General features: G+C 60.6%; 54 protein-coding genes and 2 pseudogenes (1 of these 56 only partly in view). 29 read left to right on the forward strand and 27 right to left on the reverse strand.

Translation table 11 applies throughout. The features are described from left to right. Positions 1 to 107, forward strand: a pseudogene (locus C4N04_RS17760) (IS110 family transposase); the annotation flags it as partial. Between the two features lie 213 nt (positions 108 to 320). Here C4N04_RS17760 and C4N04_RS17765 read toward each other — a convergent pair. The 5 genes from C4N04_RS17765 to C4N04_RS17785 form a co-directional block, all read right to left on the reverse strand. Next, positions 321 to 605, reverse strand: a complete 285-nt coding sequence (locus C4N04_RS17765; RefSeq protein WP_106796627.1) for a hypothetical protein — start codon at positions 603 to 605, stop codon at positions 321 to 323. A gap of 98 nt (positions 606 to 703) precedes the next feature. Further along, entirely contained in the window at positions 704 to 2644 is a 1941-nt protein-coding gene (locus C4N04_RS17770; protein WP_106796628.1) for a DUF3732 domain-containing protein, read from the reverse strand. Further along, positions 2644 to 3129: a three component ABC system middle component gene (locus C4N04_RS17775; protein ID WP_106796629.1), complete on the reverse strand. Its 486-nt coding sequence runs from the start codon at positions 3127 to 3129 to the stop codon at positions 2644 to 2646. The genes C4N04_RS17770 and C4N04_RS17775 overlap by 1 nt, the downstream gene beginning before the upstream one ends. A gap of 1 nt (position 3130) precedes the next feature. Then, complete coding sequence (locus C4N04_RS17780) at positions 3131 to 4396, reverse strand: ABC-three component system protein (protein ID WP_158775563.1); 1266 nt, start codon at positions 4394 to 4396, stop codon at positions 3131 to 3133. Positions 4397 to 5221: 825 nt separating this feature from the next. After that, positions 5222 to 5824: a hypothetical protein gene (locus C4N04_RS17785; RefSeq protein WP_106796631.1), complete on the reverse strand. Its 603-nt coding sequence runs from the start codon at positions 5822 to 5824 to the stop codon at positions 5222 to 5224. Positions 5825 to 6364: 540 nt separating this feature from the next. Between C4N04_RS17785 and C4N04_RS17790 the strand changes: the two genes are divergently transcribed. From C4N04_RS17790 to C4N04_RS17805, 4 genes are all read left to right on the forward strand, one after another. Next, complete coding sequence (locus C4N04_RS17790) at positions 6365 to 8557, forward strand: PAS domain S-box protein (RefSeq protein WP_106796632.1); 2193 nt, start codon at positions 6365 to 6367, stop codon at positions 8555 to 8557. Beyond that, positions 8550 to 8924 (forward strand): response regulator, encoded by a 375-nt coding sequence (locus tag C4N04_RS17795; protein ID WP_038689732.1) that lies wholly within the window; start codon positions 8550 to 8552, stop codon positions 8922 to 8924. Before C4N04_RS17790 ends, C4N04_RS17795 begins: the two co-directional genes overlap by 8 nt. Positions 8925 to 9314: 390 nt before the next feature. Further along, complete coding sequence (locus C4N04_RS17800; RefSeq protein WP_106796633.1) at positions 9315 to 9719, forward strand: hypothetical protein; 405 nt, start codon at positions 9315 to 9317, stop codon at positions 9717 to 9719. Continuing rightward, positions 9695 to 10480 carry an alpha/beta hydrolase gene (locus C4N04_RS17805; RefSeq protein ID WP_245425616.1) on the forward strand — a complete coding sequence of 262 codons (786 nt, stop codon included), beginning with the start codon at positions 9695 to 9697 and terminating at the stop codon, positions 10478 to 10480. The genes C4N04_RS17800 and C4N04_RS17805 overlap by 25 nt, the downstream gene beginning before the upstream one ends. A gap of 174 nt (positions 10481 to 10654) precedes the next feature. On the opposite strand, the gene C4N04_RS17810 is transcribed toward C4N04_RS17805, so the two are convergent. The 14 genes from C4N04_RS17810 to C4N04_RS17885 all read right to left on the reverse strand — a co-directional run bounded on the left by C4N04_RS17810 (position 10655) and on the right by C4N04_RS17885 (position 26341). Further along, positions 10655 to 11293, reverse strand: a complete 639-nt coding sequence (locus C4N04_RS17810) for a hypothetical protein (RefSeq protein ID WP_106796635.1) — start codon at positions 11291 to 11293, stop codon at positions 10655 to 10657. A 658-nt stretch (positions 11294 to 11951) separates the two neighbouring features. Beyond that, entirely contained in the window at positions 11952 to 12890 is a 939-nt protein-coding gene (locus tag C4N04_RS17815; RefSeq protein ID WP_106796636.1) for a sialate O-acetylesterase, read from the reverse strand. Between the two features lie 912 nt (positions 12891 to 13802). Beyond that, positions 13803 to 14141 carry a hypothetical protein gene (locus tag C4N04_RS17830; protein WP_010030401.1) on the reverse strand — a complete coding sequence of 113 codons (339 nt, stop codon included), beginning with the start codon at positions 14139 to 14141 and terminating at the stop codon, positions 13803 to 13805. A 7-nt stretch (positions 14142 to 14148) separates the two neighbouring features. Continuing rightward, a complete protein-coding gene (locus C4N04_RS17835) occupies positions 14149 to 14709 on the reverse strand; it encodes a hypothetical protein (RefSeq protein ID WP_038689727.1) in 561 nt (186 codons plus the stop codon). Between the two features lie 3 nt (positions 14710 to 14712). After that, a complete protein-coding gene (locus tag C4N04_RS17840; protein ID WP_106796638.1) occupies positions 14713 to 17073 on the reverse strand; it encodes a SpoIIE family protein phosphatase in 2361 nt (786 codons plus the stop codon). Beyond that, positions 17070 to 18245: a class I SAM-dependent methyltransferase gene (locus tag C4N04_RS17845; RefSeq protein WP_106796639.1), complete on the reverse strand. Its 1176-nt coding sequence runs from the start codon at positions 18243 to 18245 to the stop codon at positions 17070 to 17072. Before C4N04_RS17845 ends, C4N04_RS17840 begins: the two co-directional genes overlap by 4 nt. Further along, entirely contained in the window at positions 18242 to 18748 is a 507-nt protein-coding gene (locus C4N04_RS17850; RefSeq protein WP_106796640.1) for a hypothetical protein, read from the reverse strand. Before C4N04_RS17850 ends, C4N04_RS17845 begins: the two co-directional genes overlap by 4 nt. A gap of 75 nt (positions 18749 to 18823) precedes the next feature. Further along, entirely contained in the window at positions 18824 to 20476 is a 1653-nt protein-coding gene (locus C4N04_RS17855; protein ID WP_106796641.1) for an EAL domain-containing protein, read from the reverse strand. A gap of 240 nt (positions 20477 to 20716) precedes the next feature. Continuing rightward, the gene (locus C4N04_RS17860; protein ID WP_106796642.1) at positions 20717 to 21550 is read right to left on the reverse strand and encodes a xylose isomerase; all 834 of its coding nucleotides are present in this window, start codon (positions 21548 to 21550) and stop codon (positions 20717 to 20719) included. Continuing rightward, positions 21547 to 22752, reverse strand: a complete 1206-nt coding sequence (locus tag C4N04_RS17865; RefSeq protein WP_106796643.1) for an FAD-dependent oxidoreductase — start codon at positions 22750 to 22752, stop codon at positions 21547 to 21549. Before C4N04_RS17865 ends, C4N04_RS17860 begins: the two co-directional genes overlap by 4 nt. A gap of 59 nt (positions 22753 to 22811) precedes the next feature. After that, entirely contained in the window at positions 22812 to 23756 is a 945-nt protein-coding gene (locus tag C4N04_RS17870; RefSeq protein WP_106796644.1) for a substrate-binding domain-containing protein, read from the reverse strand. 71 nt (positions 23757 to 23827) lie between these two features. After that, positions 23828 to 24139 carry a MocE family 2Fe-2S type ferredoxin gene (locus tag C4N04_RS17875; protein WP_106796645.1) on the reverse strand — a complete coding sequence of 104 codons (312 nt, stop codon included), beginning with the start codon at positions 24137 to 24139 and terminating at the stop codon, positions 23828 to 23830. Beyond that, the gene (locus C4N04_RS17880) at positions 24136 to 25170 is read right to left on the reverse strand and encodes a sterol desaturase family protein (RefSeq protein WP_106796646.1); all 1035 of its coding nucleotides are present in this window, start codon (positions 25168 to 25170) and stop codon (positions 24136 to 24138) included. The genes C4N04_RS17875 and C4N04_RS17880 overlap by 4 nt, the downstream gene beginning before the upstream one ends. 169 nt (positions 25171 to 25339) lie before the next feature. Then, positions 25340 to 26341, reverse strand: a complete 1002-nt coding sequence (locus C4N04_RS17885) for a LacI family DNA-binding transcriptional regulator (protein ID WP_106796647.1) — start codon at positions 26339 to 26341, stop codon at positions 25340 to 25342. A gap of 251 nt (positions 26342 to 26592) precedes the next feature. Here C4N04_RS17885 and C4N04_RS17890 point away from each other — a divergent pair, with 251 nt between their 5' ends. Beyond that, positions 26593 to 27285 carry a type 1 glutamine amidotransferase domain-containing protein gene (locus C4N04_RS17890; protein ID WP_106796648.1) on the forward strand — a complete coding sequence of 231 codons (693 nt, stop codon included), beginning with the start codon at positions 26593 to 26595 and terminating at the stop codon, positions 27283 to 27285. Positions 27286 to 27482: 197 nt separating this feature from the next. Next, positions 27483 to 27926 (forward strand): SRPBCC family protein, encoded by a 444-nt coding sequence (locus C4N04_RS17895; RefSeq protein ID WP_106796649.1) that lies wholly within the window; start codon positions 27483 to 27485, stop codon positions 27924 to 27926. A 158-nt stretch (positions 27927 to 28084) separates the two neighbouring features. Here C4N04_RS17895 and C4N04_RS17900 read toward each other — a convergent pair whose 3' ends face one another. After that, entirely contained in the window at positions 28085 to 28408 is a 324-nt protein-coding gene (locus tag C4N04_RS17900) for a hypothetical protein (RefSeq protein WP_106796650.1), read from the reverse strand. A gap of 131 nt (positions 28409 to 28539) precedes the next feature. Here C4N04_RS17900 and C4N04_RS32195 point away from each other — a divergent pair. Continuing rightward, positions 28540 to 28602 (forward strand): annotated as a pseudogene (locus C4N04_RS32195) (cytochrome P460); the annotation flags it as partial. A 33-nt stretch (positions 28603 to 28635) separates the two neighbouring features. Here C4N04_RS32195 and C4N04_RS17910 read toward each other — a convergent pair. Next, positions 28636 to 29619 (reverse strand): hypothetical protein, encoded by a 984-nt coding sequence (locus C4N04_RS17910; RefSeq protein WP_245425610.1) that lies wholly within the window; start codon positions 29617 to 29619, stop codon positions 28636 to 28638. A gap of 246 nt (positions 29620 to 29865) precedes the next feature. Beyond that, positions 29866 to 30039: a hypothetical protein gene (locus C4N04_RS31865; protein ID WP_086156462.1), complete on the reverse strand. Its 174-nt coding sequence runs from the start codon at positions 30037 to 30039 to the stop codon at positions 29866 to 29868. A gap of 158 nt (positions 30040 to 30197) precedes the next feature. On the opposite strand from C4N04_RS31865, the gene C4N04_RS17920 reads away from it, so the two are divergent. Continuing rightward, the gene (locus C4N04_RS17920; protein ID WP_009992991.1) at positions 30198 to 30398 is read left to right on the forward strand and encodes a hypothetical protein; all 201 of its coding nucleotides are present in this window, start codon (positions 30198 to 30200) and stop codon (positions 30396 to 30398) included. A 1-nt stretch (position 30399) separates the two neighbouring features. Further along, a complete protein-coding gene (locus tag C4N04_RS17925; protein ID WP_106796651.1) occupies positions 30400 to 30609 on the forward strand; it encodes a hypothetical protein in 210 nt (69 codons plus the stop codon). Positions 30610 to 30837: 228 nt separating this feature from the next. Here the strand turns inward: C4N04_RS17925 and C4N04_RS17935 are convergent, their stop codons facing one another. Together C4N04_RS17935 and ftsZ are read right to left on the reverse strand one after the other, a co-directional pair. After that, positions 30838 to 31122: a hypothetical protein gene (locus C4N04_RS17935; RefSeq protein WP_245425612.1), complete on the reverse strand. Its 285-nt coding sequence runs from the start codon at positions 31120 to 31122 to the stop codon at positions 30838 to 30840. A gap of 452 nt (positions 31123 to 31574) precedes the next feature. Continuing rightward, positions 31575 to 32597 (reverse strand): cell division protein FtsZ, encoded by a 1023-nt coding sequence (ftsZ, locus tag C4N04_RS17940; protein ID WP_106796652.1) that lies wholly within the window; start codon positions 32595 to 32597, stop codon positions 31575 to 31577. Positions 32598 to 32850: 253 nt separating this feature from the next. Here ftsZ and C4N04_RS17945 point away from each other — a divergent pair, with 253 nt between their 5' ends. After that, on the forward strand, positions 32851 to 33267 hold the full coding sequence (locus tag C4N04_RS17945) for a hypothetical protein (RefSeq protein ID WP_077989404.1): 417 nt from the start codon (positions 32851 to 32853) through the stop codon (positions 33265 to 33267). 177 nt (positions 33268 to 33444) lie between these two features. Here the strand turns inward: C4N04_RS17945 and C4N04_RS17950 are convergent, their stop codons facing one another. After that, positions 33445 to 34440 (reverse strand): AraC family transcriptional regulator, encoded by a 996-nt coding sequence (locus C4N04_RS17950; protein WP_106796653.1) that lies wholly within the window; start codon positions 34438 to 34440, stop codon positions 33445 to 33447. 83 nt (positions 34441 to 34523) lie between these two features. Here C4N04_RS17950 and C4N04_RS17955 point away from each other — a divergent pair, with 83 nt between their 5' ends. Next, the gene (locus tag C4N04_RS17955; RefSeq protein ID WP_009994894.1) at positions 34524 to 34892 is read left to right on the forward strand and encodes a DsrE family protein; all 369 of its coding nucleotides are present in this window, start codon (positions 34524 to 34526) and stop codon (positions 34890 to 34892) included. Between the two features lie 116 nt (positions 34893 to 35008). Continuing rightward, positions 35009 to 36289 (forward strand): bifunctional sulfur transferase/dioxygenase Blh, encoded by a 1281-nt coding sequence (gene blh, locus C4N04_RS17960; RefSeq protein WP_009994892.1) that lies wholly within the window; start codon positions 35009 to 35011, stop codon positions 36287 to 36289. Positions 36290 to 36410: 121 nt separating this feature from the next. Here the strand turns inward: blh and C4N04_RS17965 are convergent, their stop codons facing one another. After that, positions 36411 to 38693, reverse strand: a complete 2283-nt coding sequence (locus C4N04_RS17965; protein WP_106796654.1) for a hypothetical protein — start codon at positions 38691 to 38693, stop codon at positions 36411 to 36413. Between the two features lie 382 nt (positions 38694 to 39075). Here C4N04_RS17965 and C4N04_RS17970 point away from each other — a divergent pair, with 382 nt between their 5' ends. The 16 genes from C4N04_RS17970 (at position 39076) to C4N04_RS18045 (ending at position 56139) form a co-directional block, all read left to right on the forward strand. Beyond that, entirely contained in the window at positions 39076 to 39639 is a 564-nt protein-coding gene (locus tag C4N04_RS17970; protein WP_106796655.1) for a hypothetical protein, read from the forward strand. Between the two features lie 165 nt (positions 39640 to 39804). Continuing rightward, entirely contained in the window at positions 39805 to 40728 is a 924-nt protein-coding gene (locus C4N04_RS17975; protein ID WP_106796656.1) for an MYG1 family protein, read from the forward strand. Between the two features lie 179 nt (positions 40729 to 40907). Beyond that, entirely contained in the window at positions 40908 to 41297 is a 390-nt protein-coding gene (locus C4N04_RS17980) for a cytochrome c family protein (protein ID WP_009997013.1), read from the forward strand. 162 nt (positions 41298 to 41459) lie between these two features. Further along, complete coding sequence (locus tag C4N04_RS17985) at positions 41460 to 42269, forward strand: cytochrome c oxidase subunit II (protein ID WP_009997015.1); 810 nt, start codon at positions 41460 to 41462, stop codon at positions 42267 to 42269. Between the two features lie 66 nt (positions 42270 to 42335). Continuing rightward, positions 42336 to 44105 carry a cytochrome c oxidase subunit I gene (gene ctaD, locus C4N04_RS17990; protein ID WP_077989401.1) on the forward strand — a complete coding sequence of 590 codons (1770 nt, stop codon included), beginning with the start codon at positions 42336 to 42338 and terminating at the stop codon, positions 44103 to 44105. Further along, positions 44102 to 44812, forward strand: a complete 711-nt coding sequence (locus tag C4N04_RS17995; RefSeq protein WP_009991021.1) for a cytochrome c oxidase subunit 3 — start codon at positions 44102 to 44104, stop codon at positions 44810 to 44812. Before ctaD ends, C4N04_RS17995 begins: the two co-directional genes overlap by 4 nt. A gap of 23 nt (positions 44813 to 44835) precedes the next feature. Next, a complete protein-coding gene (locus C4N04_RS18000; protein WP_106796657.1) occupies positions 44836 to 45555 on the forward strand; it encodes a heme-copper oxidase subunit III family protein in 720 nt (239 codons plus the stop codon). A 7-nt stretch (positions 45556 to 45562) separates the two neighbouring features. Beyond that, positions 45563 to 45928 (forward strand): cytochrome C oxidase subunit IV family protein, encoded by a 366-nt coding sequence (locus C4N04_RS18005; protein WP_009989279.1) that lies wholly within the window; start codon positions 45563 to 45565, stop codon positions 45926 to 45928. Between the two features lie 106 nt (positions 45929 to 46034). After that, positions 46035 to 46616, forward strand: coding sequence for a dienelactone hydrolase family protein (locus tag C4N04_RS18010; protein WP_106796658.1), 582 nt, complete (start codon positions 46035 to 46037; stop codon positions 46614 to 46616). A 127-nt stretch (positions 46617 to 46743) separates the two neighbouring features. Further along, entirely contained in the window at positions 46744 to 47757 is a 1014-nt protein-coding gene (locus C4N04_RS18015; RefSeq protein ID WP_106796659.1) for an AraC family transcriptional regulator, read from the forward strand. A 347-nt stretch (positions 47758 to 48104) separates the two neighbouring features. Next, positions 48105 to 49325 (forward strand): efflux RND transporter periplasmic adaptor subunit, encoded by a 1221-nt coding sequence (locus tag C4N04_RS18020; protein WP_106796660.1) that lies wholly within the window; start codon positions 48105 to 48107, stop codon positions 49323 to 49325. Positions 49326 to 49409: 84 nt separating this feature from the next. After that, positions 49410 to 50114: an ABC transporter ATP-binding protein gene (locus C4N04_RS18025; RefSeq protein WP_106796661.1), complete on the forward strand. Its 705-nt coding sequence runs from the start codon at positions 49410 to 49412 to the stop codon at positions 50112 to 50114. Beyond that, the gene (locus C4N04_RS18030) at positions 50111 to 51250 is read left to right on the forward strand and encodes an FtsX-like permease family protein (protein WP_077989397.1); all 1140 of its coding nucleotides are present in this window, start codon (positions 50111 to 50113) and stop codon (positions 51248 to 51250) included. Before C4N04_RS18025 ends, C4N04_RS18030 begins: the two co-directional genes overlap by 4 nt. Positions 51251 to 51254: 4 nt before the next feature. Further along, entirely contained in the window at positions 51255 to 52466 is a 1212-nt protein-coding gene (locus tag C4N04_RS18035; protein WP_106796662.1) for an ABC transporter permease, read from the forward strand. Positions 52467 to 52796: 330 nt separating this feature from the next. Beyond that, complete coding sequence (locus C4N04_RS18040) at positions 52797 to 54290, forward strand: right-handed parallel beta-helix repeat-containing protein (protein WP_077989395.1); 1494 nt, start codon at positions 52797 to 52799, stop codon at positions 54288 to 54290. A gap of 379 nt (positions 54291 to 54669) precedes the next feature. After that, positions 54670 to 56139: a right-handed parallel beta-helix repeat-containing protein gene (locus C4N04_RS18045; protein ID WP_199852479.1), complete on the forward strand. Its 1470-nt coding sequence runs from the start codon at positions 54670 to 54672 to the stop codon at positions 56137 to 56139. A 111-nt stretch (positions 56140 to 56250) separates the two neighbouring features. Here C4N04_RS18045 and C4N04_RS18050 read toward each other — a convergent pair whose 3' ends face one another. Continuing rightward, positions 56251 to 56268: the 3' portion of a nodulation protein gene (locus C4N04_RS18050; RefSeq protein ID WP_106796664.1), read on the reverse strand. Its footprint extends 264 nt past the window's final position; only the last 18 of its 282 coding nucleotides appear in the window; its start codon lies off the right edge, out of view; it ends in the stop codon at positions 56251 to 56253.

Raw genomic sequence — 56268 nt, forward strand, 5'->3', positions numbered from 1 at the left:
CCGGCAAACCCAAAATGGTCATCCGCATCGCACTCGCCCGAAAACTCCTGGTTATTCTCAATGCAAAAGCACGAGACGCGCGAAGAGAATTCGAATATGCAACTTGACAATCCAGATAGTCGCTCATCCGGCTGCCACCACCTTCTCCTCGGCGAGTCGCAGCGGCGTCACACGCCCATTCTCTGCAGTCGTTAGGGATTGGCGGCATCGCGCCATCCCCTTCTCCCCAGCGGGGAGAAGGTGGCGGCAGCCGGATGAGGGGGCTGCACGGCAGGCCGCCGCTTACACCTCTCGTACCCACACTCAGGGCCGACGCAGACTCACGTGCCATTGATAAAGGCACGTTGAATTAGAGCCCATTCGTCAGGATATGGCTCGTGATCCTGCTCGTTCTCCGTCTGGTACTCACCCCATCCCTGAAGCTTCCAGTATTTCGTCATGACATCGAAATGGCTGTGCCCGGTAATCTCGCCAGCCTTCACCGAGCCCTCACTCAGGAGCGACCTAAAGCCGTTTCCCATGGGACCGGCAAGGCAAATGCCGGGGAGCATTTGACCATCAGGCTCGTGGTCAAGCCAGATTTCGTGGAGTAGTTCGTTTTTCATGGAGACGTTTTATTTCAGAAACTGTGCTCTCGGAAGCGGCGGCCGCACGCCGGACAATCTACGCTGTCCCCAACGTACAAGGATGGAGGCTCTCTTGTTCATTGGGACTGCGGGTTTTGGTCCAGCCATTCTTGGGGTACTAGGGAGCCGCCTTCCCACCAGTCATGCTTGAGATGATCTGTGAAACGCGGGTCGTTGTCGAATCTCGCATGGTCGGTAACGATAATCTGTATCTGGCCATCAAGTTTTTCGACGACGTCGAAAAGCCACTCATAGATTTTGCGGACCTCCTTCCAATCGTTATCCTCGGCCTCTCCACTAGCTGAGGGAAAATAGACCTGCGAAGGCTGATCAAGGATCAGGAAGTTAGGCACGGGCCGTTGGTTCGTCGCAAACCATTCGTGGAGAGCCAGATGGCCGAGCAAATGATACCAGACCCAGTTTCGTCCGCTGCCAAAGCGCGAAAACGGTATCGTCTCGTCGGCCGTTTCGCTGATAAGTCTCGGCCCGCGGAGATCGAATGTCAGAAAACCGTTCGCGTATTCGAGATGCTGTTCGCGAGCCCACCGAGTGATCTGCTGCCCGATGCCGCCGAGAAAGGTCGCAGTCTTGGCACGCACGTCGGACAGGTTGGTTTCTGCTTCGAGTTCTTCGATGTCCGTGACCAAGGAGGCCTTTTCAAGTTCTAGCGCAACACGTGTCTCGTCGTCGTCGACCGATATGAGCCTCCGGAACATGTCTATCATCCCGGAATGTCTGGCGACCTCGTGCTTTTGCTCCAATAACGACTTTACGGCATCTTCCTCATCCTTCAGGCGTTGAACTTCGCGCCTAATCGAAGCGATTTCCGACGTAAGATTAGTAACAGCGGCACGGCGTTTGGAGAGTTGTTCCCGGACATCGGTCTTATCTGAATTCACCATCGCCAGTTCGACGACAAGCGTTTGCAGAGAGTGCTTCATATCCGCAACAGCTGGCGTTACAGCCTCCAGCCTGCTTTCGCAGACTGGGCATTGCTTGTAATCGTGGTCATCTGCAAGGAGATGCAACGCCATCAAACGTCGCCGCTGTTCGTTGAGTGCGTTGTCGACGACGTTTTGGTCGTTTTCAAAACTCTCCAGGGCGTCAATCTGCTTTTTTAGATCTGACCGTTCACGAGTCTTGTTCAGCAGCTCAGTATTCATCTGCTTGAGGAGGTCGGTGTCCTGACCGTCCGCTACCTGGCTATCGGCAAAAAGCGTGGTTTGAAGCGCCGAAGAAACGCGCTCGAGGATCTCCGCTGCCGAACTCCTAACCGGAATGTCGGATGACTTGATCAAACCCAGTCGAGTGCTTTCTGCTACGATTGCTACGAGTTCGGTGTCACGATTTGCGGCAATCGATACACTGCGTTCAAGAGCTCGCTCGACCTCGCGTAGTCTCTTCCGCTTATCGCGAAGTTCGGCTTGCTTCTCGATGATGGCCGGGGATATTGCCCCCAGATAATAAGGCAACGTCTCTCTGATCGACTGAGCGAGTTCGCTTTGACGATGAAAATACAGGTCCGGGTTAGCAATCTCATTCTGCTTCTGGAAGCTGTAGATGAGACCCGACCGGAAGGTCAGCTTTTGTCGTTCGGCCGTGCCGTCGGCACGAGGTAGAAGCGTCACTCCCACGCCTAGAAGTGATCCGATCTTCTCTACAAGATCATCTCGGCGGGCATTCGACTTCAATTCGCTGAGAGGCGGTGTTTCGTGATCCGGATTGGGCCGCACAAAGAACTCATTACTTGCCGTCCTGCCTACAGGGACGCTACGGCGGGCCACGAACAACCTCTCCGCTCCAAAATCGAGTTTCAAAGCGAACCATGACACGGAATTCGAGATCACACCTGCCGGGATTTCAAACCGCGATGCTCCAAGGCAGTAATCTACAACACTTAGCAACGCGGATTTTCCCCGACCACTTGGGCCAGTGAGGATGTTCACGCGACCCAAGTCGAATGGGATTTCGTTGATCCTGCCGTCAAGGGAGTAAAGGACCACGCTCTGGATTTGCATTATGGTCTCACTCCTATCTGTTGGTATATTTCTCTTTCGTCTCCTATCTTCGCGAACCACTTTCCGATGAATGAGGCCGCCTTCTGGTCGTCATCAAAGGTTCGGTCCGACTTCAAAATCGGAGGTCCCTTGGCGGTGGCGATCAGGCGGCCGTTCTCAGTCGAGACCCAGTCTGAGCGGAGGGATGTCAAAACGGCCTCCTTGACTTGCGGAACAAGGGACTGCGTTGATCTGAGCAGGGCAGTTCGAAGTTCTGGGTAATCCCTTAGCCACTTCGAAAACCGAGTAGCGGTAGTGCGGGGAAGGGCCTTACGGATATCTGGATGCAAGGCCATGGCAACGCCAGGAAACGCCAGGGCAAGCGACATACCCTCATTCGTAAGATTATAGCCTTTGGCCAAGCTATACACGAGGACACCGAGATAGCCCGGATTAAAATAGTTGGCAAAGTCTGTCTGCCGATCGTTCCAGGGAGCAAACGCCATATTATTCGCCCGGCTTGAATTTCGCGATCCAGTGAGGGTGCCAACCGATCACGGGTTCGTTTGCCATAAGGTGTAAGACGCCGCGCCGTAGATAGTCGAGCTCGACGTCCTTGAGTTTTGCCTGACTTCCGGAAAGTGAGCCGCTTAGAGCGGCGCGGCCGAGTTTTGCTAACTCAAATTCTACATCCTCCTGCCCAACGCACGCGTCTGCATCAGGTTCGATCGCACCAAATTTCGCTGCCCAATGACCGTAAAGCTGATCCTTGAACTCTTGCAATTCCTTAGGTTGCAGGCGCAGGCCTTCGAGCCAGCGCTTTATATGCCCGTCGGCCCTGTAGACATCGAGCAGCGCCCCGGCGACCGTCGTCTTATCCGGAGTATGCCCGATAGCCATCAATTGCCGGACGAACAGCCTCTGCAACAAGCGGGCCTTTTGGTCGGCGTCAGGGTTCGTGATGTCTTCGAACATGGGAAGGCTTGATACGACATACTGGGAAACCAGATCCGTGATTTTCTCTTGAAGCAGCTCTTTACTGATAGCCGCCTTTTCTTTCGATCTAAGGCGCTCGATCAAAACCCAATACCACCAGCCAACCAGGGACTGCGCCAAGCGTTCCAGGTTCCCGGTTGTGGCGCCTGTCAAGCTCAATCGCTTGACGATCTTCTGGCGGAGGTGCTCGATTACCGCTACCCGCGGCACTATGGTCATGTTTCCAATCAGCACGTCGCGGGTAGCTTCTGGCAACGCCAAGAAAGGCTCGACGTTTTTCTTGATGCTATCGGCCGTTCCGGCCTCTATCTCCTCCGCGATCTGCATAAGAAGGCCTTTAGCAGCCTTTACGTTCCTCGGTCCTGCTGCGGGCACCTTGGGTGCTAGATAATCGACCAGCTTCGCAGACGACGACGCCTGAGCAGTGGTGAGCAAAAAAAACGAGGTTTTGCTTGGATCTACAGCGCCGTCTCTAACGAGAGAGGACCAGATTCGGATCGTTTTCCACAAATCAGCGCTTTTATCGGTGAAGGCTTTTACTTTGGTGGGATCGTGGTGTTTCAGCTGCAAGAGCTCAAACGCATCGTCCTTTCCTTCGACGACCACGTCGTCGAAAGTTTCTACCATGAAGCCCTCCGCCGGATCATCCGTATCTAAGGCTCGAAATAGCGCATACTCACACTGGTAGACATATCCCACCAAAGAGTCTGCGGCAGAAAAACTCTCCGTTCCACACAATTGCAGCCCGCCACTCAAAGTCGAATCGACCGTTGCCATTAGATTGGGGATCTCTCGCCGAAATTGCAATTTCGAGGCGAGACTGTTGAAGTGTTTTCCATAGTAAAAGCGGGAGTTCCAATTCGACCTGCATTACCCGGCAAAAGCTGCCGACAACCATCAGAGCCACTTGCGAAATACATTACAAATGCCATCGGCATGCCACTGAATTTCATCTGCGAGTGATTAACGTTGACGGCGTTTCACTTTGTACGATTTCAGGGGGACACTTCCTTGCTGAGAGCCACACGAAAATCCGCTTACGTCGATCCCAGACTTTGCTGCCCGGGAGCTCAGATGTTCATTTTTGTGTTGTGTATCCTTGCGGACGGTTGCTGTCAGTTTCAGTCGGTCACCAGTCAAGCTGAGCAAATGTCCTCAACGGGTGCGAAGTTCGCTGCAAACGGGGAGCGAGAAGTTCAAATGGCTTTACAACGAGCACCTCACCACCACACCAATCCATTCACCATACCCACACACCCACCATAAACCCTAATCCCACGCTCCACCCCCCGCATTTCCACACCCCCACACCCCGCCCATTTCAACCTTCCTTAAGCGCCCCCGCACAGCGTGGCCCCGAAATCGAGGGCCTCTTCATGTACACCGTTCTGACGTGCATCACCGAGCAGTATGATCTTACGCTGGTCGGGCTTGCGGGTTTGATCTGCTTTCTTGCCAGCCATTGCGCGATGGTTCTGCTCGATCGGGCGACGTCGTCGGGCGGGGGGCTGCCCGGTGGGCGTGGATCATGACAGTTGGGCGTGTCTAAGGGCGATATGTGACAGTGCGTCGAGCGTGCTGGCAGCTTGCCCTCATGATCAATCAGTTGCCCCAGCCAATCTCAAACCTATCAAATCGAACCTCGTCGATCGGCTGGCCGGAAGCGCTCAGCCTTACCGAACGAAGAACGAGACGAAGCTCGGGGGAATAGTATTGTTCAAAAATAATCGGAGGCAATTCCGTCAGTTCCAGACGGCTGTTGATGGCCCAAACCTTGTAGGAACAAGATGCAATCGTTTCCTCTCCCAAGCCGTCGAACCGAATAAAAGTAGTGCCCGAAACGGATTTTTTGCCATTGATGAAAAGCGTAGTGTCGGATTGCCAGGTCTTCTTCTGTGGCAGATCGTCCAACGCAATCGCATTCGCGTATTTCAGCTCATGCGTCCCGTTGGGACCAACTCTCCTTTCGACGAGCAAGGGGTGCAAATAGACAGCCGACACCGGCTGCAGTGAGCGGTTACGCTCCACCAGCTTTTGTTCGGTGAGACCCGGACCGTCCGGCTTGTAGAATACGGAAAAGAAAGGCACTTCTCTTGTCAGCAGCACGCCCTGTTTGGTCTCGTTGGCGGTCAGGCAATTGCCGAAGGCTGGCACCGCTGAAGTTATTTCGACCAGTAGCAGTAAACTTCTTAGCAAGGTCGACATTTCAGATTCCCCTCATCCCAAATTCGCTACCATGCTTGAATGAATTGCTCCATCTTGCTCAAGCCGTCCCATCCGCTCCGCCGAAGCAGAGAGGCGTCGTGCCGGCGAGGACATTGCGCTGCGAAAACATATGTATGGCGTTCGGATTGATGTCGAAAAACACGCCGACACGATCGTCTTGAAGCAAGGGTTGGGGACGATGTTTTTTGCCGTCCTCCTTGGACAGCATAACAGAACAAGTTTTCGACATATTTGCGGAGATGCACGCTCTCATGTGATCTGTTTGACGAACAGAAGCTGCAATCGGCGAAGAAAGCACGAGCGGATGCTATCTCCCCTGCGCCTCGCGATGCGGTGAAAAAACGAGGCAAAACATGCGCTTCGGTGAAATCTTCGTCGAAAGGTGAAACCAATTGCAATCTGAGGCGTTGGGGGCAGTTAACTCCATTGTGGAGTGACGCAGGGCGGACACTCATATCCCGCTGCTGATCCTGTCTGCGACAGCTGAGCGCTGGCGAAGGCAATGAGTTAGGACGCCTGATGTCGAATGTTGAGGAATTCCCTGCAGCCGCCTCACGAAAGCTGAGCGAATTCGAGGCCCTTCTCAGTCTGGCGCCGAGCGTCCTTGATGCCATGCCTGGGGCGGTCTGCATCTGCGACCACGAAGGTTGGCTGGTGCGCTATAATTCCGAAGCTGCGGAGCTCTGGGGGCGCGCGCCTGCGCTTGATGGCAAACATGACCGCTTCTGCGGATCTCACCGTCTTTTTCTGCCCGACGGCACACCCTTGCCCCATGGCGATTGCCCCATGGCAACAGCCATTTGGCAAGGAACTCCGGCCAACAATGCCGAAGTCATCGTCGAGCGGCCGGATGGCTTGCGTTTCCCGGCACTGGTGAACATTCGCGCCCTCACAGGCCACGACGGCGAAATCCAGGGCGCCATAAATTGCTTCCAGGATATCTCGGCGCATAAGGCCGCCGAAGATCAGGTTCGCCGCAAGATCGCCGAGCTTGAGGATTTTTTCGAAAACAGTGCGATTGGCCTCCATATCGTCAGCAGTGACGGGATTATTCGCCGCGCCAACAAGGCCGAGCTCGCTTTGCTCGGCTATAGTGCCGACGAATATGTCGGCCGCCATGTTGCCGAATTTCATGTCGATGCGCCTGTTATCGGAGGCATCCTTCAAAGGCTGTCGAGCGGCGAGAAGTTGGACCGCTATCCGGCACGGCTGCGGGCAAAGGATGGTTCCATCAAGCATGTGCTGCTGACATCGAACGGCCGCTTCCAGGACGGCAAATTCGTCAGTACCCGCTGCTTCATGACCGATGTGACCGACCTATACGAGTCCGAAAGCGCACGACGCGAAAGTGAGGAACGCCTGGCGGCGACCTATAATGCAGCCACGATCGGGATCGCGGAAGCCGATGTCAACGGCCGGCTTTTGCGGGTGAACGATGCGCTGTGCGAGATGTTGAAGCGGTCTCGCGAGGAACTGCTCAATATGACCTTCTTCGACTACACGCATGAAGGTGATCGGGCCGAGGATGGGGCGCTTTACCAGCGCCAGGTGCGGGGCGAGCTGGACAGCTATGCCTTTCGCAAACGCTCGACGACGCCGGATGGACAGACGCTCTACCTTGATATTCATAGTTCGTCGGTGCGCGACGAGTCCGGTCTTTTTCGCTATGGCGTGCGCGTGATCCAGGACGTCACCGCCGCAAAGCAGATGGAAGACCAGATCCGTGCAAGCGAACAGCGCATGCGCGACCTTTTGGAAGCTCTGCCGGCGGCCGTCTATACGACCGACGCCGCGGGCCGCATCACCTTTTACAACAAAGCGGCCACAGAGATGTCCGGCCGTGTGCCTCAACCCGGTGACATGTGGTGCGTCACCTGGCGACTGTACAATCCGGACGGAACGCCGCTGCCGCATGACCAGTGCCCGATGGCGGTCGCCCTCAAGGAAGACCGCCCGGTTCGCGGCGCCGAGGCCATCGCTGAAAGGCCCGACGGCAGCCGGGTTCCGTTCATTCCCTACCCGACACCGCTCCACGATGCCGACGGGAAGCTGATCGGGGCGATAAACATGCTTGTCGACATTACCGAGCGCAAGCATGCCGAGGGCCGGCAGAGGCTGCTGATCGACGAGCTCAATCACCGAGTTAAAAACACGCTCGTCACCGTGCAGTCGCTGGCGGGGCAAACTGCGAGGCACGCGAGTGATCTTGGTGATTTTCTGCAACGCTTCGAAGCGCGTGTGCTCGCCCTTTCGCGGGCGCATGATTTGCTGACGAAGCGCTATTGGAAGGACACGCCGCTGGATGGACTTGCCGGCGAGGTGCTGATGCCGCTCATGGAAGGGGCGGCAAGCCGGGTGACGATCGCCGGCCCTGCGGCAGATCTCGATCCTCGCACGGCTCTCAGCCTGACGGTGGTTCTCAACGAACTCGCGACGAACGCGATCAGACACGGCGCCCTGTCATCGAATTCAGGCACGCTTTCGCTGAACTGGCACCTCATTTACGAAACCGGGTCTGCACCGAGGTTGAACCTCGACTGGCAGGAGCACGGCGGCCCAAGGGTGGAAACACCGATACGACGCGGCGTCGGCAGCCGCCTGATGGAGCGCTGCATCGAACGGGATCTCGGCGGTGCAATTGACGTCGCCTTCGAACCTGCGGGAGTGACCTGCCGCATCTCCATCCCCCTGCACGGATCAGCCAATGACTGAATTTTTCGAACTCAAGGTTCTTGTCGTCGAAGATGAAGGCGTCGTGGCGCTGCTGATCGAAGACATGCTCGAGGACCTCGGCTGCAGCGTTGCGGCATCCGTCGCGCGACTGCCCGAAGCATGCGCGGCCGCCGCAGGCAGCGAGATCGATCTGGCTGTGCTCGATGTCAACCTGGCCGGCCAGCCGAGTTTCCCTGTTGCCGAGATCCTGCGCGAACGGGGAATACCCTTCATGTTCAGCACGGGTTACGGAAGAGGCGGCTTGCCGGAGGAATATGCCGGCTGTCCGGTGGTTTCCAAACCTTTTTCCGTCGAAGATCTGCGACAGGAGATGACGGCTGCGATCGGCGCCAGGACGCAGCCGTAGGCGGACGAGAGAACTTAAGATCGCAACGGCGGCCGCCCGCCGGCCACTTCGGCGAAAATCTCGCTGCAAAAGGTCCCATCGCCCTTCCTTCAGGGTATCGATGGACCAGGGGGATGATTTTCGACCTCGCTGCCGAGGTCGGCGCGGCACGCTCCGACGCGCCTCATGCTGAGGTGCGCAGCCCGCCGGGCGGAGCCGCGCCGCATCGTTGCTTCTTGCATTTCTCATATTCGCGCTAAGACGCTTTCCTTGCTGCGCGGATCGTTCCGCACGCTTCTATTGGCGTCTGTTAGCTATCGATCCTCGAAGCGAGCGGCGTCCCAAAAGCACGGCGGACAGACGGAACTTTGTCATCAAAGTCAGGTTAGGGCCGCAAATCTGGAGCACGTGATGACGCCGCTACGCCCGCTGATCTCCCTCATTTCAACCCTTATTCTCATCGCCTCGATCTACCTGCTCTGGACCTGGTATCGCGGTGAGGTGATCCAAAGGCCGGACGCCACCTTCGAAGTGCATCGTGAAGCGTGGATGCTGTGGCTCGGCGGCATTCTGCTGGCCGGGTCGTTCCTGGGACGATGGCCGCTTATGTTCCTCCTGGCGCGACCCGATACGAATCCAATGCTCAAGGATGGAGATGGCGGTGAAGTCATCACGGGTGCTGACGGGGAAAAGCTGCAAATCTATAGCCACGGCCCAGCCGGCGCACCCATCATCCTCATGACGCCGGTTGGTCGCTGGACCACACAGTCTGGCAGTATGCGGTACGGGACCTGTCGAAGGAGTTCAGGGTCGTGACCTGGGACCTGCCGGGCCTTGGCAGGTCGAGTGCTCACAAGGTCAGCCTGTCCAATATGGCGGCCAACCTGCAGGTCATCTTGAGCCACCTCCGGCAGCCTGTCCTGCTTGTCGGTCACAGCATCGGTGGCATGGCTATCCAGACGCTTTTCAGGGATCATCCGGATGCGCAGAGGCAGGCAATTGCTGGCGTCGTTCTGGTCAACACAACTTACACCAATCCTCTGCGCACGATCATTCTTAGCCCGCTGTTTCGACTGTTACGCTGGCCACTGCTCGAGCCGCTCTTGTGGCTTCAGATCATCCTCAAGCCGCTGGCTTGGCTGATGTCGTGGCAAAGCTACATCAGCGGATCGACGCACCTGACGGCGAGGCTCGGTTACGGTGCGTTGGTGACACGAAGCCAGCTAGAACATACGGCCTGGCTAATGACCACCAACTCACCATCCGTGCAGGCCAGAGGTGATCTTGCGATGTTCCGCTGGGACGCTACAGAGGCACTCTCAGGCATCTCTTTGCCGACACTCGTGCTGGCTGGAGAAGCCGACATCGTCACCAAGCCCAATGCCAGCAGACACATTGCTGAGGCTGTTCCAGGGGCATCGCTGAAGACCTTCGAGCATGTAAACCACATGGGCTTCCTTGAGAAATCGCAGGACTACAACTTGGCCGTCCGAGACTTCGCAAACGAGGTCTTCGCGCCCTACAAAGTGGGGCTGTCGGCATCTCGGCGCGAAGCAGCAAACGACGCGTCGTCCTGAAAGTGCGATCAGTCGGCCGACGCATGAAGAGAGACTTGGCCGCTCCGGATGAGCCCGTGCGGGAGCGCCGGCGCAAAAAAAGAGCATTCTCGAACTCAAACAGAATCGAAAATGCTCTTATAGTTCGTGCGAAGCTATTCCGGTAGCTTCGCACCGCTCGCAACTCACTCGTGGCTATTCATCTGACGTCGTCGACGCGGCGTTCTCGAGCGAGCTGCGGATTTGATCAATCTTGCCGTCGGCGTCGCCAACCCCGAGAATGGTCTTGGCTTCGTCCAGAACCGCCGGGCTGACCTCGCCGGTTTTCGTTGCGGAGGCCAACGCATCCTCCAGCGCCGCATCGCCCAGCACAGGGTCGTCGGCCGCGGGCTCTACCCCGTTGTCGAGCTCATACTGTGCGTAGGCCACGGCGTAGGCCGAAATGGCAGCCATGCGTGGATCCGATGTGTTCATCAGCGCCCGGTAATTCCGTTTCAAGGAATTCAGGCCCTTAAGCTGCGCCGACAGATTCTTCTCTTTCGTGCTTTTTGCTGCGGTGTCTGTCTTGCCGGACTTCGACTTGCCCTGTGCCTCTGACGATTTGCCTCTCACGGATTGTGATTTGGAGCTGCCATGATCGGAACCGCTGTTGTGGCCGCCGCCATTGCCGTTGCCGCCGCCAAGACCGCCGCCGTTGCCACCTCCGCCACCATTGCCGCCGCCGTTGCCGCCGTCTTTTGCAAGTGCAGCCATGTCGAGGCCGACAATCGTTGCCGGGCTTGCCGCAATCGCCAGCGAAAGCACGGCCAAGGACGCTAAGGTTGGTATCCGCATGGTTTCCTCCGAATGAGACCGTGCAACTGCACGACGTGGGCTGACTCGAAAGATAGATCGCTCTCGCGCGCTGCACATCGGACTGAGGTCCTGTTCAGGGGAGCGGCTATGGTCTTAGAGCAAGCGTCCGCGACACGATGTGCCGGCGGTCATGGCCGAAGCTCGCGAAGGCGCAAAAACCGGTTCCGGGAAGACTACCGCGAGGTTTCCAGGCGGCGATCGCCGCGCAGTCACCTTGACATTGACGATCGGAATATCCGAATTGCGCGCCGCATAAACAATGTCAGAAAGTTTGGAGCTGAGGTCTTAAGTCGAGTTGGTCTCAACGCAAAACAGCTTCCGCAGCAGGATTAGCAAATTCAGGTAAATTGACGATTTTCCGAACTATGTCATCCTTCAACCTGCCGCTCCCCTTCGTGCGGCATCGCTGATTAAGGCGGTATCAGCTAGTACGAAATGCCCCGTCCTGGCGGGGCATTTCGCTTATCAGGACGCCGGTACTGCCGCAGCTGATTCAAGACTCCCCTGAACTCGCTCGTCGATCGCCCTCGGCTATCATGATCGGCCACCTGCATCGCGTCAACAAAGGGGGAAGATGCATCCTGCTGTCGTGGCAAGAACAGCGGTTACGCAGATATGGGGGAAATTGCTGACAAGACTATCGGGAGCTTTCAAGGCGGCCATCGCCACGCAAAAGGTTCAGCCAGGCCTGCGACACTTTCTCTTCGGCTGAGCCCCCGAAATGACAATCGTCGTAGCGGTCGTCTCCATCGAGTAACGCGTCAGAATTTACGCCTTCGCGGATGCCGTGGCCGCTTTTCGACAGGGCCAGTTGCGCCTGTACTATCACATTGTCTGGAATATGCTCCTTGAAACCGCCGTTGCTCGGTTCGAGGCATTTCGATGCAATCGAAATGTAAACGGGTGCTTCGACGCCGTGCTGACGCAGTGTGCCAACCATCGACATGAAACGTTCCTGATAGGCCTCCGCAGTGGTGCCAAAAACGAGATCTGCCTCTCCTTGCACCCAGAGGACGCTCGTTATCCGATATCCGGAATCCTGAAGCTGTTTCACTGTATCGACCAGCAGAGGATTGAAGTCACCGCCTACCGCCCATCGTGCGACCTCTGATCCGCCATATGCGAGAGGTGCGAGGATGACGTTGTCGTTTTGTCCCGATGCGATCAATTTGTTGGCGAGAAGCGTCCAGTACTCTCCCTTGGTGTTGGTCGATCCAAGAAGTGGCGACGCCGCGATGAAGCACCGTTTGTCAAAGGCGTTTACAACACGCGCGCCATAATCTGACCGGTGCCGTTGTCCACCGTAGTTGGCAGCGTTCGATTGGCCAAGAATGAGTAAGACAGCAGTTCGATCGGTTTGAGTCGGGCAGGTCACAGCGGTTTTTGATTCATCCCCGATGAGCCGTTCCTTGTCGTCGAAAGTATAACGGCTTGGAGCCGCCGGCTTCTCGCCGCCAACCATTTTCGTCAGCGCGGAAAGTTGCGGCCAAGGAAAAATCTCAAGTCTCGCGCTCATGCCGCCGACAAAGTAGATGGCGATCAAGGCGGCCAAGCCTATTGCTATTGTTTTGCGCATGTCGTTCCCTTTGCAACATCCCGATGGGTCTACGGACCCGTCAAAGCTGCTCGAGCCGTGAAGGTTCCTCTAAACCAGCCACATCTGCTTGCTCGGGCATGCTCTTAAAAAAGAGTTCGTCGCGAAGATCGAAGCCCAATCGACGACATCTCGCATTGAGTCGCCGGAAACCTGCTCTAAACTATAGTCCGAACCAGTGATTGCAATCATCCGGTTGGGTGAGAGATCGTGCCTGCTATGCAGCATGCAGTACCATGGAGATACCCCGTTGCTCGTTCATGGAACCGCGGCCGCAGATTAGGGCGGCGAGACAACCGGGAGCGGCGCACCCGTTTCCATCCGAGATGCGGCATGCCTTGTGAGGATGCCGAGTTTGGCGAGACGCCAACCCCAATCTCCGTCATCCCAGGGTTTGAACCTAGGACCCGTGCCGCTGGCGTGGGCCGTGTGTGGATGCTCAGCTCAAGGCTGAGCATGACGGAGGTAGTGGGAAGCGTCACCCACACTCCGGCATTCCCAGGGTCACGACGGGAGGACAAGATGAGCGTGATGGTAGCCGCATGATGTAGCTCAGCGAGGCGGTGCGCTTCGTAAGTCGGCTGAGTTTGGCGAGACGCCATCCCCAATCTCCGTCGTCCTCGGGCTTGACCCGAGGACCCATGCCGCTGGCGCTGGCGGGCGCCGTGTGGATGCTCGGCTCAAGGCCGAGCATGACGGAGGGTGGGGTGGGCATATCGGAGAGTCAGGGGGCGCTGTGCTGGGGCATTGCCGCAGGCCCCTCGCTGCGCCAAAATCTTCATCCTCGTTTCTGTGCCTATCACATGAATCCAGCCACGGCGCGTCTGCGCCGCGAATGAACGACGTTCCTGTGACAGGCGCGGGATTGAGGACGGAGAGGTTCCTCGCCCCAGCTCACGCCAGGCGCAAATCGAGCAGCGGGTGCAGCTTCTTCAGATTCGGGAGCGATTTCGCTTGCCAAGGATGTTGGTTGGTACCCTTCACAATGAGCAGGAGGTCGCCCATTTTTCTGGCTTCGATCGTCAATTTCGCCAGGAGATTGATGCCCGACGAATTGAGGAATTCGAGACCGGTCAGGTCGAAGGTCACCTGTTTGTGCCCTTCGTGCAGGAGGGTTGTTATCAATGAATAAATCGGTGCATAGGCATCGGGTCCCGCCAGGCGGAAGACGCCATCGAAGAAGACTTCATTTTTCTCCGCCCATACGCGGAAGTTCTCGTCGCTGATTTCCATTCTTTGCTCACAAATTGGAGGAGGGTGGCATCGCTACAGCTGCCGTAGTCGTCAGTATGATCTGCTCGTCGTTATTCTCTTCGAATGTCCATGCCATTCTTGCATCGTAATCACTCAGAAGGGTGAGCAAACCCAGGCCGGAACCGCCTGCTGACGATATGGCGTTGGTTTCGATTTGCTCAAGAAGCAGTACGCCGGGCTCCTTGGATTGCAGGCGTTGCAGGAGCTGCTGAAAGCGAGATGATGTCGCGCGGTCGATGGCGTTCCGGACTCTGATCAAAAAGCTTCCCTTGACCATGCCGGCTTCGATCAGGATCTCGCCGGGCTGTCGAAATTTCACGGCATTTTCGATCAGTTCGTTGCTGAGATATCCGATGTCATGATGCGCCTGCAGGTAGTCCTTCTTCGAACGGGAATAGGGCAGGGCCATGATCTCGGCGATGAAGTCCGACGTCATTCCCGAGTGCCTCCATCCAAGCTGAAGTGGCCCGTCGCTCAACGTGAGGCGAGCGCCGGAATCCAGGCTGATGTCCACCAGAGATTCGAGACCGTATATTTTGGCCGTCATGTCTCACCTATGCCGCACTGCGAGAAGCGTGATGTCGTCGTAAATCTTCTGGGATCCGATGAAGAGCATTAATGTCGCGACAATTTCCGAAACGACTTTCTCAGCGCTCTGATCCTTCAAGCGGAGCGCTTCCCTGCACAGGCGCTCCATGCCGAACAGTTCTCCCGCATCGTTTTCGGCTTCCGTCACCCCGTCGGTATGCAGGAGGATCAGGTCGCCTTTCTCGAAGGCTATTTCACGGGTTTTGATGAAGGCGGAAATATCGGCTTCCAACCCGATCGGTATGCCGAGTTCCATCGTGTCGATCCGTTGAATCTCGCCGTTTGCCCGCACGATGACGACTTCCTCGTGCTGGCCCGACAGGATCATCTCTTTGCCGTCATAGTCGAGAAAGGCGAGCGTGAGATGCTTGTCGATCCTGGTCCTGACGATGTTCTTGAACAGGGCGCTGTTCAAATTGGCCAGAAACTCGACGGCGTCGGTATTTCCTGCTTCCTGCAGAGCGCGGGCGACGGATTGGACCATCAGCATCAGCACGCCGCTTTCGAGCCCATGGCCGGTGACGTCGCCAATGCCGATCTTCAACCGCTTGCCGTTCTTCAGGACGTCGTAATAATCGCCGCCGACTTCTTCGGCAGGCCGCATATAGGCTGCGATCTCGATGTCCTGAAATTCTTCGAGCTCCTGTTGCAGCGGAAGAACCATCATCTGGATTCTCTCGGCAACGGCGAGCTCCGTTCCTAGACGGCGGTTTTCCCGCTGGAGCTGGGCGTTCAGCGCCGAGATCTCTTCCTTCGCATCTTCGATCTGGGCCGTTCGTTCCTCGACCAGCTGCTCGAGATTTTCGGTGTGATAGCTGATCCGTTCGGCCATCCGGTTGAAGGCTTCGCCGGCAACACCAACCTCATCCTTGCTCGATATCGCCACCCGGACCGAATAGTCTTGCGCCTCAATTCGTTTGGCGGCACCGGCAAGGGCCCGGATGCCGCTCGTTATGCGTTTTGAAGCCGCAAACACGGCGATCGCCACGATCAGCAGCGACATCAGGATTGCGAGGATCTGGTAGATCACGATCCGGTTGGTGGCCTCGGATATCTTGGCCTGGGCGGCATAGAGGGAAGCGTCGATTTCCCGTTCCGGCACAACCACCCCAAGCAGCATCGCCTCTTGCCGAACCGGGCCGCTGGACCAGAGATTGGTCGCAGGCAGCTTCTTGACGATGACGATATAGGGAACTTCGTTGCCGTCCCGCTGCAACAGCAGGTGCTGGATGCCCTGTTCGCGGTCGAGCGCCAGTTTCGCGATCGCCGGCTGTGAGCTTCCTTTCAGCGAACGCTCCAGCCCGGTCACGCCGGTTCCGCTCGCACCGCTCGCCGAAACCAAGCCGAGCGTCTTTTCGCCTGTACTGTTGATTGCGACCACGTTGCCGTCGGACATTGCCAGGAATCCGAAGCCGGACTGGGCGACTTTCACATTTTCCACCGTCTGGGCGAGCTGGTCGAGCGTAATATCGGCGCCGGCCGTCCCGGCGACATCCTTCCTGTCGGCGGTCCAGAGCGGATGAAAGAAACTGACGATCAGCTTGCCGGTAATGGCATCGGTATAGGGCGCCGTCTGGGTGATGTCGTCGCCGACGGGCCGCGTTTTCGCGTCCCTGGCCCAGCTTTGCCAGGACTCATAGAGGCCGGGGAAAAAGAAGTCCCAGAAATCGGCCTCGTTGTGCCCGGGGTAGAGGCGATCGAAAGTCTGGGCCTGGTCGGTGTAGGGCGCCGTCCTGAAGATCGGTCGTGCCTTCGGTCCGATGTAGTACATCTGCAGCTTTGAAGCGCCGTGCTGCAGGAGGCTCGGGGCAACCAGATCGAGAACTGCGCTTGTCTCTATGTCGCGCGCAACGTCGGGCCTTGGCTGATGGTCCTGTCCCAGTAGATAACCCCACACGCTGACGACCGAAGCGGAGCCGGGCGCGTTCTGAGACCATTTCCCCTTCTCGTCGTAAGACAGGTTGACGCTGCCGGGAGATGTGCGGGCGATCGCTGTGCCGACGTCGGAATTGCGGGTGGGATTGTCGATCTGCGCCTGGAGCACGCCTGCCAGAGTGTCGACGTCGTTGTGAACCTGCCGCAGGAGCAGGCTCACCTGGGCTGCGGTCGAATCGGCATAGGTGCGGATGTATTCCTGGCTCGCGGCTTCCAGGCCCTGGCCGACTTCGAGCGTCGCGTCGCGCGAGAGCCTCTGAACGTTCCAAAGTGCCAGGCCGCCGCTGACCAGCAGGTCGAAAAGGACGGCGCCACCGACGACCAGGATGAACTTTGCTCGAAACGAGCGCAGTCCCATCGGTCTCTTCGATACGTGCCCGTCCATCACAGCGGCTTTCGACCAGAGGCTGCCCAGATCGGCCAGCCTGCATAACCTTTGGGGTGAAGAGCGGCAAAGACGTGATCCTTGAATCCCTGCCGGAACCTGCGAATGAAATCTGGTGAGTCGCCGCGGCGCACCGCCATCTCACCTGCATAGACATTTTCCCAGGCTTCGATGATGTCCGCGAAGTCCTGGGGGTCGCCGTCAAGATTCGTAACCATGAAGCAGTCGACCTTGATGTCATCGAAGCCGGCGTTGAGGAGAAGATGGCGGCTTTTCGGTCCCATTTCGACATCCATGTCGAAGTGGCTGAAAAGCTTGGCGACTTCCTCGTAGGTCCATTTTATCGATTCGGCGTGCGGCTCGCCCAGGCAGTGCGAATTCTTTTCGTTGGTGATGTAGACACGGCCGCCCGGCTTGCAGATGCGATAAAGCTCCCGCAGCAGCATCTCCGGGCGGTCGAAAATCTGCAGCGAGTGCCGGCAGGTGACAAAGTCGAACTGATCGTCTCGAAGCAGCATCTGCGAGGCGTCGCCATACGTGTATTCGATGCTTTGCAGATCGAAGTCGGCAGCGACCCTGCGGGCATAGTCGAGACTGCGCACGGAGTGATCCAGCGCGACAAGGCGGGCCGGTTTGAATTCCCGCTGAACCAAGGTCGCGAAATCACCGATGCCGCAGCAGATATCCGCCATGGCAGCAACACCGCTGCGCAGACCGTGGCGCGGCAAGAGTTCGCGCTCATGCCTCCAGGTCATTTTCGTCTGCGTGCGCAGGATGGGAATAAACGACTCGTCCTCGACAAAGCTCTGTCCGGGATAAAACGCCGAATCATAGACCTCGACCGACAGGTTCGGCAGCGATGCCGCCAGCATCTCGAATAGCGAAGCAGACCATGCCATCACGCTCGAGGTAATGATCTTGATGTTCCGTTCCGGCCTCGTTCGGCAGCCGGCCGCGAGGATATCGCACAGAGCGGTGAAGGCCGTCATGTTGATGTGCGTCAGGCGCTTGACGTTCAGGTAAACGATGCCGCTGTATTTTTCCAAACTCTGCCGCACCAACTCGAGCGCATCGGCAATCTCAGCGGCACTTTGGGGCCGCATCTTGCCGGACAGCACGAGCTCCTGATTTGTCGGATCAAACCGCACGGTGAAGGGCAGGGACAGCAGGTTCATTGAAAATCCTCGGCCGAGGGGAAATCGGCAATGATGCCGATCCCGTCCGCGCCGTCTTTCTCGATGTGGATGGCGGCGCCGAATATTGTCGCCAAATTGCTGAGCAAAGCCCCATCGGACTTCGTGACCAGGCGACCGGACCCGTCGTCGAGGCCAGGCTGGATTTCACCTGACCCTGCCTCCGTGTGTTTGCGGCGAAACTCCTCATCGCAGGGAAACGCAATTCGCAGCCGATTGTAGGTCGCGCTGCGCGCGAGGCTGAAACTTATCTTGCCCCGTCCGTTCGTCGCGCGGAAAGCGAGTTCGATCAGTTCGTTTGCCGCGACTGAAAGAAAGTTGGCGTACCGCGCGGGATCGCTGTGACCCTGGCCGAGAATGTCGGAGAGATATTCGGTAATCTCGTCGCAAAACTGCCATTGAGATTTGAACACCGCAACGTTCATTTCCAGCGATACCATCGGCACAAATGCGTGGTCGTCGAAGCGGGATGCTTCCTCTTCCAATGCACCCTCCTTTCGTCTGTCTGGAGCGTCAGATTTGCATGCGATCTAGGAGCATGGCGAAAAGTCGTTAAAGCACTATTGTCGAGCGTGGATCTTGGATGCGTCCGCGCGGGTAATGAATTCGTCAATTGCCGCCACGGGAAGCGGCCTGCTCACAAGATAGCCCTGCAGCCTGTCGCAGCCGACGCTGTGCAGCCATTCCGCCTGACCCCGCGTCTCGACCCCCTCGGCTGTCACCTGCATGTCGAGGTCATGTGCAAGGTTGACGATGCAGCGGACGATTGCCTGGCTTTTTAGATCCGTTTCGAGATCGGTGATAAAATATTTGTCGATTTTGATCGTATCGAAAGGAAATGTTTTCAGATAGCTCAGCGATGAATATTCCATCCCGAAATCATCAAGCGAAATTCGGATGCCCAGCACATTGAGCGTGTTCAGGGTGTCGATGTTGTTGACGGTCCGCTCGAGCAGCACGCTTTCGGTTATTTCGAGCTCAAGGCGGTCGGGCGGAAGTCCGACCAGGTCCAGCGTCTGGGAAATGCGGTCGGTGAGGCCGCTTGTCAGGAATTCAGCTGCTGACAGATTGACGGCGACGATGTAGTTCTCGGGCCACTTCATCGCCTCACGGCATGCTTGCTCCAAAACCCACGCGCCTATCTCGGGCATCATTCCATCCGCCTCTGCCATCGGAATGAACGACGCCGGCGGAATCTTTCCGAGCAGGGGATGATGCCATCTCAGCAATGCCTCGAAGCCGACGATGCAGCCGCCCTCGGCGATAGGCTGGTATTCGACATAGAATTGCTGTTGGACCAGGGCCATGCGGAGGCTGCGGCGCAGCAGTTCCCGCTGCTCCAGCAGCTCGAGCATTGCCGAGTCAAAGGCTTTTGCCCGACCGCGCCCCTCTTTCTTGGCGGTGTAGAGTGCGAGGTCGGACGCCTTCATAAGCTCCTCCGGAGTTGTCCCGTCCGTTGGAGCCGTGGATATGCCGATGCTGGTGCCGACAAAGACTGCGATGCCGTTTATCGTAAAGGGCTTTTTGAACGCAGCAACCAGATCCTCCGCCAAACGGTGCGCTTTGGCCGGTTGTCCCGAGCCCACCGATATCACCGTGAATTCATCGCCGGCCAGCCGATAGGCTCTGTCATCGCTGGAAAGGCAGGCGAGAATACGCCTTGCAGCCGATTGAAGAAGCTTGTCGCCGGCGGCATGCCCGAGCGTGTCGTTGACGGGTTTGAAATCGTCGAGGTCGAGTTGCATCAGCGACAGAGTCTCGTTCGAGCCCGGGGTTTCCTGCAACAGGGTGGTCAGGTCTTCGCTGAACTGGCGCCGGTTCGGCAGTCCAGTCAGCGGATCATGGGTCGCGAGATGCAAAAGCGTTGCGCGTTCATCGTCAATCCGTTCCTCGGATCGGACGACGGCAAACAGGTCGCCGATCCGATAGATCGTCAGGCCATGTGAGCCGGGGGCGCCGAGATCGCCCGATATTCGCAAAGGCTGGGAATTATCATCCAATGAACGGAAAGCGAGCGTAATTGCTGATTTGTCCAACTCGGGAAAATGCTCCCAGAAGGAGGCAGCCGGTTTGACGGACGAAGGCAGCGCATTGCCGTGCAGATCCTCGATGGGATTGAAATCGCGGTCAAAGAACAAAAGCCGGTCGACCAAGCTCGAAGCTTCTGCCTCCGGCTTTCCGAGGGCTAAACGGGCAGCAGGAATTTTCCGCATGTAGGAGGTTCTCCCTAGTCGAATATCCTACCAGATATTATAGTAACTCTGCTCCCGCACAACTTGTGCTCGTTAAGATTTACATTAGGCATTTCTGATTAACAATCCCCAAATCTCCGCCGGCGTGTTCGCCGCTGTGGACGCCCGCAACTGATGCGACGAGGTTGATGGCGGCCATTGAGAGAGCCGCCGCGGGGGCGCGAGAGAAGGAATTACCGTGCGATATTCGTTCAATCCGGCTCAGCCAAAGGCATCCCACAATTCACGCACCATCTGGCGCAGCGCCAGAGCCTCGGCCCATCTGTCGGTCGAATCGTTGCCGTCTCTGCCGGTGATCGCATAGGGTTTGGGACCTAGCTCGCAGGTAAAAACCAGCTCGGCGTCATCGGCGGCACGGGATCGCCAATGGCGAAAACCATACTCCCACCATTGCAGGAAGAGATCGACCCATGGCCGGTGGTGCGGAAAGGCGATTTCGATCTGTACCTGTTCGCGTGAGGCGACGCGACCATGAAATGCATGGGCATTCTGCAGGACGCGCCTGACATGGGCGTGGTTTTCCTCATCGACCGGAAAGGCGAATTCGCGGCCGACCAGGAAATGCGACAGATCGGCCAACAGCGGCAGTTCGGGACGCCGGTCGAGCAGATCCAATGTGAAGAACAGGTCCGTCGTCATCCGGTCGCGATGGGTTTCGATGAAGACCGGAATGCCGGCATCTTCGGCGAGCCGCATCCAACCGTCGAGGAGCGGCAGGCAAGCCTCGACGCGGCGGAGGCGGATATCGGGCTGCAGGTTGACGTGGCTGACGGGAAAGGCCGCGGCAAGCTCCAGCGGCAGCCGCAGATCCTCGACTGAGCGGGGAAAGCAGACCGCCTCGATCTTCAGCCCGCTGCCTCGGAGCGTCTCGTTCAGCAAAACGACATCCCGGCGGTTGGTGTAATGCGCGCTGATGCCGTCGAAGCCCGCCTGGCGAATCATCGCGATGTTCTCGTCAAGTGTGCGCTCGAATCCGTCCGTGTGCCGGCGCTCCATGGCCCAGAGCGACTGGAAGATGAGCAGCTTCTGCGTCATGCGGCCCGCGCGCTTTTCAGAAGCATCTTGAGGTTGACGCTCGGGTCTGCCAGCGCCGCGGGCGAGGGACTGACACCTGCGGCAATCAGCAGTTCGGCAAGCTTGATATCCTTGGCCAGGCCATTGCCGATACCAAGGCCGGCGGCCGCCACGAGGCGGCCATCGTCGAGATAGAATTCGAGCTCGCCCGCCGGTATCAAGCGCCGGACAGTCTGTTGGGCGGGCTGCGGCTGCCCCGCCACCTGCAGGCCCAGATCGTACTGGTCGGACCAGAACCAGGGAATGGCGGCAAACGCCTCGGCGGTGCCGGCCATGTTGCGCGCCGCGGTCTCGGCCTGCGTTCTGGCGTTGCGCCAGCTTTCATAGCGGATATGTCCTCCGGCCGGTTGGGCGACCGCCGCGCAATCGCCTGCCGCATAGATGTTCGGCGCGCCGGTGCGAAGATAGGCATCCGTCAGAACGCCATTGCCGGTGGCCAGTCCAGCCGCTTCCGCCAGGGCGATGTCGGGCAGGACCCCGATCGCGCTGACGACGAGATCGGCGGGCACCACGCTGCCGTCGGTCAAGGTGACGCCATCGTCGCCGATTGCCGCCACAGCCCGATCGAAATGAAAACGCACGCCTTCGGCGGCATGTCTGATGTGCAGCTTGTCGGCAAAGCGGGCAGGGACTGCGCGGCCCAAGGGCTTGGGCGCGGCTTCGATCACGCTGACCGCAACGTTTCTGCTGCGAAGCACCGATGCGAGCTCCATCCCGATCAGACCCGCGCCGATGATCGCGACGCTCCGGCCGGGGGTGATGTTGGAGAAGATCGCTTCGGCGTCGGCGTGGGTGCGGAAGTCGAGTGCACGCTCGGCGCCGGGGCAGGCAAGCCGTCTCGGCCGTGCGCCGGTGGTCAGAAGCAGCTTTTCGTAACGCAATATCCGACCGTCGCTTACCGTCACGGTCGCGGCGTCGGCATCCAGCCTGGTGGCCGACATACCCTTGAGATAGGTGATGCCTGCTGCATCAAGCGCATTTGGCGCGCAGATCAGCTTCATCTGCACCGCACCGTCGACAGTTTTCGACAGGGGCGGCCGTTCATAGGGCAGATGGGGTTCGGCGCCGACCAGCGTGACGGATCCGCGATAGCCTGCTTCGCGCAGTGCAAAGGCCGCCCGGGTCCCGGACTCGCCCGCACCGATAATGACGATACCGTCCATGCTGTTCTCCTGAAAAGAGCGGCCGGCGCTCGTGAGGAGGAGACACCGGCCGGGGAGGATCAGTTCTTCTTGGCGTATTCGGCCATGTTCGTCGGCGTGACCAGTTCGAACGGCACCCAGACTTCCTTGTCGACGCTGTTGCCGTGGGCAAGCGCGACGGCCGCGTCGACGGCGCTTGCCGCCTGTTGTTTGGCGTTTTGGAAGACGGTCACGTCAAGATCGCCCGCCGCCATCGCCGCCAGTGCGTCCTGCGTCGCATCGATGCCGACGACGATGACATCGTCCATCGACACGCCGGATGCCTTGAGCGCCTGAATAGCGCCTAGCGCCATCTCGTCATTATTGGCGAAGATCACGTCAATCGGACGGCCTGCCGTCAGCCAGTTCGTGGTCAGATCCATGGCGTTCGTGCGGGTCCAGGCGGCGGTCTGCTCATCGGCGATGGTCACGCCCTTGCAATCGCCTGCCGCGAGCGTCGCCTTGACCGACGAGGTGCGGTCGCGCGAGGCCTGATGCGCGAGATCGCCCATCAAAATGTAAGCCTGGGCGTCGTTCGCCTTGCCCTTCTTCTTCAGCAATTCACAGGCGGCTTCGGCGCCGAGCCTTCCGGAATCGGTTTCCTTCGAGCCGACATAGGCCTGCTTTTCCGGCAGCTTGTCGATATTTTCCGGCTCGAGATTGAGGTAGACGAGCGGAATGCCGGCCTTTCGGGCCGCCTCGCTGATGCCGGTGGCGGCCGAGGTGTCGGCGAGCGTCATAATGATCGCATCGACCCCCGATGCGATGAAATTGTCGACCTGGCTGCGCTGTTTGGAAACGTCGGTCTGGGCATCCTCGATCTGCAGGCTGACGCCGGTGAGCTTGGATGCCCTTGCCTGCAAGCCTTCGCGCAGCAGCGTCTGGAAATTATTGTCGAAACTCTGCATGGACACGCCGATCGTCTCGGCCGAGGCAGCAGTCGTCGTCAGGGCGGCCAGGACGGCCGCCACACAGATTGATTTCATCTTATCCTCCCAAGGGCGCCGGGCCGCCCGATCCATTCCGGAGGCCGTTCAGGCCTGCCTATGTCGCGGGCTCAGGTCAGAGCCACGCGAACCTCTCCATCGATCACCTCGGCCGGGTAGGTCTTCAGGTTCTCGCAGGCCGGAAGCCTCAGGGCTTCGCCGGTGCGATAGTCGAAGGCGCCGGAATGTTTCGGACATTCGACCTCGAAATCCATGACCAATCCGTCGGCGAGATGGATCGCCTCGTGGGTGCAGAGACCGGCGGTGCAATAGACGCTGTCGTCGGGGCCGCGGTAGATCGCGTAGGTGCGCCCGCCATGGTCGAAGCGGATGGCGCCTTCCTGTTCGATGTCGTCGAGTTTGCCAGCTGTGACCCAGGTCATTCGGCGGCTCCTTCGACTTCCAGGCGCGCCTTGCGGGCGGCGAGTTTTTCCTTGCGCCTGCGGTAGCGCTCCTGCATCTGCGCCTCGCCTTCGGGGGAGCCGTCGTGCCAGGTGCCGAACCACTTATCGAGCGGGATCAGCGCGTCGCCGTAGTTCACCTCGAAATATTTGTGGTGGAGGTAATGCGCATAGGCGTGGCTGTCGACCAGCCCGTCCTTGCCGATCTCGACCTTGTCGAAGCCGACATGGCCGGGAATTGCCCCGAAGCCGGCATAATGCAGCTGGTAGAGCATGATGATCGGGTTGGAGGGCAGGAGCAGATGGTAGAATGCGGTTCCGAAATAGAGCAGATGCTCGATCGGATGCATCGACAGCGACGACCAGGGCGAGGGGTTGACCGAGTTGTGATGGACCGAGTGCACCCATTTGTAGAGCAAGGGCGTGTGGATGAGCCGGTGGATGCAGAAGAAGTGGAACTCGTGAATAACAGGAACCACGAGGGCGACGAGCGCCAGCGTCCCGGGATTTTCCGCGAAGCCGAGCCAGGGCGCATAGCCGTTGGCATAGGCCCAGAGCATGCCGACCTCGACGGCGGTCCAGATCACCACGCCCGACAGGAAGGTGCGCAGCATATTGTCGAGGTTCTGGCGCTGGAACCAGAAGGCGCTGTTTTTCTGCTCGGCCGGGAACTTGCCGTTGTACTTGAAGCGGTTTTCCTGGCGCTTCAGCACATAGAGATGCAGTTCGAAGGCGCCGTAGAACAGCAAGACCGCGACGGTGTTGACGGCGTAAAGCCAGGCGATCCAGCCAAGGCTCAGCGTATGCATCGTTTCGACCGGGGGGATGATCCAGGCCCAGTAGGCGAGCGCGGAGGCGGCAAACATCAGGTTCCAGGGCAGGAAATAGTGCGGCAGCCATTTCAGGACCGCCGTCAGCTGCGGCGGGAAGGCGAAAAGCGGCGCGGTCTCGACCGGCCGGTCCGGCGCCCAATCGCCGCGCTTGTTGCGCTTGCCGAATTTCAGATCATCCATTCGCATCTCCTCCCAAGCGCCGGACGTCCCCGGTCCGCACATGTTTTTGCTCAGGGAGAGCGCCACTTGCGCCTTGATCCGCCGGGTCCTTGCCGCGCCGGATCGTCTCCCTGATGCGAAACTAGCAGCGGGAGTTCGAAACGGCGAAGCCTTCCTTGATCTAATTAGATCAAAGCCCTTCCTTGGTGATGGTGATGAAACGGATCGGTGCCTGGTCCGGTTTGATCTCGGTCAGGCCGATGCGGTGCAGAACGAGATCGAGCGCCCGCCGCGCCTGCGCCTCCGGCGCCTGGTCCAGCACCACGTCCATGACGCCGTCCAGCAAGGCTGCGCGCGTATAGTCGGTCAATTCGTGGCCGACGAAAAACACGTCGCGACCGCCAGGATGCCGGCGCAGCACCTCGATCAGGGCGGAATTGGCGCCCCCGGCATTGTAGAGACCAGCAAGCTCGGGATACATCTCCAGCGCCGACCACAGCCGATCGGCGCTGGCGCGCTCCTCGTCGCCGCCGAATCCCAGCCACTCGAAGCTGGAGGCGCCGGGATGATCGCGAAAATACTCCGAAAAGCCGCGGATCCGATCGCGGTGCACCTGATAGATCGGATGGCAGATGGCAACGACAGGTCCGGTCCGACGCGCCATTCGGCAGATGTAGAGCGCGGCCGTCCGGCCGGCGGCCTCATTGTCGATGCCGATGAACTCGCCAACGCGCTCGGAAGCGCGGGTGACGACGTGGACGACGGGCAGGCCTTGCGCATTCACCTTTTCCACCGCGGCACTGATCAACGGGCTGCTCGGCACGGCCAGGATCAGGCCGGCGCGCGGAAGGTCGGTGGACAGGATGCGCCGCGCGACCGCGTCCGCATTCATCTCGTCGGTGAAACTGCGGTGGACGACGACCAATGGATCGAGGGTCGCCGCAATTCTCTCGAACGCATGAGAAAGGCGACGATAGAAGCTGGTTTCCGGACGAACCATCAGCACTTCTATCCGCAGCAGGCCGCGATGGGCTTCGGGAAGTCTACGCGGATAGTCCAGGCTGCGTGCGGCGGATATGACCTTCTCGACCAGCTCCGGCCGGACGCCGCCGCGCCCGTTCAGGACGCGCTCGACCGTGGCAGTGCCGACGCCGGCATGGCGGGCGATATCCCGATAATTCGGCTTGCTCACTTTCCAAGATCCTCGAAGGCTCCGCTGAACCGATGCGCAACAGCGATACGGATCTTCTATGCGTCTCCAACAGGAATTTGAAGGGCGGGACGATCAGGCGCGTCCTCATCATTCGAATGGAACAGGAGGCTTGTGTCGCGCCGGTGGTCGATCTATGATTTTGGCAATTCAGCATGAGATTGCAGGCAGTATTTCACCGTTAACCCGGACACGAAGGCTTTGTCCTCCGGCCGGAGCGAAGGAGCTGGGCAATGAAAATTCTCATGGTTCTCACATCACATGATCAGCTGGGAAATACCGGGAAGAAAACGGGCTTCTGGCTCGAGGAGCTCGCCGCGCCTTATTTCGTCTTCCGCGACGCCGGAGCGGAGGTGGCGCTCGCTTCGCCCAAAGGAGGTCAGCCTCCGCTCGATCCGAAGAGCAACGAGCCGGCCTTTCAGACGGAAGACACGCGACGCTTTGAACGAGACCCGGCGGCTACGGCGGCGCTCGCCAATACGCTGAAGCTGTCCGACGTCGACCAGGCTGATTATGACACCGTGTTCTTTCCCGGCGGCCATGGCCCGCTTTGGGATCTGACCAACGACAGCAATGCCCACGCCTTGATCGAGGAGACGCTTGCGGCCGGAAAACCGCTGGCGCTCGTCTGCCACGCGCCGGGGATACTGACGAAGGTCAAGGCACCCGATGGCGGGCCGATCGCCAAGGGGCGGACTGTCACCGGCTTTACCAATTCCGAGGAGGCCGCCGTGCAGCTCGTCGAGGTCGTGCCCTATTTGCTCGAAGACGTGCTGAGAGAGCAGGGGGCAAAGTTTTCGGCGGCGGAAGACTGGGCCGTGCATGTAGTCCAGGACGATCAGCTGATCACCGGACAGAACCCGGCTTCTTCGAAGCAGGCCGCTCGCCTGCTGCTCAATGCGCTGGGCGAGCAGGCAGCGGCCTGAACGCAGCGGCGGCGCAAGGCGCGGCAGCTTGCAACCCAGATGCGGGCCGCCATCTTCCACAGTTCCAAAGCATGCCGAGCTGACACCCGCACGCCTCCGAGCGATTTTTCTTGAAGAAAAGATCGATCCCATGTCGGATCGGCAAAGGCTTGTCCGTCCTTAGCCCGTTCATCCCGTCCACCAGAAGGAACACCACCATGCCGAACACCATACGCCTGCACCGCGTTTTCGCGACCAGCCCGGAAAAGGTCTATCGCGCCTTCATCGAGGCAGACGCGCTTGCCAAATGGCTTCCGCCGAACGGTTTTCTCTGCACTGTGCATCATCTGGAACCGGCCGTCGGCGGCACCTTTAGAATGTCCTTCCGCAATTTCACCACCGCCAACAGCCACGCCTTCGGCGGCGAATTCCTCGAGCTCGTCCCGGGCGAAAGGGTTCGCTACACCGACAAGTTCGAAGACCCCAACCTGCCGGGCGAAATGGATGTCACTGTGACGCTGAAAAAATTCTCGGTCGGCACCGAAGTGAACATCACCCAGGCTGGCGTGCCCGACGTCATCCCGCCCGAGGCCTGCTACCTCGGCTGGCAGGAATCGCTGCGCAATCTTGCCAAGGTCGTCGAGCCGGATATCCACGAATAAAGCGGCTGCGCCAGCCTTGAAAGCGGCCAACCAGCTGCGCCTGCTCTGGCGCCGCGCTTTGCCTCTCCGCCCTCATCCGGCAAATATCCCTGGAATGAGGGCGGAAAGGTGGGTTTCCATAGAGGTCCGGGTCACGGCCGACCGGCGATCGATCGCTGCTAAGCCGGGCGTTGACGGATCGGATCTATCGTTCCGGGTGCAGGAGGCAGCGAGGAGAGCCAGAGGGAATAGGCCAGGGATAGGCCCGTCGACCAGAAGACCATCGGCAGTGTCATCACCGCGGACATCAGCTTGGCCATTTCGTGCGGATCGAGGTCCCAGGAAAATGGCGCCGCTGTCGGCGCCGGCGCGGTATGAAGGGGCTCGAGGCCTGTCCTTTGCATGTCTTCGAGCACCGCCGTGGTGGCGGCTTGCTCGGCCGATGAGGCCTTCTGAACTGGAACGATGGCGGTTTTAACGTGGTTTTCGGCTTCGCCGGACATTTGGAGCTCCTTGTTTTGCTTCCGTCGTAGAAAGCCTGTCCGGGACAAGAAGTTTCATGACATCTCAATGAAATGGTCGGCGCGACGCAGCCGGTGCGAATACGGCGGGGAAGGTTCAATGGCGAGCCGGTGACGTCGCCCAGCGCGAAACCTGTCTTTCCTGTCATATCGGCAACGTGAAAGACCGCGACTAGGTTTTCACACGCTAGGCGCCTTGAGCTTGTCTTCTAAAGCTCAATGCCGCGTTTCGCCAGCGCCTGGCGCGCCGCCGATGCGCCCCAGTCCTCGTCGGGATCGCGGCCCTCGATCTCGGTTGCGGCGATTGCCGTTGCCCGGATCAGCGGTACGGAGCCGAAGGGCATGCCGTCGATCCGGCGAGGATCACGGCTGAGGATGATGCGGGTCAGGGGGTGGTAATCCTCCGTCAGCCGGCAGAACAGGATGGCGCCATGGTTTTCGACATCGCGTGCGACGCGGTAGCCGTCGGCCACGAGATCGCCGAGGTTGATCAAAAGGGTTCCCCAGTCGGCGATGGTCGCCGCATCCAGCGTGGCGGCGCCGAATTCCATGAAGAGTTCGCATTCGACGCCGTTCTCGGGTTCGGAGATGCCGGCCCAGGGTGTGGAGAGACCGTCGGTGGCAAGGATCATTTTTCCCGGCGCATCGATCGCCAGGATCCGGCGGTGCGGGCCGAACCACTTGGTCTGGGCACAGACATTGGCCGCGGCGCGCTCGGCGGCAAAGCCCTCGCGCACGGTGCCACGGCTCTGCCAGAAGGCACGGCGGGCACTTGCGGCGCGCTCGTAGATCGGGTCGTCGGGGCCGCGCGGCACGATCGTCTGGTCGAAACTGGTTTCGATCGTGACCTGCGCCCGCATGAAGGGAAGGGCCGGCTTCTTCCAGCGGACGACCACCCGGTTGAAGCGCTCGGTCGTCGCCTCATCCAATCTTTCGACGACATCGCCGATGACGCGCAGCGGATCGCGCGAAGCGTCCGACACGGGCTTTCCGGTCGCATCGCGGTAGCCGCCCGTGCTTGAGGAATGCCCGGCCTGCATGGTGGTGGCGGCCCATTCACCGCTGACGGCGGCCGCCGGCGCCTTGGAGAGAACCGGGACGAGCTCCCGAATTGCATCGTCAATCGAATAGATGCCACGTCGCCCCTTCCGCTGTCGGATGATGCCCCGCTGCGGCCGGTCGGCCGCGAGCATAGGCTAGGGCAGAGGCGTTGCCGTTCAATGACAGGCGAGATAAGGGCGGGGTGGAGTATGTATGGACCGTGCGGTTGGTTCGCCTAACGCCTGCGATTTCCGCATGCGTCCGCCGATCCGTCAACTTTGCCGTGAGTTGATTATGTTAAGACGCAGACTCTTCTGAGACGCTGAAGGAAGCCATTCACCGCGCGGATGCGCGGTGAATGGTACATTGCGTGCAAAGCCTTGTAGCGGGCATAGCCCTCAATTGCTCCCATCGTTGGGGCGGGCCTTGGCGCTGTCGTTGCTGCTGTCCGAGGCGGTTTTGCCGTCGGGTTGCTGGCCAAAATAGGTGCCGCCAAGGTGGCCGCCGGCGCTGGTGTTCCTGACCTGTTGTTCGGCGCGGTTCTGAAGTTCACGAGCGTTGGTCTTGCTCATTTTCGGCTCCATGTTTCAGGTTGCGACCTCTTACCAACCGATGCGCGGCGACACTGTTCCAAATTTTATGCGCCGACCCTCCTCGCCGCGACCTCATGAATGGCTGGAACTGTTCAGGCTTTTTGCGGTTTTCCCTATTCAACCAAGGAGAAACGACAATGGGCATGACGACACCCAAGGACGGCGCCCCCGGCACCACCGATCAATCCCCCCGATGGGAAGGACCGAAGGGCAATAGGCCGCGTGGCTACCTGAAGGCCAAGGACGATCCGGACAAGAACCGCGACGCCAACGACGAAAACAACCGCGACCCTGAAATGAAGGATTTCAGCGACGCGATGAAGCAGAAAGGCGAATGAGATGGGGAATCCCGAAAAAGATGCAGCCGGCCAATTCCCCAAATCCCGGGCCGACCGAAAGGCCACCGGTGTTGCGAGCGCCAAGCCGACCGTCATCACCGGCTCGGAGGATGCCACGGTCAACCGGAACCCGCCGGGCAAGAAAAAGCCGGAGAAGGATTGGGACATCAACTATGATCCCACCGATATGAATGAGGGCCGCATGCGCTAGGACACGTATAGAATCTGATTTCATGCGACGTGCTTTAGTCTTTGTTTTCTTGTCGCCTCGGCCCCCGCGATATCGATCACTCGCCGAAATAGGCCGGGTGGTCGATATCGGCGAGGAGGCCAGGCTCGGTGGGATCCAGCCGACGGCTGATGAGCGCGGCGATCTCACGAAAGGCAATGCCTTCTTCGGCGACCGCCAGGTGGCGCCGAGGCTATTCGACGAGGGATTCTACTTGACTACTTTCACGCTCAACACGCCCTCTTCGGTCTTTCCCTCTTCATAGGGCGAGCGGATGACGAGTCGGTCGCTGCCGGTGTAGCCGGGATCGGATGTGTAGTAGCCGACGACGCCGTTGACCTTAATCGTTTCGCATTTCGACGCTTTTCCGTCGAGCTTGGGGAAGAGCGGTTCGTGGACGATTTCGAGACGCCCGTGTTTGGGCCGTTCGACGATATTGATGGCGGGGTAGTCGATATGGCGGCAGTCGTCGTCGATGTGCCAGTTCTTGGCCACCAGCGTTCTGACGCCACTTTGCGCCGTGATCTACAGCGACTGCTGGCGGGAGCTTTCGGGGGTCGTCGTGCAGCTCGAAAGCGGAATCGTCGTCGCTGCTAATAACAAATATACAAATGCATGTTTCACTTCAAATCCTCAACTTCGGCTTGAAGGAATATTCGTTTTTTTCATTGTGTCAATTGAACTGAGGGCCTGACGGGAGGCGCATCCGCCTCGGCCTTCGAGGCTCCAGCCTTCGGGCTTCCGCTACTCAGGGAGGCTCTCTCGAGCTTAGGCCCGGGCATCCTTCATCGTCTGCGATCCGGGCGCATAGATGAGGAGCATGACCGACGAAATCTCCGTGGTGCACAACATCTGATGGTGACGTCGCCCCGTCCCGTTCTTTATACGGCGGAGCGACGTTTGTCCGGCCGGAGCCGGCGTGAGAAAGTCAGGATACTGCGGCCGTGCTATTGCAGCGTGCGCGTCTGGACTTGCTCGGTCGGGTGGGTGCTCGGGGATATGGGGGCAGCGCTGGCTTCCAGGCCGGTCGCCACGACTGAAACGCGGAACCTGCCGTCCAGGCTGCGGTCGAAGATCGCGCCGACGACGATATCGGCGTCGTCCTGTACTTCGTCGCGAATGCGGCTTGCCGCCTCGTCGACCTCGAAGAGCGTCATATCAGACCCGCCGGAGATCGAGATCAGCACGCCCCTGGCGCCCTTCATCGAGATATCGTCGAGAAGCGGGTTGGCGATTGCCGCTTCCGCCGCCTTCATCGCCCGGCTTTCGCCGGCGGCTTCGCCGGTGCCCATCATGGCGCGGCCCATGCCTTGCATGACCGACTTCACGTCGGCAAAATCGAGGTTGATCAGGCCTTCCTTGACGATGAGATCGGTGATGCAGCCGACGCCGGCAAAGAGCACGCGGTCGGCCGTCATGAAGGCATCGGCGAAGGTGGTTTTTGCGTCCGCGATGCGGAAGAGGTTTTGATTGGGGATGACGATGACGGTATCGGCGGCCTGCCGAAGCGCCTCGATGCCGACTTCCGCCGTCCGCATGCGGCGATTGCCCTCGAACGTGAAGGGCTTGGTGACGACGCCGACCGTCAGGATCCCGGCCGCGCGTGCCGCACGCGCGATGACGGGGGCTGCGCCGGTGCCCGTACCGCCGCCCATGCCGGCGGTGACGAAACACATATGCGAGCCGGCCAGGTGATCCATGATCTCGTCGATCGACTCCTCGGCGGCTGCATGACCAACCTCAGGCAGCGAACCGGCACCCAAGCCCTCCGTCACATTCGCGCCGAGCTGAATCCGGCGCGACGCCTTTGAGGTGGCGAGAACCTGGGCGTCCGTATTTGCGGCGACGAACTCGACGCCCGCCAGCTTTTCCGCAATCATGTTATTGATGGCGTTGCCGCCGCCCCCGCCGACGCCGATAACCGTAATATGCGGCCGTAGTCCCGAAATGCCGCTCTTGGCGTCCGTCATCGCACTCTCCTTAATGATGCAATCTTGCGCCGCGCCCTCGTCGCGGACAGCGAATCGACAGTGAGGATAAACGCGCAACAAGGCGGAGGCGAGGCGAAAGACGTCCGGGGCGGCGACACACCTGTGATTGTTGCCCTGATGAAGATTGCCACCACGCTCTTGCGGATTTCGATCAGAAGCTTCGAGAGAGTGTGAACCAAAGGCCTGCCTCGGTGTTTACAGACATGCCTCACTTCTCCGAAAGGACCGACCGATGCAAAGAGTTCTCCTATCAGGCATTGTCCTTGCCGCGCTTACCGGCTCCACCTTCGCACAACAATCGCCACCTCCACCTTCCGCCGCAACGCCACCCACCGCGACCGAGCCTAGCTCGCCTCCGCCGCCGCCAGCCCCGCCGGCTCAGCCCGCTCCCGATGATGACGAGCGGATGATGGGCAGCCCGAATGCACGGTCCGGAGATCGCCCGGACTACCGGTGGCACGGTTCGAAGGGCGACATGGGTTTCCGAGATTTCCGCGGCCATCGCATGCCGCGGCCGTCGAAGGCCGCCCATTTCCAGATTGAGGACGGAAACACACGGATCGATCTGAAATGCGCCGAGGACGAACCGATGAAAGCCTGTTCCGACCTGCTGCTGGAGGTGATTGATCGCCTGCAGGGCCAGAACTAGCCTTTTTCGGCAGTCGCGTTTGCCGACCGGCGAAGGCAACTGATCGCTACTGCTCGAACTCGATGCAGCGGACGTTGCCGCGTGGTTGAAAGCATTGACCGCCCAAGCCTCGCGCCAGCTTCGGTTTCTTGTCAGAGGGCGAGGGTGAGATGCGGGATGCGTCGACTGGATCCGTGTTCAGCAGTGCGCCGCCCGCCAAGCGGCCGGTGGCTGAGCGAAGGCGCGGGAGAAGGCGCGGTTGAAGGCAGCTTCGGTGGCGTAGCCGGCGTCATAGGCGATCGCTGCAATCGGCTGGCTTGTCGTGGCCAGTGCCACGCTTGCCAGATAGAGCCGCCAGTCTCTGATATAGCGGATCGGCGATGTCGCAAGCATCGTTTGAAAGCGTTCGGCGAGCGCGCTGCGCGACGATCCCGATGCTGCGGCCAGCAGCTCCAGCGACCAGTCACGCCTGGGATCGTCGTGGATCAGGGAGAGGCAGCGCGAGAGCGCAGGGTCGGCCAGCGCTGCCAGCAAGCCAATCGCGTGAGGTTTGGCCATCATGATCTGATGGCGCAGGATCTCGATGAAGATGATTTCGGTCAACCGCGGCAGCATCGAGATGCCGCCGGCGCGCGGGCTATCGACCTCCTCGACCATCTGGCGGATAGTGGCGCGCAGCCAGTCGCGATCATTGGCCGCCCGCGTCCTGACATGGATCATTTTCGGCAGCGCCTGGCGCAGCGGCGCAAAGCTCAGCCCATCCCATTGCAGATAGCCGCAGAGCAGCCGCACGCTTTGCGCCGCCTCGCCATAGCGCAGCACCGGAATCTCCCGCCACGGCTTCTGCGGCAAGTCGCGGGTCGGCAGCACCAGCGTGCCATTTTTTCCCACACCCAGCTGATGTCCGGTGCCGAAGGGAAAGACTAGGACGTCGCCGGCTTCCAGATCGGTCTCTTCGTCTTCCGCTTTCAACCAGCAACTGCCCGCCACGACGATATGGAACGGCATGGTGCCCGTAGCACTTGCCGAGAGGCCTGCAAGCGACGGCGCGGCATCGGTCTGCCAATCGCCAGTCGGCATGAAGCAGAACTGCAGTGATCCCGAAAGACGGATCGTCGAAAGCAGCGCCGACAGCACGTCATCACGGGTGACGCCGCCCTCAGTACCTGGATTTTCGGACAAGGCTTCACGCATTCCGGCCAAATACGCGCGCGGCGCACCCTCCTATCATGGTCGCGTTCAGTCCAAGCAATCTTGAATTCAACTGGGAGAATACTATGCAAAGCCAAAGCGATAAACTGGTCGTGCTCGTCACGAAGGGCATCGAATCCGAACTTTCCTCCGTCGCCTTCACCATAGCCAATGGCGGGATTACCGCCGGGCTCAAGGTTTCGGTGTTCCTCACCAGTACCGGGATCGACCTGGTGCGCAAGAGCGGCCAGCGGATGACGCATGTGCCGCCGCTCGATCCGCTCTCGACATTGATTGAGAATTTCCAGCAGCGCGGCGGCTCAATCTGGGCATGCCCGCCCTGTGTGGCTTCGCGCGGCTATACGCAGGAGGACCTGCTCGATGGCGTCGTCATCGTCGGCGCCAGCGCCATGCATGCCGAGATCAGGCAAGGTGCCGCGACGCTGTCGTTTTGATCAGTCAGACCGGGTGGGAGCATATGCCAGCACTATTCTTGCATTCGGCAATATACTCGTGAGATTGTACACTTATACATGTGATGAAGCGTGATGAGGGCGGTGCGGAGGCTTCAATGACATCCGTGAGGGTCAATGAGCTGATATCGGTGGCGGGGCAGCCCGATGCCGCCGGCCTTGCCGCTTTCGCGGCCGAAGGTTTTGCCGCCGTCATCAATGCCCGGCCAGATGGCGAGGAGCCGGGGCAGCCGGGCAATTTGGCGGAAAAGGCTGCCGCCACCGCCGCTGGGCTTTCCTATAGCTTCGTGCCGGTGAAGGGGAGCGAGATCACCGAGGCAGATATACGCGCCTTTCAGGCGGCGATGGCCGAGGCGAAGGGGCCTGTCGTCGCCCATTGCAAGAGCGGCATACGGGCGCTGACACTTTATACGCTGGGTGAGGTGCTCGACGGGCGCATGGAGCCCGGCGATGTCGAGCTCTTCGGCCAAAGCCTCGGTTTCGATCTTGCCGGCGCGCGCCGCTGGCTGGAGAGGCGAGCGGCGCAGACGGCGGATGTGAAGGCCTTCTTCCATCCCGCCACATGGAGCGTGCAATATGTCGTTGCCGATGCCGCCATGGGACGCTGCGCCATCATCGACCCTGTGCTCGACTTCGACGAGACCTCGGGGGCGACGGGCACGTCAAGCGCCGATGCCATCCTTGCCGACATCGAAAGCCGGGGGCTGGCGGTCGCGTGGATCCTCGACACGCATCCGCATGCCGACCATTTTTCCGCCGCCCATTACATCAAGGGAAAGACCGGCGCGCCGATAGCCATCGGTGCCCAGGTCACCGAGGTGCAGAGGCTCTGGAAGGAGATCTATAACTGGCCGGCTCTCGCAACAGACGGCTCGCAATGGGACCGGCTGTTTGCCGATGGCGACAGGTTCGAGATCGGCGGGCTTGAAGCTCGCGTTATGTTTTCGCCCGGCCACACGCTCGCTTCCGTCACTTATCTGGTCGGCGACGCCGCATTCGTGCACGACACGGTGTTCATGCCGGATTCCGGCACGGCGCGCACGGATTTCCCCGGCGGCAGCGCGGCCGCTCTGTGGAGTTCGATCCAGGCGATCCTGTCGCTGCCAGACGAGACCCGCCTCTTTTCCGGTCACGACTACCAGCCTAACGGGCGTCACCCGCGCTGGGAGAGCACGGTCGCAGCCCAGAAACGCGACAATCCCCACATAGCAGGCAAGGACGAAGCCGCCTACGTGGCACTCAGGCAAGCGCGCGACCGCACACTGCCGAAACCGAAGCTGATGCTGCACGCGCTGCAGGTCAATCTCCGCGGCGGGCGGCTGCCGGAGCCGGAGGGGAACGGGCGGCGATATCTGAAGATACCGCTGGATGCGTTGTAGGGTTGACGGTCGAGAGACACTTTGAGAAAGGAGTTCCCCGTGTCCAAGGACTGGGGCACGCTAGGTTCCTGCGGCATCCCTAGGGCGAAGCCTGAGGGCACGGGAATGCGCAGGCATTATCTCACGATCCGGACCAGAAGATCGTGATCTGGGCCGCACCGCTACATTTGTCGATGATGTCGCCACTGTTGCAGATCGGGGAGGAAAGGCTGTAGCCGCCGCTGGTCGCCTGGTTCGATATCCAGACATCGCCGGCCTGGAAGCCGTTCGGATCGCGATTGACGACCAGTTCCGCGATCAAGTTGCCGGACTGATCCTTGACCCATATCGGCGCATCCAGATACATGCGCGACGTGGCTAGCAGCGTATCCGAGCCGTAGGGCGGCAAGGGCGCCGTGCTCACTCCAGGCAGCAGGCTCGGCCGAAGAAAAGCGCCGCTCCCGTCGATGACTTCATAGCCGACTGTCAGCACATTGGGCGTCTGGTTGCAGATCGTCAGGACGACATTGTGCGTGCCTTCCCAATAGGAGGTGGCAAAGCCCCAACCGTTGCAGGACTGGAAGAAGTCGGACCGAGCAACGCCGTTGCCCCATACATGTTGTTGCATCAAATCGCTGTCGGGATAGGCCTCCCAACTATCCTGCCCCGCGATCCAGTATTTCACCCAGGTACCGCCGCCGCCCGGCGTGACCCACTGCGCTTCGCTCGGTACGCCGTTCACGGGGCTGTCGTCGTTCTGGTAGTAGAAATAGATCTGGAACTTGGCCGGCAGCAGCATCTGCAGGGCGGAGATCTCGAAACCGGGAAGTGAATTGTCGACCAGCGTTGCGGTCTGTCCGGAAGGCCAGCTCAGCGTGTTCGGCCCGGTCGCCATCGACGCGGCATAGAAGGCCTGCATCTTGCCCCAGTCGGAGAGGATGATGGTTTCCATCAGGCCGGCGGCGTCCGTCGTCGATTGGAAGGCCGTCCCAATGTCGTCCCACAATTTGGCGTATGCCACTTGGAACGGGTCCGCCGAAATCGTGGTGCTGACGTTGGCGGCGTTGGTGGCGACGTTAATGCATCCCTCCATCACATTGCCGATGATCGATGCCGTCGATACGGCCTCTTCTCCGCCCGGAACCGCTTCCAGCACGGTATAGAGGATGCCTTCGAAAACCGACAGGATCAGGCCGCCGATGCTCATGCTGCTGCCCTCCTCCAACCCGGCAAGTGTGCCGATGGCGAGCCCACGATCGGTGCAGCTCGTCTGAAGGCTTGTCTGGTAGGCGCGGAATTCGTCGAAGAACTGGCGTACGCTGTCGGCCCGGGTGATCTCCTCTCCCAGCTCGGCCACCACGGCATTCCAGGCGGTCTGGTCCAGCTCCGGCGGGCAGGGCATGGTACTGATCGTCGTGTGCAAATCCGAAAGTGAGATGGTGAGGTTGGCATATTCGCTGCGGATGTCGGCGATGCCGAGGGCGTTCATGATATAGGCATAGACCGAGGCCTCCTCATCCAAGAAAGCCGGGAACGGCTGCGGGCTCTGCATCACGATCGTGTTCAGTGGATTGTCCGGCGCCAGTTGCCATTGGAAACTCGCCGGCGGATCGGAGCCCCCGGCCGCACCGATGACAGCCAACGGCCCCGTTCCCGGCTGCAGCGAATCCGGCTGGCCATCAATGCCGAGGGAAAGGCCGGTGTCCGGATTGCCGATCACGCCGGAAGGGCCGAAGTTCCAGGTCTGGCCGCTCTCAGGGCTGAGCGCCGACTGAATGACGACGGGGCCGCCGTCGCTTTCCGCCGCTCCGAGCAGCAGCGACCGGTTCATGGCGCTGAGAATGCGGCCGTCGCTGGTGATCTGCCACATCGAATTGCTCGAATCCGCCTCGAGCTGCCAGACGATAACATCCGTGCCTGGGCTTTCGTCGGCGCCCTTGACATTCAGCACGAAGGTCGTGCCGTCACCGTCGGTAAGATTGCTGACGATGTAGCGCCAGGCGCTGAATTGCTGCTGGATCGCCTGCATGTTCGGGGCCGTCCACCAGGATTGCGTCGCCGGCGGACCGTCCTCGGCCGGCGAAAGCTGGACCAGCGCTCCCTGGAGCGGCTCGGCCGAGGCTGCCGTTATTACGGACCCGTCCTCGGCGGCGATGGTGCCCTGCGCGGTGAATGACCAGTAGGCGGGCGTCGCCGAGATGACGAGGCCGCTTCCCTCCGGCGACGGAGCGAGATATAGGCCGGAACCGAGCGCGCTCACCACCGAGCCGTCGTCGCCGATCGCCCAGAGCTCGTTATCGGCCCCGCCCTGCCAGCCCCAAGTTATGATCGGCGTTCCGGGTGCGCTGCCGGCGCCCTGGACGTTGAGACCATAGCTGACGCCGTCCGTGCCGGAGGCGGTCTGGATGAAATACCAACTGGTCATGATGGCCTCCGAAACGGTGAGATCTTACAATTCTTCACGGTGAGGAGCCTACAGCCATCGCAGGTGTCTTCAAAATATAATACCATAACGTGTTTCATTTTCGATATGAATGGTTCTCAAATCGCTGCCGTGGTTCTGCGCGCCTTCTCAGGAGGGATGCCGTGTTGCGAGGCGCTGTACTGATATGGTGCAGGTGGTGCCCCCAGGTATTGCCGGCGTCGGCGCCGGGCATTGGAGGCGGGGATTGTTCCGATATCCCGCGGCGGCCTCGTGCTTCCTCCGGCGACGTCCGTGCCTTACATATTAATCTCGTCGCGATCCGGCCTCGCTAGTCTTTTCGCGCAGTTCGGCTATTATTCCCAGTGGTTGAAGGGAGTCTACGATGCTCGAACGAAATCAGCTTCCCCTGCGCCCTGCCGTGCCTGGTTTGGCGGTCGCCTGGGTTGTCGTCATTGCCGGTGCGAGCGTGGTTCTCAGCCTGTTTTTTGCCTGCGTCACACCCTTCGTGGCGCTTTCGGCGGTTTCGGCGGTTGTGCTGCCGCGGCGGATGGCGGTGGCGGCGGTGCTGCTTGCTTGGCTCGCCAACCAGATGGTCGGGTATCTCGTGCTCGATTATCCCGAGACCTGGGAAAGCTACGCCTGGGGGCTTGCGATCGGGATTGCGGCTTTCGCATCACTTACAGCAGCGCTTTTCGTGCTGCGCCTTGCGGCCGGTCTCACCGTCACGATGTCGGGCGCCTTCCTTGCCGGCTTCATCGCCTATGAGGGCGTGCTTTTTGCCGCAACGGCGGTGCTTCCGTCCGGCGACGGGGCGTTTTCGGCAGCTGTTGTGGCCGAGGTTCTTTTGATCAATTCTCTGGCCGCGGTCGGACTCATCTGCCTGCATGCCGGCGCGGCGGCTAGCCGCGCGCTTGTCGCGGCACAGCCGGCACCGGCACTGCTTTAGGTCTTCGTCTCCACACTTGTCGTCGGTCCAAAACTGCTGCGCGCCTTCGCAACGGGCCGGCGCCCTCAGCAATGCGCGAAGATGGGTTGAGATCATGGTCGGCAACGGCTATCTGGTTCCGACCCGCAAGCGGACCGGCCGCGAACGACAAGGCGCATAGCTCCCATGATCCCCGATTTTCTCGTCACCCATTCCGGTGGTTTCCATGCCGACGAACTGCTGTCGAGCGTCATCCTGACCCGGCTTTTCCCGCAGGCGCGCCTGATCCGCAGCCGGGCGCCGGAGTGGATCACGCCAGGGCAGGACCGGATCATCTATGATGTCGGCGGAGTTTATGACGCCGATGCCGGCATATTCGATCATCACCAGCGCGGCGCGCCGTTGCGCGACGATGGCCAGCCCTACAGCTCGTTCGGCCTGATCTGGAAACATTACGGCCGCGACTATCTCGCTGCTTGCGGCCTTCCCGCAGACCACGTCGAAGCCTTGCACGGCTCTTTCGATGCGAGCTTCGTGCTGCCGATCGACCTGACCGACAATGGCGCGCTTAGCCCCTCGGGGCCATTGGCGGGCCTGACGCTGCCGGCGCTGCTCGAGACCCTGAAACCGGTTTTCGACGAAGCGGAGCCGGATGCCGACGATCGCGCCTTCCACGCGGCCCTTGCCATTGCCCGCAGTTTCGTCGAGGCCAAGATCGCTCAGACCGCTGCAAAATTGCGGGCCGAGGCGATCGTGCACGAGGCTATCAAGGCTGCGGGGCAGGGCCATATTCTGGAACTGCCGAGGGGGATGCCCTTCCGTCCTGCTATCGTCAAGGCCGGTGCCGATCACCTGCTGTTCGTCGTCCACCCGCGCGAAAAGGATTGGTGCGTAACCGGCATCCGCCGCGCCGAGGAGGGGTTCGAGCTCAGGGCCGACCTGCCTGCAGCCTGGGCCGGTCTTGCCAATGGAGAGCTGGCGGCGGTTTGCGGCATAGAGGGCGCGAGCTTCTGCCATAACGGCCGCTTCATCGCCGCCGCCAGGAGCCGCGAGGCGGCGCTTGCCATGGCCGAGTTGGCGGTCAAGGAGGCTCTTTCGATCGGGGTGTAGCGGCCGTTATCCGCGTCGGATCTACCTGATATCAAATGCGTTCAGGTCATTCCAACCGTGGAAGCGATTGACTTGCATCCGCGAAGGACTAATCTTCCTGCTATATCAACCACCACCCACACGCGAGAGATAGTGGACGGTGTGAGTGGCTGGCGACCTTGAGGAGGATGAGGTTTGCCATGGATTATCGTGTCGTTCTGCTGATTGGTGCAGCTGTGACTGCCTTTGCTCCCGCTAACGCCGGGGCGCAGGAGGGCGACGCTGCGGCGGGCGCCGTTGTTTTCAAGAAGTGCGCGACCTGTCATGTCGTCGATTCAGATACGAACAAGGTCGGCCCGTCTCTGAACAAACTGTTCGGCAGGAAGGCCGGGACGCATCCCAATTTCGCCTACTCGGCCGGAATGAAGGCGGCCGGCGAAGGCGGTCTCGTCTGGGACGAGACGGTGTTGCGCGAATATCTGCACAATCCGAAGGCGAAGGTGAAGGGCACGAAGATGGCCTTTGTCGGCGTGAAGGACGAAAAGGAGATCACCGATCTCATCGCCTATCTCAAACAATATTCGCAGTGACGGGCAAGAATCCCAGACGGCAATACTCCGAATGACGGGTTCGCGGCCGGCGACGAATGGCTAAATCGCCTTAATTGCGATATTTTCTATCTGTGCGATAATAAACACGGACTTTTTGCGGAATGCGGTTTCACGGGTCAACCTGCTCGAGGAGGAGCGGAAATGGCTGTCGTGCTGATCCTCGTCCTGATTGTCGTCGGCTCCGTGCTGTTTCATGTGCTGAGCCCGTGGTGGTGGACGCCGATCGCGTCCAACTGGACCTATATCGACACTACCCTTGTCATCACCTTCTGGATCACCGGCATCGTCTTCGTGGCGGTGGTTTCGTTCATGGCCTATTGCGTCTTCCGCTTCCGGCACAGGCCGGGCAACAAGGCGCATTACGAGCCTGAAAACCGCAAGCTGGAGGTGCTGCTGGCATCTGGAACTGCGGTCGGCGTCGCGGCGATGCTGGCGCCCGGCCTCATCGTGTGGAACCAGTTCATATCGGTGCCTGCCGATGCCGCATCGGTCGAGGTCGTCAGCCAACAATGGCTGTGGAGCTTCCGTCTGCCGGGAGCGGACGGAAAACTCGGCCGTGCCGAGACGCGCGACGTCAGCCCGGAAAACCCGCTCGGTCTCGACAAGAACGATGCAAGCGGCCTCGACGATGTCATCATCGAGGGCGGCGAGCTGCATCTGCCGATCGGCAAACCGGTGCACATTTTGCTGCGCTCCGTCGATGTGCTCCATGATTTCTACGTGCCGGAGTTCCGCGCCAAGATGGACATGATCCCCGGCATGATCACCTATTTCTGGTTCACGCCAACGCGGACGGGGACCTTCGACATCCTCTGCGCCGAACTCTGCGGCGTCGGCCATCCGCAAATGCGCGGCACTGTCGTCGTCGAAAGCGACGCGGATTATCAGACCTGGCTCGGGCAACAGCAGACATTCACCCAGCTGACGGCGTCGGCTGGGCCGGCGAACTGACGCGACCAGGACGGCCGGAGGCCGCAAGCCGGTTCAGGGAACCAGCGGGGAAAGGGAAGAGAGATCATGGTCGAGATTCCATCCGGCAGCATCCCATCCGCCGAAGTCGAGGATGTCGAACTTTACCATCCACACAGCTGGTGGACGAAATATGTGTTCAGCCAGGACGCCAAGATCATCGCCGTACAATATTCACTGACGGCGATCGCGATCGGCCTGGTGGCGCTGGTGCTCTCCTGGCTGATGCGGATCCAGCTTGCCTTTCCCGGCTATTTCACCTTCATCGATGCCGATCATTATTACCAGTTCATCACCATGCACGGAATGATCATGGTGATCTATCTCCTGACCGCGCTCTTCCTCGGCGGCTTCGGCAATTACCTCATTCCGCTGATGGTCGGCGCCCGCGACATGGTGTTTCCCTACGCCAACATGCTGAGCTACTGGATTTATTTGGTGGCGGTGCTGATCCTCGCCGCAGGCTTTTTCGTCCCCGGCGGCCCGACGGGGGCAGGCTGGACGCTTTATCCGCCGCAGGCGGTTCTCTCAGGCACACCAGGCGGCAGGGACTGGGGCATCCTGCTGATGCTCACCTCGCTGATCGTCTTCATCATCGGCTTTACCATGGGCGGGCTGAACTATGTGGTGACCGTGCTGCAGGGGCGGGCGCGCGGCATGACGCTGATGCGGATGCCGCTCACCGTCTGGGGCATCTTCACCGCGACCGTCATGGCGCTCTTGGCCTTTCCCGCCCTCTTCGTCGCCTGCGTGATGATGATGTTCGACCGCCTGCTCGGCACCAGCTTCTTCATGCCCGCCATCGTCGAAATGGGCACGCAGCTGCAGCATGGCGGCGGCAGCCCGATCCTGTTCCAGCACCTGTTCTGGTTCTTCGGGCATCCCGAGGTCTATATCGTCGCGCTGCCAGCCTTCGGCATCGTTTCGGACCTGATCAGCACGCATGCGCGCAAGAATATCTTCGGCTACCGCATGATGGTCTGGGCGATCGTCATCATCGGCGGCTTGAGCTTCGTCGTCTGGGCCCACCACATGTATGTCAGCGGCATGAACCCCGCCTTCGGCTTCTTCTTTGCCACCACGACGCTGATCATCGCCGTCCCGACAGCGATCAAGGTCTATAACTGGGTGCTGACGCTCTGGCGCGGCGATATCCACCTGACGCTGCCGATGCTGTTTGCGCTCGCCTTCATCGTCACCTTCGTCAATGGCGGCCTGACCGGCCTCTTCCTCGGCAATGTCGTCGTCGACGTGCCGCTGTCGGATACGATGTTCGTCGTCGCGCATTTCCACATGGTGATGGGTGTCGCGCCGATCCTCGTCATCTTCGGGGCGATCTATCACTGGTATCCGAAGGTGACGGGACGCATGTTGAACGACGTGCTCGGCCATATCCACTTCTGGATCACCTTCCTGGGCACCTATGCGATCTTCTTTCCGATGCATTATCTCGGCCTGCTCGGCGTGCCGCGCCGCTATTTCGAGATGGGAGAGGCGGCCTTCGTTCCGCCTTCGGCGCATACGCTGAACATTTTCATATCGGTCATGGCGCTCGTCGTCGGGGCCGGGCAGGTGGTCTTCCTGTTCAATCTGGTCTGGAGCCTTTTCCGGGGCAGAGAGGCGGGCGGCAATCCGTGGCGGGCGACGACGCTCGAATGGCAGACGCCGCAGACGCCGCCGGCGCACGGCAACTGGGGCAAGGACCTGCCTGTGGTCTATCGCTGGGCCTATGATTACAGCGTGCCTGGTGCCGCAGAGGATTTCATTCCGCAGACGGTGCCGGCAAGCGGCGACGTCACACGGGAGCGTCCGACATGAACGTCACGCTGATCTTCCTCGCGGCCATCGCCGCCATCATCATCTGGTGGTTGGCGGGGCAGCGGCTGACCTCGAAGCCCTGGCTCGAAACCGGCTCGGTGCAGCTGCCGGATCACGTCGGCACTGAGCGGCCCGCGCCGGCGGTTAAGATCGGTCTCTTCGTATTTCTTGGCGTCGTCGGTGCCGTCTTCAGCCTTGCCGTCAGCGCCTATTTCATGCGTGCAGCGTCGGCGGACTGGTGGGCGACGCCGGTTCCGCGTCTGCTCTGGGTCAACACGGCGGCACTCGCCCTGAGCAGCGCCGCGCTGCAATGGGCCAGACGCGAAGCGCTGCATGGCCGCGTGGAACGCCTGCGGCCGGCGCTTGCCGTCGCATTTGCTCTTGCCGTCCTCTTTCTCGCCGGACAGATCCAGGCATGGCGCGAGCTGACGGCGGCTGGATACGTGCTGGCCGACAATCCCGCCAACAGTTTCTTCTATATGTTGACCGGTCTGCACGGCCTGCACATTCTCGGCGGGCTGGCGGTGCTGGGTCACACGACCCTGCGCGCTTTCGCGACCGACATCGCGTCGGACAGGCTCAGCCTCAGCGTCGACCTTTCGGCGATCTATTCGCATTTCATGCTTGCCGTCTGGCTGCTGCTGTTTGTGCTCTTTGCCGGGTGGGCGAATGATTTCGTCGATCTCTGCCGCACATTGCTGAGCTAGGGGCGCAACCGGGAGAATTGCAGATGGCACATCCTGTCCAGACACACGGCGAGCCGGGTCTCAGGCCGGTCGGCTTGCGCGGCGTCGCCGCCGATTTCGCCTCGGACCAGCGCGCCTTCAAGACCGCCTCCTGGGGCAAGGCGATGATGTGGATATTTCTGCTCAGCGACACTTTCGTCTTCGGCTGTTTCCTGCTCGCCTATATGACCGCCCGCATGTCGACGCCCGTTGCCTGGCCCAATCCGAGCGAGGTCTTCGCGCTGCATATCGGCGGCCAGGACGTGCCGCTGATCCTGATCGCGATCATGACCTTCGTGCTGATCTCGAGCAGCGGCACCATGGCGATGGCGGTCAATTTCGGCTATCGCCGCGACCGCGGCAGGACCGCCGTCCTGATGCTGCTGACAGCGCTTCTCGGGGCATGTTTCGTCGGCATGCAGGCCTTCGAATGGACCAAGCTGATCACCGAAGGCGTGCGCCCCTGGGAGAATCCATGGGGGGCGGCACAGTTCGGCTCGACCTTCTTCATGATCACCGGCTTTCACGGCACCCACGTCACGATCGGCGTCATCTTCCTCCTCATCGTCGCCCGCAAGGTCTTGCGCGGCGATTTCGACGTGGAGCGGCGCGGCTTCTTCACCAGCCGGAGAGGCCAATACGAGGCCGTCGAGATCATGGGTCTTTACTGGCACTTCGTCGACCTGGTCTGGGTCTTCATCTTCGCGTTTTTCTATCTGTGGTGAGGTCGTCATGAGCGAGACAACGGCGCATGGGCAAAGCCAGACGGTGCATGTACAGGCACATAGCGGGCAACAGCACCCGATCCGGCTCTATCTCTTCGTCTGGGGCCTGCTCTTCGTGCTCAGCGCCCTTTCCTACATGGTCGATTATCTCGGGATCCAGGGTTATCTCAGGTGGACGCTGATCCTGGTATTCATGATGCTGAAGGCGGGGCTGATCGTCGCCGTCTTCATGCACATGGCCTGGGAACGGCTGGCGCTCGTCTACGCCATCCTGCTGCCGCCGGTGCTGGTGCTGGTCTTCGTTGCGCTGATGGTATCGGAATCGCAGTATACCATCTTCACTCGGCTCGCTTTCTTCGGCGCGACGCCGTAGAACCGGTCTTCGGAACAGAGGTGCGACATCGCCGACTGCCGCCCGCTCAATCCGGACTGCTTCGAACTTTTATCAAAATGTGCCGACATCTCGCCCGGGGGCGCCTATGGCTGAAATCTTGCTGTTCCATCACGCACAGGGGCTGACGCCTGGAGTGCGCGCCTTCGCCGATGATATCAGGGCTGCAGGCCATATCGTGCACACGCCTGACCTGTTCGACGGACGCACATTCGGAAGCATCGAGGAGGGGCTCGGCTATATCGGCGAGATCGGATTCCACGCCATCCGGGAACGCGGCGTGCGGATTGCCGACGAACTGCCTGCCGAACTTGTCTATGCCGGCTTTTCATTCGGCGTGCTGCCGGCGCAGAAGCTGGCCCAAACACGGCCAGGAGCCCGTGGTGCTCTGCTTTTCTATTCCTGCCTGCCGATAAGCGGCGAATGGGCCTTCGGACCCTGGCCCGATGGTGTGGCGGTGCAGATCCACGGCATGGACAACGACCCGATCTTCGTCGGCGAGGGCGACATCGATGCGGCTCGCGAGATCGTCGAGAAGGTCGCGGACGCGGAGCTCTTTCTCTACCCCGGCGACCAGCACTATTTCGCCGATAGCTCGCTTGCGTCCTATGACGCGGATGCGACCGCGCTCCTCACGGCGCGCGTGCTTGCATTCCTGCAACGCGTCTAGCTCGGCCGGCGGCGGCCAATTCAAAAGAATTTCTCCTGAAAACGCGTTCTAAAACACGATGGAGGTCGCGTCGCGCGACGATGTCGGCAATGATGGCACCTATCCGTGACCCCGATCCCGCCAGGCCATGCTGTTCATTCCGCTTCCCTTCGTCGTCGCCCTCCTTCTGCTCATCCTCTTCGTCGTCGTCCTCAGACGCGACGAGGAGGGCCAACCCAACCGGCCGTTTCTGGTGCTGATCCTGCTGAGCGCGCTGCAATCCATCCTCTCCGGCTTGCGTTGGGGCTATGGGATGCAGGCGGTCGGCGTGATCGCTCCCGTCATCGCGGCGACGGTGCCGCCGCTCGCCTATGCCGGCGTTTCCAGGCTGGTGAGGACGAGCTGGCGGCCGCTTGCGGGACGGCTGGGGCTGCATGCCGTGCCTGCCGTCCTCATACTGCTGCTGGTGGCGTTCTGGCGGGAGGCGATCGACATTGCGCTGGTGCTGATCTTCGTCGGGTACGCCCTGGCGATCCTGCTGCTGATGCGCCCGGGCGCAGATGCGCTTCGGCTCGCGCCTTTCGAGGGAGCGGTGCCGGCCTATCGGGCCATCATCTTCGCGGCGGCGGCGCTCTGCCTGTCGGCCGCGGTCGATACCTTCGTCTTCTTCGACTTCACCTGGGCACATGGCGAGCACGCGCTGACCGTGATCAGCCTCGGCAATCTCGCCGCCCTCGTCATTCTCGCAACCGCGGCGGCGGCTGCCAGCCGAAGCCGGGCGCCGGCCGAAACGGCGGAGGCGGCGGCGAGGCCGGAGGCGAGCGAAGACAAGGAGACGATCGCTACCGTGGACGCGCTGATGGAGACAAGGAAACTTTATCGCGACGCCAATCTCAATCTCGACCGGCTCGCCCGCAAGGCCGGCATCCCCGCGCGCCAGATCTCGGCGGCGATCAACCGGGCGATGGACAAGAACGTCTCACAATATGTCAACGATTACAGGATCGGCGAAGCCTGCCGCCTGCTTTCGGCCACCGAGAAATCGGTGACCGACGTGATGTTCGACGTCGGCTTCCAGACCAAGTCCAACTTCAATCGCGAATTCCGCCGGGTGACGGATATGACGCCACTTGCCTGGCGGCAGAAGAAGGCGGAGGGGTAGACTAATACGAGGGTTCGTGAGCCTCGACCTCTCTCCGCCCTCATCCTGAGGCGCCCCGCAGGGGCCTCGAAGGACGAGGGCGGCCACTGGCGTTTCATCGGCAAATGGAGGGCTGTAGCGCCCAGCCACCCGCCCTAGTGGTTCGAGACGGCCCTGTGGGCCTCCTCACTATGAGGGCTGATTGGTGCGCCCTGCGGCTCGGCTCTCGGCGGCAGGGCGCCAGCGTTCGCTGGGTGAGGCAAGCCGTGCCTTCTCTCCGCCCTCATGCTGAGGTGCCCCGCAGGGGCCTCGACGGACGAGGCCGGGCGCTGCCAGGTACACGATCGCGATCGAGGCCGTCCCGGATCGTGTTCGAGGTCGCGATTTCTGCCGGGTCGGCGATGTTGGCCGGTATGAACACGACATCAGAACATGATCGAACCCTTGCCGCCCAGCTGAGATCGCTGTCGATCGAACCTGCGGCCTTCGAGACGGAGCTGCCGGAGCCTCGTGCCCAGCGGCGCATGATCCATGGCGCTATGTTCGTCCTTGCGGCGACGGCATCGCTGGCGGTCGTCGCTCTCTATGGACCTCGGACGCTGGAGCGTATCGAAGCTGCGATTGCGGGTGGGGCGGGCGACCACCCTGCGATATCCGCTCATGAGGTGCCGGCCAGGGGCGGTGCGATCGTCGAGGGAATGCGGCCTGCGGCCGACGATGGGGCGAAGACCAGGGCCGCGCCGTCCCGCGAGGTTACCGGTTCCGGCTACGTCGTGGCGCCCGATGTCGCCACGGTCTTTTCCAAATATGAAGGCCGGATCGTTACGGTTGAGGTCGAGGCGGGCGACAAGGTCGTGGCGGGACAGGTGCTGGTGCGGCTCGATGATGCCGGCGCCCGGTTTGCGCTCCGCGGTGCGGAGATATCGGAGCGGGCGGCGAAGCTGGCGCTTGATGCGAGGAATATCGCGCGGGTGCAAGCGCGGTCTTCCCTCACGCGCATCGGACGGCTTGCCGGGCGCGATGCGATGTCGGCGCAGGCGCTGGAGGAGGCGAAAACCACTTACGACACGGCCGAGAATGGCGCGGAGCAAGCCCGGCAGGATCTCGCCAAGGCCAGGCTCGATATCGACAGGGCGCGCGAGCAGGTCGAGGCGCTGACCGTGCGAGCGCCGATTTCGGGCACCGTGACGCGGCTCGACGCGCATGTCGGCGACACCGTGTTGTCGCGCGAGGACAGCGTGCGGGAGAATGAAAGCCTGCTTGCGATTACCGATACGGCGAAGATGGTCATCGATGCGGATGTGGCCGAAGCCAATATCGCGCTGATGCGGCCGGGCCTCTCAGGCGAGGCGGTGCTCGACGGCTTTCCGGGGCAGCCCTTTGCAGTCGAGGTGGCGAAGATCGCGCCCGTCATATCACGGGAGAAGGGGACGGTGACGCTGCGCCTGTCGCTTACGTCGCCGCCTTCCGGCATGCGGCCTGCGATGGCGGCGCGCATTCGGCTTGTGGTGGGTGAGGGGAGCGCGGGCGCTCTTCACCCGCCCCCGTCCTTCGAGGCTCCGGCCGTTGGCCTACCCACCTCAGGATGATCCTTCGAGGCGATCCTGCGGATCGCACCTCAGGATGAGGGCGGCCTCTGCGATAGCGACAATCCATCACCAAGGAGCAAAGCAATGACCGACAGCCAAGACCCCTTCATCGCGCTCGCCGGCGTCGGAAAGGCGTTCAGGATCGGGACAGAGACGATCCCGATTTTCTCCGGACTCGACCTTTCCATTCCGCGCGGCGACTTCGTTGCTGTCATGGGGCCGTCCGGCTCGGGGAAATCAACGCTGCTGAATATGCTCGGCGGCATCGACAGCCCCGATGCCGGCGAGATCCGGATCGGGCGCAGCCATCTCGAGCAGATGGGCGAAGGCGCAAGGGCGGCCTGGCGGGCACACAGCATGGGCATCGTCTTCCAATTCTACAACCTGCTGCCGATGCTGAATGCGGCGGAGAATATCGAGCTGCCGCTGCTTCTGAAGCCGCTCGGGCGCAAGGAGCGGCGGGCCCGCGTCGATACCGTCATGGACCTCGTCGGGCTTGCCGGCCGGCAGCGGCAGTTTCCCTCCAGCATGTCGGGCGGGCAGCAGCAGCGTGTCGGCATCGCGCGCGCCATCGTCGGAGATCCCGATCTTCTTCTCTGCGACGAACCGACCGGCGATCTCGATCGAAGATCGGCCAATGATATCCTGGAGATGCTGAGCTTTCTCAATCGCGAGCTTCAGAAGACGATCATCATGGTCACGCATGATCCCGAGGCCGCCGCCTTCGCCCGGCGCACGCTGCATCTCAACAAGGGGGAATTCGTCAGCGAGGAAAGGGCCGGCCGATGACCTTCTTCGAGCTCATGCGGCGCAATGCCTGGCGCAAGCGGCTGCGCGCTATCCTGCTGATGTTTTCGATCGGCGTCGCCTTCCTGATCTACGGGCTGACGGCGAGCTTCGTTGCCGGCAGCCAGGGAGCGGCGGGCGCCAGCGACAACCTGCTCGGCGTCTTCAACAAGGCAGGCCGCGGGCTGCCGCTGCCGCTTGCTTATCTCAGCCGGATCGCCGCGGAGGACGATGTCGCCGCCGTCGCCTATACCGCGCGCATGCGGGGCTTCGTCGAGGTCGAGAAGAATGTGGTTGTCGTCAGCGCCGTCGAGCCGCAGGCCATTGCGGCGGCCAACGGCGAAGAACTCGGGCTGACGCCGGAGCTGACCGCGGCGCTCGAAGAGGGCGGCGACCGCGTGTTGGTCGGCAGGGCGCTGGCGGAGGCTCAGGGCTGGTCGGTCGGCCAGCGCATCGGCTTTACCGGCCAACTGACCAGGGCCGACGGCAGCCGGAACTGGAACTTCACCATCGCCGGCATCTTCGAGGGCGGCGATGCCGGCACCGACACCTATTTCATGCTGGCTCGCTATGACGCGCTCAATGCCGCGCGTGCGCGCGACAAGGATACGGTCGACGCCTTCGTGGTGCGTCCGCGCCCGGGCGTGTCGCCAGGCATACTGGCGGCGCGGATCGACGCTCTGTTCGCCAATTCGGCGGCGCAAACAAGGACGCAATCGGAAAAGCAATTCCTCGAGGCGTTTCTCAGGCAACTCGCCGATGTCCGCCTCATCGTCAGCCTCGTCGTCGGTGCGGCCTTCGTCACCATCCTGATGATCGCGATCAACACCATGCTGTTTGCCGTGCGCGAGCGTCGTTTCGAGATCGGCGTTATGAAGGTGCTCGGCTTTTCCAGTGGGCGGATCATGGCGCTTGTCGTCGGCGAGACGCTGTTCATCTTCGTTCTCGGCGGCGCAGGCGGGCTCCTTCTCGCCAAGCTCGCGACGCTTTCGATCGGGCCGGAATTCGGCCTCGTTTTCGGCGCGACCCTTCTCATCAAATCTTTCGCCATCATCGCGGGGCTCGGCCTGCTGACCGGGCTGTTGCCTGCGATCAGCGCCATGCGCCTGCCGATCATCAACGCCTTCAGAACGAGATAGTCCAATGTCGTCAGCGCTCAAGCAGATCTTTCTCATGATCAGAGTCAATCTCGGCAGTCTGCCCCGGCGGCTCGCGATCTCGCTGTCGATGGTGCTGTCGGTCACCCTCGTCGTGGCGGTGTTGGCGGGCTTTCTGGCGATGGCGCGCGGCTTCGAGGCCGCGCTTGCCGGCGCCGGCTCGCCCGATATCGCCATCGTTCTCGGCGGCGGCACCAACCAGGAGACGGGCTCGGAGGTGCCGGCCGAAGCAATCCGCAGCCTTGCCGCCATGAGCGGCGATACCGGGATTGCTCGCAACGGAGCAGGCGAGCCGGCTTTGTCAAGCGAAACCGTCGTGCCCGTCGATGTCAGGCAAGGCGACGGCACGGAGCAGACGCTGTCTTTGAGGGGCATGGACGTGACCGGCCCTGCCTTGCGCGAGCGCGCGCGGCTCTCGCAAGGGCGGCTGTTTTCGCCGGGTGCGCGCGAGATCGTTGTCGGCGACCGCATCGCGGACACCTTCCCCGGCTTTGCGGTCGGCGACACGATCCGGCTCGGTGCGCTCGACTGGAGGATCGTCGGGCAGTTCACGTCGGACGGCAGCGCTTTTGAATCCGAGTTTTGGGCGGATCTGGAGCCGGTGCAGTCGGCCTTCGACCAGCACGGGCAGGTGCAGAGCCTGCGGGTGCGGCTCGATGGCGGAGGCGATCCCTCAACAGCACTGGCGGCCTTGCGCGATCGCCTGTCGTCCTTGCCCGGCACGCCGCTCGCCGCCGTCTCGGAGATCGATTTCTATGCCGGCCAGGCCGAGCGGACCGCGAGCCTCATCCGAGTGTTCGGCTGGCCGATTGCCCTGTTGATGGCGATCGGAGCGACGGCGGGCGCCTTTAATACGATGATGAGCTCGGTCTCCGACCGTAGCGTCGAGATCGCTACTCTGCGCCTCCTCGGTTTCGCCCGGCTGCCGATTTTCGCGGCGAGCTGGGTGGAGGCGGTCCTGCTCTCGCTGGCGGGCGCCGGCCTCGGCGTCCTCGCCTCGAGGCTGGCTTTCGACGGTTGGCAGGCAAGCACGATGGGCGCCAACCACACCAAGATGGCTTTCCAGCTCGAGGTTACGCCTGATGTGATCTTGACTGCCGGGCTGCTCGGGCTCGCGGTCGGCATGATCGGCGGCGCCCTGCCGGCGCTGGCGGCCGCGCAGCTGCCACTGCGTGCGGCGTTGCGGGCGAGGGGGTAGGGTGCTCCTCATTGTCTGTCGCTCGCGCCAGCCTTCCCTTAGGGCGAATCACCTGCTTGCGTAGTCCGAACGAGGTAGACCGGCGGCGTTACAACCGCGATTTATTCGCCCCGAAGTCGTTGATTTCTCGGCCTGGGTTGCAGCTATCTCGACCTGGCCGACATTCGGCCGATTGACTGGGGAAGAAAGCGGAAGGACCTTCTCGCTGCCGCATTGACAACATCTTCTCGCCTTCTTGCCATGGACGGTTGCCCCGCCGCGTTCCGATCAGCCGACCCCGGCCGACCGCGCGGCGACATAGCGATCCGACGAACAGGGCAACATGGCGATATGACAATCTACTATGTGAACTCAGCGACTGGTTCCGACCGCAACAGCGGAACGGGCCAGAACTCGGCTTTTGCGACTTTGTCCAAAGTTGAATCCTTGACGCTGAAACCGGGCGACAGCGTGCTTCTCGCCAAGGGGAGCGTGTTCAACGAGCAGTTCGATATCAAATATTCCGGCAGCGCCGATGCGCCGATCAAGATCGGCAGTTACGGCACGGGCGCGGCGCCTGTCATTCATGGGGGCAATGACGGCGTCCACAGTCTTTACGCCTCGAACATCGTCATCGAGAACCTCAAGATATCAAACACTGGCGGTGCGGCCATCTATGGCGGCAATGTCTCGAATTGGACGGTGCGCAACGTCGAGATCGACAAGGCGGGATCGTCGGCCGAAGCAGGTTCGGTGACCTTTCGCAGCAGCAAGAACATCACGATCGAAGACAGCAAGATCTCGGGCGTCAAAGGCGACGGCATCTGGATCGAAAAGGTCGATGGCGTCAAACTCCTCAACAATACGGTGACCAACAGCCATGGCGCCAGGGCCGATGCCGTCCAGGTGAACGACAGCAGCAATATTCTGATCCAGGGCAATCATCTCGATCAGACGCAAGCCGATAGTTCGAAAGGCGTCATAGCGCTGGTGCGAGCCACCAATGCAGTGATCGAGGACAATACGCTGACCGGCGGCGGCTTCGGCATCAGCGCCCCCGCGGGCAAGAATGTCGCCATCCGCGACAACGACATATCGGGCTTTCACGGTTACAGCTGGTCGTTCGCCATCGGTCTCGGCGATCAGGGTAATAGCAGAGATTACGATATAGCAGGCAACCATATTCATGACGGGGCGTGGGGCGTGGTCGTCACCGCTCCCGTCGACGGCACGAGCTATGTCCGCAGCGGTATCAAGGTCCATGACAATGTCTTCGACGACCTCACGCAGTCGGCGCTGAAAGTCGACCGGCCGGCATCCGGCTCATTCTACAACAATACGATCGAAAGCGGCGTCGACGTCTACAGCATGTCGCCTGCCGTCGCCGACGCGCGTACCTTTTCCATCAGCAACAACCATACAGTCGCCAATGTCGAGACGGCGCTGGCAACGACTGCCACCACGGCGGCGGCAACGACGGACGCGATGGCGGATCCGGCGGTTGTCGCGGTTCATGACAATTTGAAGATCTTCACGGATACGGGCGAGGCCCATCGCGGCAATCTCCTGGAAAACGACAGCTCCGACAATGGAACCCTGGCGCTTCGCCGCTTCGGCGACGAAAGCGTCGGCAAGCACGGCCTGACCCTGACCGGGGAATACGGCACTATCCATGTCGACCGGGATGGCAGCTATGCCTATACGCTCGATGAGACGAAGCTGCCTGCCGATCATGACGGACATGTGAGCGAAACCTTCAGCTACGGGGTCAACGATGGCACCTCGCAGCATAAGGACTGGGATACGCTGACCGTCTTCATCCATATGGATGGCCTGCTGAGCTGAGGGGTGGGCTATCCAGCCCGATCTCTCTCCGACCTGACGCAGAGGCGCCCTGGACGGGCGCCTCCCCCAGCCGCCGTCGCTGTTCGGCCAGCGAGCGCTCGTCGGTATATTGTCCAACTCCCGTAACGTAAATTGTCAGACGTGGCGTTACCGTTCGTTCACCTTTCAGTCGTTGTTTTCTGGATTATTTTCTTAAAAGTTGTATTCCTTGTGATGTAGCCACCGCCAGGCACATCTCGGGAGCGAGGCAGGCCCATTGCCTGTCGCCGCCATAACGGCAATCGAACGCCATCCTATATGGCCTCAGCCCCCGACCGCATCCGATCCACGCGCTGCAGCCGTTTGAGACGGCTGAGCGACAATGCGAGAACAAGGCGATATGACAATTTATTATGTGAATTCAGCGACTGGCGCGAACACAAACGCCGGTACCAGCGAGGACGCGCCCTTTGCGTCGTTCTCGGCGGTGGAAAGCCTGAAGCTGCAGCCTGGCGACAGTGTCCTGCTCGCAGCCGGAAGCGTGTTCAACGATCAGCTCGACCTGAAATATTCCGGCACTGTCGATGCCCCGATCACCATCGGCAGCTACGGCATCGGCGACGCCCCCGTCATCCATAGCCCCAATGACGGCATTCACAGCCTCTATGCGTCGAACATCGTCATCGAGAACATCGCTATCTCTGACACATCGGGCGCGGCTATCTACGCCGGTTATGTCTCAAATTGGACCGTGCGCAATGTCGAGGTCGACCACACCGGATTGTCCAAATCCGGTTCGATCACCTTCCGGACCGGCTCGAACATCACCATCGAAAACAGCACCATCAACGACGTCAACGGCGACGGCATCTGGATCGAGAAGATCAACGGCGTCACTCTCCTCAACAATACTGTCACCAATGCCCATGGCACCGCGGCAGATGCCGTCCAACTAAACGACAGCAAGAACATCGTCATCAGCGGCAATACTTTTGATCAGACCGGGGCGGTGACGCCAAAGGGCGTGCTGACGCTGGTGCGGCCCGTGGATGCGGTGATCGAGGGAAATACGATTATCGGCGGCGGCTTCGGGATCAGCGCGCAGGCCGGCACCAATGTCACCATCCATGACAATGATATCTCCGGCTATGGCGGCTACAGCTGGTCTTACGCCATCGGCCTGGGTGACCAGGGCGATACCCGCAACTACGATATCTCCGGCAACTATATCCATGACGGCGTGTGGGGCGTGTCGGTCAGCGCAGCCGGCACGATGACCTATGTTCGTGACGGCATCGATATTTACGGCAACCTGTTCGATGACCTGACGCAGGCGGCGCTGAAGGTCGACCGACCCGCATCCGGATCCTTCCACGACAATTTCATTGCGAGCGATGTCACGCCTTACAGCATCTCCCCCTCGATCATTGCCGCAGGCACCTTTCCCGTCAGCGACAACACGACCATCGAAGAAGGTGGTGTCACACTTGCAAGCGCCGACAGTCTGGCCGCCACGGATGCCAGCATCAACCTCGTGTCGGACACCGGGCTCACATCCCATGACGGCCTGAAACTCAGCGCCGACAAAACCGCATCAGACAAGGCGGGCGCCCAGCACGACGATCCTGTCGGAGAAAACGGCGTGTCGGATGGAACCTTGCTGCTGCGTCATTTCGGCCAGGCGGCCTTCGAAAAGCACGGGCCGACCCTTGGCAACGGCGATCACGGCGTCACGATCGAAGCTGCCGATCTCGTCGGCCCGGAAAACGGCAGCGGAATTTTCCATCAAGAGATCGCAGCTCAGCCGTTTCATCATTCACAAGCTGACGCGCCGACCGTCTCCATCCTGCAAGACGGCATGCTGCACTGAGGGTAGCCGGTCCCATCGCCGCTACGACTAGGATGATTTTAGGCCCGGTCGGCCTAGAATCTGAATCCTGTTCTGCATTAAAGGGTTCTAGATGCCGTAGCGGCAGGACACTCAGCGCTCGCCGAACAG

Source organism: Rhizobium sp. H4, assembly GCF_003013335.1.
Taxonomy (GTDB): Bacteria; Pseudomonadota; Alphaproteobacteria; order Rhizobiales; family Rhizobiaceae; genus Rhizobium; species Rhizobium sophoriradicis.

What these genes read in the sequence shown, in the direction of transcription:
- C4N04_RS18030 (WP_077989397.1), top strand. Translation starts at nt 50,111, where the DNA reads ATGACCTTCTTCGAGCTCATGCGGCGCAATGCCTGGCGCAAGCGGCTG.
- C4N04_RS17985 (WP_009997015.1), top strand. Translation starts at nt 41,460, where the DNA reads ATGGCTGTCGTGCTGATCCTCGTCCTGATTGTCGTCGGCTCCGTGCTG.
- C4N04_RS18025 (WP_106796661.1), top strand. Translation starts at nt 49,410, where the DNA reads ATGACCGACAGCCAAGACCCCTTCATCGCGCTCGCCGGCGTCGGAAAG.
- ftsZ (WP_106796652.1), bottom strand. Translation starts at nt 32,597, where the DNA reads ATGACGGACGCCAAGAGCGGCATTTCGGGACTACGGCCGCATATTACG.
- C4N04_RS17945 (WP_077989404.1), top strand. Translation starts at nt 32,851, where the DNA reads ATGCAAAGAGTTCTCCTATCAGGCATTGTCCTTGCCGCGCTTACCGGC.
- C4N04_RS17865 (WP_106796643.1), bottom strand. Translation starts at nt 22,752, where the DNA reads ATGGACGGTATCGTCATTATCGGTGCGGGCGAGTCCGGGACCCGGGCG.
- C4N04_RS17855 (WP_106796641.1), bottom strand. Translation starts at nt 20,476, where the DNA reads ATGCGGAAAATTCCTGCTGCCCGTTTAGCCCTCGGAAAGCCGGAGGCA.
- C4N04_RS17910 (WP_245425610.1), bottom strand. Translation starts at nt 29,619, where the DNA reads ATGCTCGCGGCCGACCGGCCGCAGCGGGGCATCATCCGACAGCGGAAG.
- C4N04_RS17975 (WP_106796656.1), top strand. Translation starts at nt 39,805, where the DNA reads ATGATCCCCGATTTTCTCGTCACCCATTCCGGTGGTTTCCATGCCGAC.
- C4N04_RS31865 (WP_086156462.1), bottom strand. Translation starts at nt 30,039, where the DNA reads ATGAGCAAGACCAACGCTCGTGAACTTCAGAACCGCGCCGAACAACAG.
- C4N04_RS17775 (WP_106796629.1), bottom strand. Translation starts at nt 3,129, where the DNA reads ATGGCGTTTGCTCCCTGGAACGATCGGCAGACAGACTTTGCCAACTAT.
- C4N04_RS17800 (WP_106796633.1), top strand. Translation starts at nt 9,315, where the DNA reads ATGACGCCGCTACGCCCGCTGATCTCCCTCATTTCAACCCTTATTCTC.
- C4N04_RS17925 (WP_106796651.1), top strand. Translation starts at nt 30,400, where the DNA reads ATGGGGAATCCCGAAAAAGATGCAGCCGGCCAATTCCCCAAATCCCGG.
- C4N04_RS17765 (WP_106796627.1), bottom strand. Translation starts at nt 605, where the DNA reads ATGAAAAACGAACTACTCCACGAAATCTGGCTTGACCACGAGCCTGAT.
- C4N04_RS17880 (WP_106796646.1), bottom strand. Translation starts at nt 25,170, where the DNA reads ATGGATGATCTGAAATTCGGCAAGCGCAACAAGCGCGGCGATTGGGCG.
- C4N04_RS17955 (WP_009994894.1), top strand. Translation starts at nt 34,524, where the DNA reads ATGCAAAGCCAAAGCGATAAACTGGTCGTGCTCGTCACGAAGGGCATC.
- C4N04_RS17920 (WP_009992991.1), top strand. Translation starts at nt 30,198, where the DNA reads ATGGGCATGACGACACCCAAGGACGGCGCCCCCGGCACCACCGATCAA.
- C4N04_RS17980 (WP_009997013.1), top strand. Translation starts at nt 40,908, where the DNA reads ATGGATTATCGTGTCGTTCTGCTGATTGGTGCAGCTGTGACTGCCTTT.
- C4N04_RS17815 (WP_106796636.1), bottom strand. Translation starts at nt 12,890, where the DNA reads ATGCGCAAAACAATAGCAATAGGCTTGGCCGCCTTGATCGCCATCTAC.
- C4N04_RS18010 (WP_106796658.1), top strand. Translation starts at nt 46,035, where the DNA reads ATGGCTGAAATCTTGCTGTTCCATCACGCACAGGGGCTGACGCCTGGA.
- C4N04_RS18035 (WP_106796662.1), top strand. Translation starts at nt 51,255, where the DNA reads ATGTCGTCAGCGCTCAAGCAGATCTTTCTCATGATCAGAGTCAATCTC.
- C4N04_RS17860 (WP_106796642.1), bottom strand. Translation starts at nt 21,550, where the DNA reads ATGACGCAGAAGCTGCTCATCTTCCAGTCGCTCTGGGCCATGGAGCGC.
- C4N04_RS18015 (WP_106796659.1), top strand. Translation starts at nt 46,744, where the DNA reads ATGCTGTTCATTCCGCTTCCCTTCGTCGTCGCCCTCCTTCTGCTCATC.
- C4N04_RS17870 (WP_106796644.1), bottom strand. Translation starts at nt 23,756, where the DNA reads ATGAAATCAATCTGTGTGGCGGCCGTCCTGGCCGCCCTGACGACGACT.
- C4N04_RS17950 (WP_106796653.1), bottom strand. Translation starts at nt 34,440, where the DNA reads ATGCGTGAAGCCTTGTCCGAAAATCCAGGTACTGAGGGCGGCGTCACC.
- C4N04_RS18000 (WP_106796657.1), top strand. Translation starts at nt 44,836, where the DNA reads ATGGCACATCCTGTCCAGACACACGGCGAGCCGGGTCTCAGGCCGGTC.
- C4N04_RS17770 (WP_106796628.1), bottom strand. Translation starts at nt 2,644, where the DNA reads ATGCAAATCCAGAGCGTGGTCCTTTACTCCCTTGACGGCAGGATCAAC.
- C4N04_RS17835 (WP_038689727.1), bottom strand. Translation starts at nt 14,709, where the DNA reads ATGACGGCCAAAATATACGGTCTCGAATCTCTGGTGGACATCAGCCTG.
- C4N04_RS17970 (WP_106796655.1), top strand. Translation starts at nt 39,076, where the DNA reads ATGCTCGAACGAAATCAGCTTCCCCTGCGCCCTGCCGTGCCTGGTTTG.
- C4N04_RS17995 (WP_009991021.1), top strand. Translation starts at nt 44,102, where the DNA reads ATGAACGTCACGCTGATCTTCCTCGCGGCCATCGCCGCCATCATCATC.
- ctaD (WP_077989401.1), top strand. Translation starts at nt 42,336, where the DNA reads ATGGTCGAGATTCCATCCGGCAGCATCCCATCCGCCGAAGTCGAGGAT.
- C4N04_RS18005 (WP_009989279.1), top strand. Translation starts at nt 45,563, where the DNA reads ATGAGCGAGACAACGGCGCATGGGCAAAGCCAGACGGTGCATGTACAG.
- C4N04_RS17790 (WP_106796632.1), top strand. Translation starts at nt 6,365, where the DNA reads ATGTCGAATGTTGAGGAATTCCCTGCAGCCGCCTCACGAAAGCTGAGC.
- C4N04_RS17895 (WP_106796649.1), top strand. Translation starts at nt 27,483, where the DNA reads ATGCCGAACACCATACGCCTGCACCGCGTTTTCGCGACCAGCCCGGAA.
- C4N04_RS18045 (WP_199852479.1), top strand. Translation starts at nt 54,670, where the DNA reads ATGACAATTTATTATGTGAATTCAGCGACTGGCGCGAACACAAACGCC.
- C4N04_RS17845 (WP_106796639.1), bottom strand. Translation starts at nt 18,245, where the DNA reads ATGAACCTGCTGTCCCTGCCCTTCACCGTGCGGTTTGATCCGACAAAT.
- C4N04_RS17785 (WP_106796631.1), bottom strand. Translation starts at nt 5,824, where the DNA reads ATGTCGACCTTGCTAAGAAGTTTACTGCTACTGGTCGAAATAACTTCA.
- C4N04_RS17900 (WP_106796650.1), bottom strand. Translation starts at nt 28,408, where the DNA reads ATGTCCGGCGAAGCCGAAAACCACGTTAAAACCGCCATCGTTCCAGTT.
- C4N04_RS17810 (WP_106796635.1), bottom strand. Translation starts at nt 11,293, where the DNA reads ATGCGGATACCAACCTTAGCGTCCTTGGCCGTGCTTTCGCTGGCGATT.
- C4N04_RS17780 (WP_158775563.1), bottom strand. Translation starts at nt 4,396, where the DNA reads ATGGCAACGGTCGATTCGACTTTGAGTGGCGGGCTGCAATTGTGTGGA.
- blh (WP_009994892.1), top strand. Translation starts at nt 35,009, where the DNA reads ATGACATCCGTGAGGGTCAATGAGCTGATATCGGTGGCGGGGCAGCCC.
- C4N04_RS17965 (WP_106796654.1), bottom strand. Translation starts at nt 38,693, where the DNA reads ATGACCAGTTGGTATTTCATCCAGACCGCCTCCGGCACGGACGGCGTC.
- C4N04_RS17795 (WP_038689732.1), top strand. Translation starts at nt 8,550, where the DNA reads ATGACTGAATTTTTCGAACTCAAGGTTCTTGTCGTCGAAGATGAAGGC.
- C4N04_RS18040 (WP_077989395.1), top strand. Translation starts at nt 52,797, where the DNA reads ATGACAATCTACTATGTGAACTCAGCGACTGGTTCCGACCGCAACAGC.
- C4N04_RS17890 (WP_106796648.1), top strand. Translation starts at nt 26,593, where the DNA reads ATGAAAATTCTCATGGTTCTCACATCACATGATCAGCTGGGAAATACC.
- C4N04_RS17875 (WP_106796645.1), bottom strand. Translation starts at nt 24,139, where the DNA reads ATGACCTGGGTCACAGCTGGCAAACTCGACGACATCGAACAGGAAGGC.
- C4N04_RS17830 (WP_010030401.1), bottom strand. Translation starts at nt 14,141, where the DNA reads ATGGAAATCAGCGACGAGAACTTCCGCGTATGGGCGGAGAAAAATGAA.